General features: G+C 73.5%; 38 protein-coding genes and 1 pseudogene. 23 read left to right on the top strand and 16 right to left on the bottom strand.

Features of this window, described 5'->3' with window-relative positions:
• Window positions 1-844 (top strand): alpha/beta hydrolase family esterase (locus MTQ10_RS03260; protein ID WP_247461973.1); only part of this gene is annotated, 844 nt, incomplete at its 5' end.
• A gap of 19 nt (window positions 845-863) precedes the next feature.
• Here the strand turns inward: MTQ10_RS03260 and MTQ10_RS03255 are convergent.
• Window positions 864-1,151, bottom strand: a complete 288-nt coding sequence (locus tag MTQ10_RS03255) for a YiaA/YiaB family inner membrane protein (protein ID WP_247461971.1) — start codon at window positions 1,149-1,151, stop codon at window positions 864-866.
• An 84-nt stretch (window positions 1,152-1,235) separates the two neighbouring features.
• Entirely contained in the window at window positions 1,236-2,387 is a 1,152-nt protein-coding gene (locus MTQ10_RS03250) for an acyl-CoA dehydrogenase family protein (protein ID WP_247461981.1), read from the bottom strand.
• A gap of 81 nt (window positions 2,388-2,468) precedes the next feature.
• On the opposite strand from MTQ10_RS03250, the gene MTQ10_RS03245 reads away from it, so the two are divergent.
• The 3 genes and pseudogenes from MTQ10_RS03245 to MTQ10_RS03235 all read left to right on the top strand — a co-directional run.
• Entirely contained in the window at window positions 2,469-3,101 is a 633-nt protein-coding gene (locus MTQ10_RS03245) for a TetR/AcrR family transcriptional regulator (protein ID WP_247461970.1), read from the top strand.
• Between the two features lie 60 nt (window positions 3,102-3,161).
• Window positions 3,162-3,911, top strand: a complete 750-nt coding sequence (locus tag MTQ10_RS03240; protein ID WP_282611725.1) for an ArsR/SmtB family transcription factor — start codon at window positions 3,162-3,164, stop codon at window positions 3,909-3,911.
• A 162-nt stretch (window positions 3,912-4,073) separates the two neighbouring features.
• Window positions 4,074-4,199, top strand: a pseudogene (locus tag MTQ10_RS03235) (EamA family transporter); the annotation flags it as partial.
• A 138-nt stretch (window positions 4,200-4,337) separates the two neighbouring features.
• Here the strand turns inward: MTQ10_RS03235 and MTQ10_RS03230 are convergent.
• The 6 genes from MTQ10_RS03230 to MTQ10_RS03205 all read right to left on the bottom strand — a co-directional run bounded on the left by MTQ10_RS03230 (window position 4,338) and on the right by MTQ10_RS03205 (window position 12,260).
• On the bottom strand, window positions 4,338-5,420 hold the full coding sequence (locus MTQ10_RS03230) for a Zn-dependent alcohol dehydrogenase (protein WP_247461968.1): 1,083 nt from the start codon (window positions 5,418-5,420) through the stop codon (window positions 4,338-4,340).
• Between the two features lie 16 nt (window positions 5,421-5,436).
• Window positions 5,437-6,825 carry an aldehyde dehydrogenase family protein gene (locus MTQ10_RS03225; protein ID WP_247461966.1) on the bottom strand — a complete coding sequence of 463 codons (1,389 nt, stop codon included), beginning with the start codon at window positions 6,823-6,825 and terminating at the stop codon, window positions 5,437-5,439.
• 181 nt (window positions 6,826-7,006) lie between these two features.
• Window positions 7,007-8,368: an ABC transporter ATP-binding protein gene (locus MTQ10_RS03220; protein WP_247461964.1), complete on the bottom strand. Its 1,362-nt coding sequence runs from the start codon at window positions 8,366-8,368 to the stop codon at window positions 7,007-7,009.
• A 285-nt stretch (window positions 8,369-8,653) separates the two neighbouring features.
• Entirely contained in the window at window positions 8,654-10,957 is a 2,304-nt protein-coding gene (locus MTQ10_RS03215) for a molybdopterin oxidoreductase family protein (protein WP_247461962.1), read from the bottom strand.
• Window positions 10,958-11,061: 104 nt separating this feature from the next.
• Window positions 11,062-11,679 carry a TetR/AcrR family transcriptional regulator gene (locus MTQ10_RS03210; protein ID WP_247461960.1) on the bottom strand — a complete coding sequence of 206 codons (618 nt, stop codon included), beginning with the start codon at window positions 11,677-11,679 and terminating at the stop codon, window positions 11,062-11,064.
• A complete protein-coding gene (locus MTQ10_RS03205) occupies window positions 11,676-12,260 on the bottom strand; it encodes a hypothetical protein (RefSeq protein WP_247461959.1) in 585 nt (194 codons plus the stop codon). Before MTQ10_RS03205 ends, MTQ10_RS03210 begins: the two co-directional genes overlap by 4 nt.
• Window positions 12,261-12,416: 156 nt before the next feature.
• Here MTQ10_RS03205 and hmgA point away from each other — a divergent pair, with 156 nt between their 5' ends.
• The 4 genes from hmgA (at window position 12,417) to MTQ10_RS03185 (ending at window position 17,154) form a co-directional block, all read left to right on the top strand.
• Entirely contained in the window at window positions 12,417-13,769 is a 1,353-nt protein-coding gene (hmgA, locus tag MTQ10_RS03200; protein ID WP_247461957.1) for a homogentisate 1,2-dioxygenase, read from the top strand.
• 43 nt (window positions 13,770-13,812) lie between these two features.
• Entirely contained in the window at window positions 13,813-14,562 is a 750-nt protein-coding gene (locus tag MTQ10_RS03195; protein ID WP_247461955.1) for a GntR family transcriptional regulator, read from the top strand.
• A gap of 15 nt (window positions 14,563-14,577) precedes the next feature.
• The gene (locus tag MTQ10_RS03190) at window positions 14,578-15,726 is read left to right on the top strand and encodes a type ISP restriction/modification enzyme (protein ID WP_247461953.1); all 1,149 of its coding nucleotides are present in this window, start codon (window positions 14,578-14,580) and stop codon (window positions 15,724-15,726) included.
• A 231-nt stretch (window positions 15,727-15,957) separates the two neighbouring features.
• Window positions 15,958-17,154, top strand: coding sequence for a CaiB/BaiF CoA transferase family protein (locus MTQ10_RS03185; protein WP_247461951.1), 1,197 nt, complete (start codon window positions 15,958-15,960; stop codon window positions 17,152-17,154).
• A 16-nt stretch (window positions 17,155-17,170) separates the two neighbouring features.
• On the opposite strand, the gene MTQ10_RS03180 is transcribed toward MTQ10_RS03185, so the two are convergent.
• The 3 genes from MTQ10_RS03180 to MTQ10_RS03170 form a co-directional block, all read right to left on the bottom strand.
• Window positions 17,171-17,446, bottom strand: a complete 276-nt coding sequence (locus MTQ10_RS03180) for a hypothetical protein (RefSeq protein ID WP_247461950.1) — start codon at window positions 17,444-17,446, stop codon at window positions 17,171-17,173.
• A 126-nt stretch (window positions 17,447-17,572) separates the two neighbouring features.
• A complete protein-coding gene (locus tag MTQ10_RS03175; protein ID WP_247461948.1) occupies window positions 17,573-18,379 on the bottom strand; it encodes an anti-sigma factor in 807 nt (268 codons plus the stop codon).
• Window positions 18,376-18,918, bottom strand: a complete 543-nt coding sequence (locus tag MTQ10_RS03170) for a sigma-70 family RNA polymerase sigma factor (RefSeq protein WP_247461946.1) — start codon at window positions 18,916-18,918, stop codon at window positions 18,376-18,378. The genes MTQ10_RS03175 and MTQ10_RS03170 overlap by 4 nt, the downstream gene beginning before the upstream one ends.
• A gap of 220 nt (window positions 18,919-19,138) precedes the next feature.
• Between MTQ10_RS03170 and MTQ10_RS03165 the strand changes: the two genes are divergently transcribed.
• From MTQ10_RS03165 to MTQ10_RS03150, 4 genes are all read left to right on the top strand, one after another.
• Window positions 19,139-20,671 (top strand): DUF4331 domain-containing protein, encoded by a 1,533-nt coding sequence (locus MTQ10_RS03165; RefSeq protein WP_247461945.1) that lies wholly within the window; start codon window positions 19,139-19,141, stop codon window positions 20,669-20,671.
• A 108-nt stretch (window positions 20,672-20,779) separates the two neighbouring features.
• Window positions 20,780-22,408, top strand: a complete 1,629-nt coding sequence (locus MTQ10_RS03160; protein WP_247461943.1) for a tetratricopeptide repeat protein — start codon at window positions 20,780-20,782, stop codon at window positions 22,406-22,408.
• A complete protein-coding gene (locus MTQ10_RS03155; protein ID WP_247461941.1) occupies window positions 22,405-23,985 on the top strand; it encodes a HoxN/HupN/NixA family nickel/cobalt transporter in 1,581 nt (526 codons plus the stop codon). Before MTQ10_RS03160 ends, MTQ10_RS03155 begins: the two co-directional genes overlap by 4 nt.
• Before the next feature lie 70 nt (window positions 23,986-24,055).
• Window positions 24,056-25,726: a serine/threonine-protein kinase gene (locus tag MTQ10_RS03150; protein ID WP_247461939.1), complete on the top strand. Its 1,671-nt coding sequence runs from the start codon at window positions 24,056-24,058 to the stop codon at window positions 25,724-25,726.
• Window positions 25,727-25,825: 99 nt separating this feature from the next.
• Here MTQ10_RS03150 and MTQ10_RS03145 read toward each other — a convergent pair whose 3' ends face one another.
• Window positions 25,826-26,632, bottom strand: coding sequence for an SGNH/GDSL hydrolase family protein (locus MTQ10_RS03145; protein WP_247461937.1), 807 nt, complete (start codon window positions 26,630-26,632; stop codon window positions 25,826-25,828).
• Between the two features lie 444 nt (window positions 26,633-27,076).
• Between MTQ10_RS03145 and MTQ10_RS03140 the strand changes: the two genes are divergently transcribed.
• The 5 genes from MTQ10_RS03140 (at window position 27,077) to MTQ10_RS03120 (ending at window position 34,429) form a co-directional block, all read left to right on the top strand.
• Entirely contained in the window at window positions 27,077-27,493 is a 417-nt protein-coding gene (locus MTQ10_RS03140) for a hypothetical protein (protein ID WP_247461936.1), read from the top strand.
• A 431-nt stretch (window positions 27,494-27,924) separates the two neighbouring features.
• Window positions 27,925-28,740 (top strand): glycosyltransferase family 2 protein, encoded by an 816-nt coding sequence (locus MTQ10_RS03135; RefSeq protein ID WP_247461933.1) that lies wholly within the window; start codon window positions 27,925-27,927, stop codon window positions 28,738-28,740.
• Window positions 28,737-29,855 (top strand): glycosyltransferase family 2 protein, encoded by a 1,119-nt coding sequence (locus tag MTQ10_RS03130; protein ID WP_282611721.1) that lies wholly within the window; start codon window positions 28,737-28,739, stop codon window positions 29,853-29,855. Before MTQ10_RS03135 ends, MTQ10_RS03130 begins: the two co-directional genes overlap by 4 nt.
• Window positions 29,848-30,663 (top strand): polysaccharide deacetylase family protein, encoded by an 816-nt coding sequence (locus tag MTQ10_RS03125; protein ID WP_247461932.1) that lies wholly within the window; start codon window positions 29,848-29,850, stop codon window positions 30,661-30,663. The genes MTQ10_RS03130 and MTQ10_RS03125 overlap by 8 nt, the downstream gene beginning before the upstream one ends.
• Complete coding sequence (locus MTQ10_RS03120; RefSeq protein ID WP_247461930.1) at window positions 30,656-34,429, top strand: lipopolysaccharide biosynthesis protein; 3,774 nt, start codon at window positions 30,656-30,658, stop codon at window positions 34,427-34,429. The genes MTQ10_RS03125 and MTQ10_RS03120 overlap by 8 nt, the downstream gene beginning before the upstream one ends.
• Before the next feature lie 15 nt (window positions 34,430-34,444).
• Here the strand turns inward: MTQ10_RS03120 and MTQ10_RS03115 are convergent, their stop codons facing one another.
• Window positions 34,445-35,869 (bottom strand): GH39 family glycosyl hydrolase, encoded by a 1,425-nt coding sequence (locus MTQ10_RS03115; protein ID WP_247461929.1) that lies wholly within the window; start codon window positions 35,867-35,869, stop codon window positions 34,445-34,447.
• Window positions 35,870-36,015: 146 nt separating this feature from the next.
• Here MTQ10_RS03115 and MTQ10_RS03110 point away from each other — a divergent pair, with 146 nt between their 5' ends.
• Both MTQ10_RS03110 and MTQ10_RS03105 read left to right on the top strand, forming a co-directional pair.
• Window positions 36,016-37,110, top strand: a complete 1,095-nt coding sequence (locus tag MTQ10_RS03110; protein ID WP_247461927.1) for a DUF5925 domain-containing protein — start codon at window positions 36,016-36,018, stop codon at window positions 37,108-37,110.
• 57 nt (window positions 37,111-37,167) lie between these two features.
• Window positions 37,168-37,959: a DUF72 domain-containing protein gene (locus MTQ10_RS03105; RefSeq protein ID WP_247461925.1), complete on the top strand. Its 792-nt coding sequence runs from the start codon at window positions 37,168-37,170 to the stop codon at window positions 37,957-37,959.
• Here MTQ10_RS03105 and MTQ10_RS03100 read toward each other — a convergent pair.
• Window positions 37,944-38,324 carry a GntR family transcriptional regulator gene (locus MTQ10_RS03100; RefSeq protein ID WP_247461923.1) on the bottom strand — a complete coding sequence of 127 codons (381 nt, stop codon included), beginning with the start codon at window positions 38,322-38,324 and terminating at the stop codon, window positions 37,944-37,946. The two genes, MTQ10_RS03105 and MTQ10_RS03100, sit on opposite strands and share 16 nt — an antisense overlap.
• 72 nt (window positions 38,325-38,396) lie before the next feature.
• On the opposite strand from MTQ10_RS03100, the gene MTQ10_RS03095 reads away from it, so the two are divergent.
• Both MTQ10_RS03095 and MTQ10_RS03090 read left to right on the top strand, forming a co-directional pair.
• A complete protein-coding gene (locus tag MTQ10_RS03095; protein WP_247461921.1) occupies window positions 38,397-39,326 on the top strand; it encodes a GNAT family N-acetyltransferase in 930 nt (309 codons plus the stop codon).
• The gene (locus MTQ10_RS03090; RefSeq protein WP_247461919.1) at window positions 39,307-39,816 is read left to right on the top strand and encodes a DUF402 domain-containing protein; all 510 of its coding nucleotides are present in this window, start codon (window positions 39,307-39,309) and stop codon (window positions 39,814-39,816) included. The genes MTQ10_RS03095 and MTQ10_RS03090 overlap by 20 nt, the downstream gene beginning before the upstream one ends.
• Window positions 39,817-39,878: 62 nt before the next feature.
• Here MTQ10_RS03090 and MTQ10_RS03085 read toward each other — a convergent pair whose 3' ends face one another.
• Window positions 39,879-40,457 carry a class I SAM-dependent methyltransferase gene (locus MTQ10_RS03085; RefSeq protein WP_247461975.1) on the bottom strand — a complete coding sequence of 193 codons (579 nt, stop codon included), beginning with the start codon at window positions 40,455-40,457 and terminating at the stop codon, window positions 39,879-39,881.
• A 175-nt stretch (window positions 40,458-40,632) separates the two neighbouring features.
• Here MTQ10_RS03085 and MTQ10_RS31235 point away from each other — a divergent pair, with 175 nt between their 5' ends.
• Window positions 40,633-40,767, top strand: coding sequence for a hypothetical protein (locus MTQ10_RS31235; protein ID WP_282611720.1), 135 nt, complete (start codon window positions 40,633-40,635; stop codon window positions 40,765-40,767).
• Window positions 40,768-41,089: 322 nt separating this feature from the next.
• On the top strand, window positions 41,090-42,094 hold the full coding sequence (locus MTQ10_RS03080) for a lytic polysaccharide monooxygenase auxiliary activity family 9 protein (RefSeq protein WP_247461917.1): 1,005 nt from the start codon (window positions 41,090-41,092) through the stop codon (window positions 42,092-42,094).
• Window positions 42,095-42,144: 50 nt separating this feature from the next.
• Here the strand turns inward: MTQ10_RS03080 and MTQ10_RS03075 are convergent, their stop codons facing one another.
• Complete coding sequence (locus tag MTQ10_RS03075) at window positions 42,145-43,005, bottom strand: esterase/lipase family protein (RefSeq protein ID WP_247461915.1); 861 nt, start codon at window positions 43,003-43,005, stop codon at window positions 42,145-42,147.
• Window positions 43,006-43,238: the final 233 nt, after the last annotated feature.

Here is a 43,238-nt window from a genome sequence, read left to right as displayed (position 1 = left end):
CCCGGACGCAGGCCCCGGCACCGCCGCCCCCGCCCCCGTCGTGCTCCTGCTGCACGGTTCGAACCAGACCGGTGAGAAGCTGCGCGCCTTCACCGGCCGTGCCTTCGACCGGCTCGCCACCGCGCACGGAGCCGTCGTGGCGTACCTCGACGGCCACAAGGGGCACTGGAACGACGCCCGTGTCTCCAACGCGTTCGCGGCCCGCACGGAGGGGTACGACGACGTCGCGTTCGTACGCGCCGCGGTCGAGCGGCTGGTGGAGCGGTACGGCGGTGATCCGGCCCGGGTCCACGCCGTCGGGTACTCCAACGGCGGGCAGATGGTGATCCGGCTCGTCCATGAGATCCCGGACCTGCTGGCCGGGGCGGCGGTCCTGTCCGCGACACAGCCGGCGCCGGAGAACTTCGCCCCGCACGAGACCCGGGACCGTCCGGTGCCGGTGATGTTCGTGCACGGCACGAAGGATCCACTGGTGCCCTACGCGGGCGGCATGGCGAGCATGTGGGGGTTCCGGCCGCGCGGCCTCGGCCTGTCCGCGCCGGAGACCGCCCGCTACTACGCGCGCCGCAACGGCATCACCGCGCCACCCGCCACGGAGACGGTCCCGACCGGCACGCCCGCCGGCCGCCGGGCGCGGACCTCGGTGGAGGCGACCCGGTACGGCGAGCCCGGCCGCGCACCCGTCGTGCTGTACACGGTCCACGGCGGCGGCCACACCGTCCCCGGCACCCGCAGGGCCCCGTTCCTCATGGGCCGTACGGACCTGGGCTTCGACACGGTCGCGGCGACCGCCGCCTTCTTCCGTCTGCCGGGCGACCGCGCGGGGCGTCCCGCCCGGTCGTGAGCGGCGGGCGGCGGTGGTGTCAGAGCTTCTCGAACGGGTCGTGCTCGGCGAGGAGTTTCTCCAGCCGGGCCTGGTCCACCCGGCTGATGATCTGCCCGGCCTCCTGCCGGTCGCGGATCACCTTGGCGAGGGTGAACGCGGAGGTGACGAGATAGAGCACCGCGATGGCGAGGAAGCCGCGCACCCAGGCGTCGGCGTTCAGCCGCCAGATGCCGACGGCCGTGGCGGCCATCGCCACGGCGAAGGAGGCGACGGCCTGACCGTAGAAGGCGGCCGTGCTCTGCTGCTTGACCGGTGTGTCACTCATGCGCCAAGCGTGCTCCGGGCGTGAGGCGCGCCACATCCGTCGGCGTACTCAGAAGGCACTGAGTACGCGGAACGCGCCCGGCGCTCAGAACGCCGAGACCCCTGTCAGCGCACGGCCGATGACGAGTTTCTGGATCTGGCTCGTGCCCTCGTACAGCGTCATCACGCGCGCGTCGCGCAGCAGTTTGCCCGCCGGGTACTCGTCGATGTAGCCGTAACCGCCGTGCACCTGGAGGGCGTTGTTGGCGGCGCGCACCGCGGCCTCGGAGGCGAACAGCTTGGCCTTGGAGGACTCCACGGCGAACGGCTCGCCCCGGTCGACGAGGTCGGCGACGCGCCAGGTGAGCAGGCGGGCGGCGTCCACGTCGACCGCTATGTCGCTGATCAGCTCCTGCACGAGCTGGTGGTGGGCGATGGTCTTGCCGAACTGCTCGCGCTCGCCCGCGTACCGTACGGCCGCGTCGAGGGCGGCCTGGGCGATGCCGACGCAGCCGGCGGCGACCGACATGCGTCCCTTGGCGAGGGCCGACATGGCGATCCTGAAGCCCTGCCCCTCCTCCCCCAGGATCGCGGAGGCGGGGACGCGGACGTCCTCCAGGACGAGTTCGGCGGTGGCCTGGCCGCGCAGGCCGAGCTTGCCGTGGACGGTACGGCGGGTCAGGCCGGGGGTGTCGGCGGGCACGAGGAAGGCGGTCACGCCGCGGTGGCCGGGGGCGTCGGTGGAGCGGGCGAAGAGCAGCACGACATCGGCCCAGGTGCCGTTGGTGATGAACATCTTGCTGCCGTTGATGACGTAGTCGTCGCCGTCCCGACGGGCGCGGGTGGCGAGGTTGCCGGCGTCGGAGCCGGTGCCGGGCTCGGTCAGCCCGAAGCAGCCGACGAGTTCACCCGCCGTCAGACCGGGCAGCCAGCGCCGCTTCTGCTCCTCGCTCCCCCAGGCGGCGATCGTCTTGGCGACCAGGCCGAGGGAGACGGAGACGATGCCGCGCACGGACGAGTCGCCGCGGCCGAGTTCCTCCGTGACGAGGCAGTAGGCGAGGTGGTCGCCGCCGGAGCCGCCGTACTCCTCGTCGACGGTCAGACCGAGGAAGCCGACCTCGCCGAGCTTCTTCACGATCGACCGGTCGATCTCCTCCGCCCGGTCCCAGGCGACGACATGCGGGGTGATCTCGCGTTCCACGAAGTCCCGGGCGAGCTGCCGTACGGCGGTCTGCTCCTCGCTCAGCTCCAGGTTCACCACGCCACCACCCCATATCTTGAAAGCCGTACATTTAAATTAGCACTGCTAGTTTCTGATCGCAGCCCTACTATGTGCGCCATGGCCCGACCGCGCAAGCCCCTGCTCAGCACCGACCGGATCGTCGAGACGGCTCGGGAACTCGTGGACGCGGAGGGCCTCGCGGCCGTCTCCACGCGCCGCCTCGCCGCCGAACTGGGAGTGAGCGGGCCCTCCCTCTACAACCACTTCCGCACCAAGGACGAGATCCTCGAGGCGGTCGCGGACTCGGTGAGCGCGCAGGTCGATCTGTCGATGTTCGAGGACGGCCGGGACTGGCGGACCGCGCTGCACGACTGGGCCGTCTCCTACCGGGCCGCGCTGCGCGACCATCCGAACATCGTGCCGGTCCTCGCCCGCGGCCCCGGACGCCGCCCGGCCGCACTGCGGCTCGCCGACGCGGTGTACGGCGCGATGGTGGACGCGGGCTGGCCGCCGGCACAGGCCACCTCGATCGGCGCGCTGATGCGGTACTTCATCATGGGCTCCGCCCTCGGCTCGTTCGCCGGGGGCTTCGTGGAGGACCCGGCCGCGTACGACCCGGCCGACTATCCGCACCTCGGGCAGGCCCATCTCCTCGCCGAACAGCAGGAGAAGATCGACGAACGGGCCTTCGAGACGGGGCTGACCGCGCTGCTGGACGGGCTGGCCCAGCAGTACGAGCGACTGCGCTGACGCCGCCCGCCGCCGATGATCCGGCGGACGCCGAAACGTCCGTGCCGCATCCTTGACGGCATGACCGCGAGCGCCCCGAGCAACAGCAGGAAGACCGGCGGGAGGACCACCGCCGGGCAGGCCGCCGGGCTCGCCCGGCTGGCCGGGCTGATGGCCGACGAGACGCGCGCCGCGTGCCTGCTCGCGCTGCTGGACGGGCGGGCGTGGACCGCGGGCGAGCTGGCCCGGTACGCCGGGGTGGCCGCCTCCACCATCAGCGAGCACCTCGGCAGACTCGTCGCGGGCGGGCTGCTCACCGAGGAGCGGCAGGGCCGGCACCGCTACGTCCGCCTCGCCGACGCGCGGATCGCCCAGCTGGTGGAGGACCTCGCCGCGCAGGTCGCGCCGCAGGCACCGGCCCGGCCGCGGAGCCTGCGGGAGGTGAGCGCCGGGTCGGCGATGGCGCGCGGCAGGACGTGTTACGACCATCTCGCCGGGCGGCTCGGCATCGCCGTGACGGACGCGCTGACCGACCGGGGCCTGCTGCGGCAGGACACGGGGTTCGCGCTGACGGACGCGGGCGTGGCGTGGTTCGAGGCCGTCGGTATCGGGCTGCCGCGCGGCGGCCGGCGCCCGCTGGTCCGGGCCTGCCTCGACTGGACCGAGCGGCGACCGCATCTCGCGGGGGCCGCGGGGGCGGCGCTGTGCCGGCACGCCTTCGAGGCCGGCTGGTGCGTGCGGGTGGGGTCCGAGCGGGCCGTGAAGGTGACACCGTCCGGTGAACGGGCCCTGACGGAGCTGCTCGGCATCGCACCGGAAGCCCTGCGGTGACACGGCCGTCCCTCGGCCCCCCGGCCCGCCGGTCCCGCGTCACGGCGACCGGGCGCACGCACACGGCGCACGGTGCAGGCCACACGGCGCACGACGCACGACGCACGGCGCACGGCGCACGGCGCACGGCGCACGGCAGTCCTCGTCGGATCAGGAGCACGCATGAACGCCTCCCCCCGCCCCCGGTTCCTCGCCACGGGTGCCGCCGCCGTCACCGTCGTGCCGATGGCGTCGGCCTTCGTGTCGATCCGCAGTGCGGGCGACGCCTGCTCGCCGGGCGCGCCGGCTGCCAGCCCTTCGTACGGCGCCACGGCGAGTCGGCGAAGGGGCTGTCCCCGGTGAACACGGCACGCCTCTCGTCCGGCCGGACGCGCGCCCTCGTCCGGACGGGCGCGCGCCGCCTCCGCCCCGTGCTGATCCCGCCCGTCAGAAGACGACGAGCGCCCGTCCGCCCTTGCCGGCGAGCATGTTGTCGAAGGCGGCCGGGATGCCGTCGAGGGCGATCCGCTCGGTGACCAGGGCGCCGAGGTCGAGCCGGCCCGCGCGGACGTGCTCGGCGAGGACGGGCAGGTCGGCGGCCGGGTCGCAGTTGCCGTAGACGCAGCCGCTCAGGGTGCGGCCCCAGTGGAAGATCTCCAGGGCGTTGAAGGTGACCTGCTGGTCCTTGCCGCCGATGCCGACGACGGTGGTGCGTCCGCCGCGTCGGGTGGAGTCCCAGGCGGCACGGATGGACACGGCGCGGCCGACGCACTCCACGGCCACGTCCACGCCCTGCCTGCCGGTGAGGGCGCGGATCTCGCGGGCGGTGTTCTCGGAGGCGAGGACGTACTCGGTGGCTCCCGCGGCGCGGGCGAGTTCCTCCTTCTCGGGCGACACGTCGACGGCGACAATCGTGCAGGCCCCGGCGATGCGCGCCGCCTGGAGGGTGGCGAGGCCGACGCCGCCGACTCCGAACACGGCGACGCTCTCGCCGGCGCGGACGCGGGCGGAGTGGTGGACGGCGCCGTACCCGGTGAGGACGGCGCAGCCGAGGAGGGCCGCGTCGGTGAGCGGCACGCCGTCGGGCAGCGGCAGGGCGCAGGAGGCGGGGACGACGGTCTCCTCGGCGAACGCGGCCACGTTGAGTCCGGGGTGCAGATCGGTGCCGTCGGCGGTGCGGGCGTACACGTTCCCGGAGCCGGTGAGGGCGTCGGCGCACAGCCAGACCTCGCCGAGCGTGCAGGCGAGGCAGGTGCCGCAGGACGGTGCCCAGTTGAGGACGACGGGGTCGCCGGGTGCGAGATGTGTGACGCCCTCGCCGACGGCGACGACGGTGCCGGCGCCCTCGTGGCCGAGGACGGCGGGGACGGGGACGCGCATGGTGCCGTTGGACAGGGACAGGTCGGAGTGGCAGACGCCGGCGGCGGCCAGCCGGACGCGGACCTGGCCGGGTCCGGGGTCGGGCAGCTCGATCTCGGTGATCTCCAGGGGGGCACCGACGGCGGGGAGTACGGCGGCTCGGACGGCCATGATGGTCGCAACGCTCCTAGAACTGGAGGGACTTGGTCTGGAGGTACTCGGCGAGTCCGTGGGCGCCGAGTTCGCGGCCGATGCCGGACTGCTTGTAGCCACCGAACGGGGCGCGGGGGTTGAAGCGTCCGCCGTTGATGTCGACCTGGCCGGTCTCCATGCGCCGGGCGAAGGCCACCGCCTCGGCCTCGTCGGCGGCCCAGACGGCGCCCGCGAGACCGTACACCGTGCCGTTGGCGATGCGCAGGGCGTCCTCCTCGTCCTCGTAGCGCAGGATCGTGAGGACGGGGCCGAAGATCTCCTCCTGGGCGATGGTCATCTCGGGGGTGACGTCGGCGAAGACGGTGGGGCTGACCCAGTAGCCGCGCTCGCGCGGGTAGTCGGGGCCGCCCGCGACGAGGCGGGCACCCTCGGTGATGCCCTGCTCGATGTAGGCGCGGACGCGCCGGCGCTGCTTGTCGCTGACGAGCGGGCCGATGCGGTCGGTGTATTTGGCGGCGGCGGTCGCGGCGAGGGAGACGGCCTCGTCGTACTGTTCGCGGTGGACGAGCATGCGGGTCCAGGCGCTGCATGTCTGGCCGGAGTTGGACATCACGTTGGCGACGCCGACGGCCACGGCGCGGGCGAGGTCGGCGCCGGGCAGGATGACGTTGGCGGACTTGCCGCCCAGTTCGAGGGCGACCTTCTTGACGGCGGCGCCGGCGACCGCGCCGATCTGCCGGCCGACTGCGGTGGAGCCGGTGAAGGAGACCAGGTCGACGCCGGGGTGCTCGGCGAGGGCCTGTCCGGCGACCGGGCCGAGGCCGGTGACCAGGTTGAACACGCCGGCCGGGACACCGGCGTCGTGCACGGCCTCCGCGAAGAGCTGGGCGACGAGCGGGGTGTCCTCGGCGGGCTTCAGCACGATGGTGCAGCCGGCCGCGAGGGCGGGGGCGACCTTGGCGACGACCTGGTGGAGCGGGTAGTTCCAGGGGGTGATGGCGCCGACCACGCCGACGGGTTCGAGGAGGACGGTGGAGTTGCCGACCTTCTCCTCGAAGGAGTACGACGCGGCCAGTTCGGCGTAGGAGCCGGCGACGGCGACGGGGACGGCCGCGTGGACGGCCTGGGAGAAGGGCAGTGGTGAGCCGAGTTCGGCGGTGACGGTCTCGGCGATCTCGTCCTTGCGGGCCTCCAGGGAGTCCCGCAGTGCGGTGAGGCGGGCGGCCCGCTCGGCGGGCGGGGTCGCGGCCCAGCCGGGCAGCGCGGCGCGGGCGGCGCGTACGGCGGTGTCGATGTCGAGCGCGGTGCCGGCGGGGACGGTGGCGATGACCCGTTCCTCGGCCGGGTCGACGACCTCGATCACGTCCTGGCCCGCGGCGGGGCGCCAGGCGCCGTCGATGTAGATCGCGTCGTGTGCCTTCATCGTGCTCCTCCCGGACCGGTGTGGGTCGTCCCGGCACATAAACTAGCGGCGTTAGTTTTCGGGCGCCAGGGGTCACCGGCGACCGGACACGACCGTGGGCGTGACCCCTCACGTGGGTGCCGGACCGCCGGTGTGCCGCTCGATGGTCCCACTCACGGGCCGGGAGGGCGGGTGTGCTTCCTCACTCGTCGAGGTCGGGCAGGCGCGCGGGCGCCGGGCAGATGCGTTCGCCGTGCTGGTCGAAGACGAACAGGTGGGCGAGGTCGACGAGGAGGGGCACCTGCATGCCGTGTCTGAGGTCGATGTCGGGAGTGGTACGGACGACCAGGTCGCCGGGGATGCGGGGGATGCCCGGCGCCGGGGCGGGCGCCTCCGCCTCGGGCTCGTCCAGGACGGCCACGGGCCCGGCCCCGGACCCGGACCCGACCCCGGCGCGCAGGGCGACGGCGCGCTCGCGCAGCCGGTCGATGACGGAGCCGTCGCGGCGTCGGCGCCGCGCGGGCCGGGCGGCCGGCCGGGGTGCCTCCAGATCGGGTACGACGGCGGGGTGCGAGCCGGTGTTGAAGTGGACGAGCACCTCGTGGCCCTGGTACTCGACATGGTCGACGAGCCCGGTGAGCGGCACTTCGCCGGGCCGGGCGGAGGAGTGCTTGGCGATGCGCACGGCCTCCGAGCGCAGCCCGACGATCACCTCGCGGCCCTGCTGGACGCGGAGCAACTGGTGGTCCAGGGAGAGCGGTTCGGGCAGCCGCAGGAACTGCTTGCCGAGGCTGATGGTCATCGCGCCGCCCAGCGGGGCGCGGACCATGCCGCGCAGCAGATTGATGCGCGGGGTGCCGACGAACGCGGCGACGAACACATTGCGGGGCAGCCCGTACACCTCGCGTGGTGTGCCGACCTGCTGGAGGACGCCGCCGCGCAGGACGGCGACCCGGTCACCGAGGGACATGGCCTCGGACTGGTCGTGGGTGACGTAGACGGTGGTCACCCCGAGTTCGCGGGTCAGCTTGGATATCTCGGCGCGCAGATGGTTGCGGAGCTTGGCGTCCAGGTTGGACAGCGGCTCGTCCATGAGGAACGCCGAGGGGTGGCGGGCGATGGCCCGGCCCATGGCGACGCGCTGGCGTTCACCGCCGGACAGCTGGCTCGGGTAGCGGTCGAGGAGGTCCTCGATGCCGAGCATGCGGGCGGTGGCGTCCACCCGGTCGCGCGGATCGGCGCCGGGGTTCTCGATGCGCAGCGGGAAGCCGATGTTGTCGCCGCTGGTCATGCTCGGGTAGAGGGCGAAGTTCTGGAACACCATCGCCATGTCCCGGCCGGACGGCGGCAGATCGTTGGCCCATTCGCCGTCCAGCAGCAGCGAGCCCTCGGTGATGTCCTCGAGACCGGCGATCATGCGGAGCACGGTGGATTTGCCGCAGCCGGAGGGCCCGAGCAGGACGAGGAACTCGCCGGGTGCGATGTCGAGGCTGAGCCGGTCCACCACCCGGACGCCTTTGGTGTACGTCTTGCTCACGTCCTGCAGGGAGATGGCACGTGTCATGGGTCGTCCCGGGGCTCACTGGGCATGGTGCGGCGCGTACGGATCACCCCCGGCGGACGCAGGGGGCTCGTGAGTCACGGAAGTTAACGGAATGTGCGCACCGGGGGGAAGACACCGGGCGTCATCGAAAAGTTGCGTCCACAGTGTGAGAAAGCGGACGTCCGGATTCAGGCACCCGGGACCGGTGTCGGCCTTGAGGGCGTGGCGGTGCGTGCGACGGCCCCGCCCCGGGCGCGGCGCGAGCGGCGAGCGGTGCCGCCGGTCGGTCCTCGCCCCGGGCGCGGCTCACGCGCCTGTGCCGCTCGGGCCTGTCGCGGACGCGGTCGGGGCGGCGGCGGTCGCCGCCGGGGCCGGGCCGGTGTCCGCCGGGGACACCTCGACGGGCACGCCGTTGAGGACGGCGTTGCCGCTGAGCGGGTCGAGGAGGCTGCCGTCGAGGAGCTGGTTGACGTTGACGCCGGGGTTGCCCGCGGCGTGCCGGAGCCGGGTGCCGGGCCGGTCGTGGCCCCAGCCGTGCGGCAGGCTGACCACGCCGGGCCGTACGGCGTCGGTGACCTCGGCGGGAACGGTCACCTCTCCCCCGGCGCCCTTGACGCGTACGGGGGTGCCGTCGCGCACGCCGAGGCGTTCGGCGTCGGCCGGGTGGAGGTGCAGCGTGCAGCGGTTGGTGCCGCCGGTGAGGGCGGGGATGTTGTGCATCCAGCTGTTGTTGGACCGCAGATGGCGGCGGCCGACGAGGAGCAGTCCGGCGGGGCGTTCGGCGATGGCCTGCCGCAGCCGGGGCAGGTCGCCGGCGATGGGCTCGGGCAGCAGCTCCACCTTGCCGCTGACGGTCTTCAGCGGCTGCGGCAGGCGGGGGCGCAGCGGGCCGAGGCCGATGCCGTGCGGGTGGGCGAGGAGTTTCTCCAGGGTGAGTCCGTCGGGGCGGGCGCCGAAGCCGTCGCCGTAGGGGCCGAGACGGAGCATCAGGTCGAGGCGGCGTTCGGGGCCGTTGTCGCCGGTGAGCCGGGCGGCGAGGGCGCGGGGGTCCTGGCCGTGGACCGGGGAGTGCGGTTCGCGGACGGCCCTGGCGAGGGTCCGCCCGATGACGAGGTCGTCGACGGCGGACGGGTCGGCGCCGTGCTGTCCGGTGACGGCGAGGACGAGCCGTGCCATGATCTCCGTCTCGGCCATGCGGTCCGCTTCGAGCGGGAGCGCGGGCCGGGTGTAGCGGACCTGGTTGCGCACGGCGAGGGTGTTGAACGCGAAGTCGTGGTGCGGGCTGCGGGAGGGCGGCGGCGGGGGCAGCACGACGTGGGCGTGGCGGCTGGTCTCGTTGAGGTAGGGGTCGACGCTGACCATGAAGTCCAGGGAGGCGAGGGCCTTGTCGAGCCGTTCGCCGTCGGGTGCGGACAGGACCGGGTTGGCGGCGACGGTGATGACGGCGCGGATCGGTTCGCCGTCGTCGGTGGCGGTGTCGATCTCCTCGGCGAGCGCGGAGAGCGGCAGTTCGCCTTTGGCCTCGGGGTGCCGGGAGACGCGTGAGTGCCAGCGGCCGAGGGCGAAGCCGTGGCCGGGTCCGGCGGGCCTGGGGGTGCGGTCGGTGGCGGCCTGCGGGAAGAGGGCGCCGCCGGGCCGGTCGAGGTTGCCGGTGAGGATGTTCAGTACGTCGACGAGCCAGCCGGCGAGGGTGCCGTGCGGGACGGTGCAGCTGCCGATGCGGGCGTAGACGGCGGCGGAGTCGGCGGCGGCCAGCTCGCGGGCGAGGGTGCGGATCGTGCCGGGTTCGACATCGCAGGCGGGGGCGACGGCGTCGGGGGTGAACCCGTGGAGGGCGGTGCGGAGTTCGTCGAGGCCCTGGACGTGCGGGGCGAGGTCGCCGAGTTCGACGAGGTCCTCTTCGAAGAGGACGGTCGCCATGGCGGCGAGGAGCAGCGCGTCGGTGCCGGGCCGGATGGCCACGTGGCGGTCGGCGAGGCGTGCGGTGCGGGTGCGGCGCGGGTCGATGACGGTGAGGGTGCCGCCGCGGGCCTTGAGGGCGCGGAGCCTGCCGGGGAAGTCGGGGGCGGTGCACAGGCTGCCGTTGGACTCCAGCGGGTTGGCGCCGATGAGCAGCAGATGGCCGGTGCGGTCGAGGTCGGGGACCGGGATGGCGTAGGCGTCGCCGTAGAGCAGGCCGCTGGAGACGTGCTTGGGCATCTGGTCGACGGTGGACGCGGTGAACAGGCTGCGGGTGCCGAGGCCCGCGATGAGGACCGGCGGGTAGAGGGCTCCGGCCATGGTGTGCACGTTGGGGTTGCCGAGGACGATGCCGACGGTGTGCGGACCGTACCGTTCGACGAGGGGGCGAATGGCTTCGGCGACGGCGTCGAAGGCCTCGTCCCAGGTGGCCTCGCGCAGCTCTCCGTCGCGGCGGACGAGGGGGGTGCGCAGCCGGTCGGGGTCGTTGTCGACGGCGGCGAACGCGGCGCCCTTGGGGCAGATGAAGCCCTTGCTGAAGACGTCGTCGCGGTCGCCGCGGGCGCCGGTGACGCGGCCGTCGTCGATGCTCAGGGTCAGCCCGCAGGTGGCCTCGCACAGGGGGCAGATTCGCAGGGCGGTGCGGGACACGGGTCCTCCCGGGTACGGCGGCGGTGGCGCACGACACGCGTGAGCATACCGACCGGTATGCATCCTGCCCAGGTCTCCCGGCGGTGCCGGGCCGGGGAGTGCCGTCAGTCCAGCACCCGCCCCAGATAGGCGCGCAGCAGGTGCCGTATCTCGGCGATGATCTTCTCGTCGCCGTCGGGGTCCACCCGGAAGGCGAGCTGCACCAGGGTGTCCGCGGCCTCGACCGCGACGAGGAAGGTGCGGCGCATGTCCTCGTCGGCGGGGCGGCCGAGATGGCCGGCGAGCAGGGCGGTGAGCCGGTCGGCGACACGGTGGTTGGGTTCGCCCTGCCGGGTGCCGACCGGGATCTGGTTGCCGAAGTCGACGAGGGAGAAGCCGGGCGCGGTGCGTTTCATCGCGAGGTACTCGTCGAGCACGGCGTCCAGGGCGGCGCGCCAGTCCTGGGCGCCGCTCGCGGCGAGCCGTTCGGCGACCCGCTCCGACCAGCGCTCCAGATTGCGCTGGGCGAGCGCGTCGGCCATCTGCCGCTTGTTGCCGAAGAAGCGGTAGACCGAGCCGATGGGCACGCCGGCGCGCACGGCGACGGCGCGGGTGCTCAGGGCGTCGTAGCCGACCTCGTCGAGGAGGTCGGCGCAGGCGTCGAGAATCCTGCTGAGCCGTTCGGCGCTGCGCCGCTGGACGGGCGCTCGGCGTAGCGATGTCGCGTGGGGCACGGGCTTCATGATGCCTCTCCGCCGGGGACCGGTGAACCTCGGTCCTGAGTACGCGCCGCGGCGCCCCGGCTGCTCAGCGCGGCCGTCGACTCGGTGCCGGAGGCGGTGATGGCGGCGGTGGACTCGACAGGGTCGCCGTGGACCGCCCAGACGGTGCCGTCGTCGGCGTACAGGCGGGCGGTGACCTCGTGGGTGCCCTGCGGGAGGTGGTCGGCGGTGAGGCGGTGTACGGGGGTGCGCAGCTCGGCGACGGGCATGTCGTCGACGAAGAGCAGGGCGGTGCCGCGGCCCTCCGCCGCCTCGGGCTTCGTGCCGGGCGGCGAGAAGCGGAAGCGGTGCACGGTCAGCGTCACGTCCCAGGCACCGCCGTCGGCGGGCTTCACCTCGACGCGGACCGTGGGGGCGTGCGCGCCGTCCACCTGGCGGTAGCGCCGGCCGGCCTCGTCGGTGCGGTCCAGGAGCTTGCCCACCGGCGAGGGTGAGGCACTCGTCCGCTGTTCGTGCGCATCGCCGGTGCCGCAGCCTGCCGGGCCGGCCAGGAGCAGGACACAGACCGCGAGCGCAGCGAGAGATCCGCGCGTCCACGACATGGCGGGGAGCCTAGAACACGGGTCTGACATCGCGGATCCGTCCGAGGTCGGGTTCCGGCCGTCCTCCCGGAGGACACCGCCGGACCCCTTGCGCCGACGGCAAACGCAATCCTACGGTGATGCATAGGAATAGGCACCGCGAAGGAGCGAGTGATCATGAGCGATGGGGGCACCTCCCGTACGGGCGTTTCCGGGCACGGGGACGCGCGCAAGACGGCGGAGGGGCTGACGTACCTCTCGGGCTTCGGCAACGAGCACAGCTCGGAGGCGGTGCCGGGTGCCCTCCCGGAGGGCCGGAACTCTCCGCAGCGGGCACCGCTCGGCCTGTACGCGGAGCAGCTGAGCGGTACGGCGTTCACCGAGCCGCGCGACCGCAACCGCCGCTCCTGGCTGTACCGGATCCGCCCGTCGGCCGCCCACCCGGCGTTCACCCGCACCGACAACGGCGCGCTGCGCACCGCCCCGTTCACCGAGACCGTCCCGGACCCGAACCGGCTGCGCTGGAACCCGCTGCCGGAGCCGGCGCCCGGCACGGACTTCCTCGCCGGGCTGTGGACGCTGGGCGGCAACGGCGACGCCTCGCAGCGCACCGGCATCGCCGTGCACCTCTACCACGCCAACGCCTCCATGGACCGTGTCTTCAGCGACGCCGACGGCGAGCTGCTGATCGTCCCGGAGCGGGGCGGGCTGCTGCTGCGCACCGAGTTCGGTCTGCTGCACGCCGAGCCGGGGCATGTGGCGCTGATCCCGCGCGGGGTGCGGTTCCGGGTGGAGCTGCTGGACGGGTCGGCCCGCGGCTATGTCTGCGAGAACTACGGCGCCCCGTTCCGGCTGCCCGACCTCGGCCCGATCGGCGCCAACGGCCTCGCGAACCCGCGTGACTTCCGCGCGCCGGTCGCCGCGTACGAGGACGTGGAGGGCCCGGTGGAGGTGGTGAACAAGTACTGCGGCAACCTGTGGACCGCCACGTACGACCATTCGCCGCTGGACGTGGTGGCCTGGCACGGCAACTACACGCCGTACGTGTACGACCTGCGCCGCTTCAACGTCATCGGCACGATCTCCTACGACCACCCCGACCCGTCGATCTTCACCGTGCTGACGTCGCCGTCGGACTCCCCCGGCCTGGCCAACGTGGACTTCGTGGTGTTCGCTCCGCGCTGGCTGGTCGGCGAGGACACGTTCCGGCCGCCGTACTTCCACCGCAATGTGATGAGCGAGTACATGGGCCTGATCGAGGGCGCGTACGACGCGAAGGCCGAGGGGTTCGTGCCGGGCGGCGGCTCGCTGCACAACATGATGTCGGCGCACGGCCCGGACAGGGAGACCTTCGACAAGGCGAGCAGCGCCGAGCTGAAGCCGCAGAAGCTGGACGACGGCCTCGCGTTCATGTTCGAGACCCGCTGGCCGGTCGCGCTCACCGAGCGGGCTGCCTCCGCCGACCATCTCCAGCAGCGCTACGACGACGTGTGGCGCGGCCTGGAGCGGCACTTCCGCGCCGAGCGGTGAGCCCCTTGCACTGAAACACCCCCGACCGGTACGGATGGGCCCCGTGACCTCCTTCGCCCCGGACTCCGTCGTCCTGAACCGCAAACTGCCCCTGTGGTACCAGGTGTCGCAGTCGCTGCGCGCCTCGATACTCGGCCGCTCCCCCGAGGACCCGCTGCGGCTGCCCACCGAGGAGCAGCTGGCCGGGCACTACGGGGTGAGCGTGCTGACGATGCGGCAGGCGCTGAAGGAGCTGGAGGACGAGGGGCTCATCTCCCGGCACCGCAGGCGCGGCACGTTCATCGAGCCGGACGCGCGCCGGGGCGCCCCGGTGCGGCTGCTCGGCTCGGTGGACGCGATCGTGGCCCAGCAGTCCGGCATGACGAGCGAGCTGCTGGAGCACGGCCCCGTGCCCGTGCCGGTGCCGCTCGCCGAGCACTTCCCGGACGTCGCCGAGGTCGGCGCGTACCACCGGCTGCGCTGCGACGAGACGACCGGCGAGCCGACGAACCACGCCCGCAACTGGGTGCGCCCCGAACTGGCCGCCCGGATCGACCCGGACGACCTGGTGCGCCAGCCGATGACGAAGGTGCTGCGGGACGTGCTCGGCGTGGACATCAGCCGGATCACCGACACGGTGGAGGCACGCCTCGCCGACCCGGAGACGGCCCGGCTGCTCGAAGTGCCGCTGCTCAGCCCGATCCTGCACTACACGGGCATCACCTACGACACGCGGGGCCGGGTGCTGGACGTGGCGGTCATCCACTACCGGGGCGACCGTTTCTCCTTCACGGTCACGCTCGACGCCCACTGACGGGGCCGTCGTACGATGCCGGGCGTGACGCACGACGACGCTCCGCGGCTGGCGGACCTCATGCCGTGGTCCGTCGCACCGCCGCGCATCGGCCGGGCCTGGCCCGTGGCCCCCGACCCGGCCGCCCTCAGGGACCGCTGGGCCGCCCTTCTGTCGGCGGACGGCCCGCACCGGGAGGCGCTGTTCGAGCCGACCCGCGCCCGCACCCCGCACTCGGCGGTGCCGCAGCTCCCGGGGCAGCGCGGCGGCACGGAGCGCCTGACGCGCGCCTCGGGTCCCTGCCCGGAGCCGGTGCGGGTGCTGCACGCCCCGTTCGACGAGCAGTGGCTGATCCCCGACCACCGGCTGATCGACGCGGCCCGGCCCGAGCTGTGGCGGGTGGCGGACGAACGGCAGGTGTTCGTGCTGGAGACCCCGGCGGCCGGTGTGCTGGCCACCTCCTGCTTCCCGCTGCTGCGCCCCGCCCGTGTACGCCCGCTGTACCGGCGCCCGGGCGGCACGGAACCCAACCTGGCGCCGGGTCTGCTGGACGTTCTGGGGGCGCGCCTCGGCCGGGAGGTGTCCGCCCCGGACGTCCTCGCCTGGATCCTGACGGCCGTACGACCTGACCTGACCGTGCCGCTCACCGCCGACCCGGCGCTGTGGGAGCGCGGGGTGGCGCTGGGGCGCCGCGCGCTGTGGCTGATGCGCCGGGACGGTGAGCGCCCGAAGCTGCCCGGCGGGCGCCGCCCCTATGTGCGCGCCCCGCTGCCGCGCCGCCCGCTGACCCTGCGGTACGACCGTGCCGAGGAGACCCTGCACCTCGACGGGGGCCGTGTCGCGCCGGTGCCGCCGGAGGCGTGGGACTTCGAGGCGGACGGGGTGCGGGTGCTGGAGCAGTGGTTCGCGGCGCGCGTCGCCGAGCCCGCCCCGGGCACCCTCTCGGCGATCCGCCCGGCGGCCTGGCCGCAGGCATGGACGTCGGAACTGCTGGAGCTCATCACGGTCCTGGCCCTGCTGGCCGAGGTGCGCGAGGAACGCTTTGCCTGGGAGGTCACGGCCCCGCTCACGGCATCCGACCTGCGCACGCAGGGCGTCCTGCCGGTCCCGGACACGGCCCGCCGCCCGGCGTCGGTGCTGGACGTACGGGAGGAGGGTCCGGAGGGGCAGCTCGCGTTGCTGTGACCCCTGCCCCGGTGCCCGCCTGCCGGCCGCGCCGCCCCCATGACCCCGGACACGGCGTCCGCACGCCGGCCGCCGCCGCCCCTTCGGCTCGCACGCGTCCGCTTCGCCTGCGCCCGGGCGAGGATCTGCCGCTCGCCGTGCGCCGGTACGCACGCGGGGAGAGCTGAATCACCCGCCGGGCGGGCCGGCGCACTGCTGACAAACGGAGGGCGGCAGGCCATGATCCGGACCATGGATCTTGACCCGCTGCCCCTGGAGGGCATCACCGTCGTCGCCGTCGAGCAGGCCGTCGCCGCGCCGTTCGCCACCCGGCAGCTGGCCGATCTGGGAGCCCGCGTGATCAAGGTCGAGCGGGTGGACGGCGGGGACTTCGCCCGCGGTTACGACACCGCCGCCCGCGGGCTCGCCTCGCACTTCGTGTGGTGCAACCGGGGCAAGGAGTCCGTCGCGCTGAACCTGAAGGACCCGCGCGGGCTGGACGTCGTACGCCGGATGGTCGCGGACGCGGACGTGTTCGTGCAGAACCTGGCGCACGGGGCCGCGGCCCGGCTCGGGCTGGACGCGGCCACGCTGTGCGCGGCGCATCCGCGGCTGGTGGCGGTGGACATCTCCGGGTACGGCGCGGGCGGCCCGTACGCCGACAAGAAGGCGTACGACATGCTCGTGCAGTGCGAGGCCGGGCTGGTGTCGGTGACCGGCACCCCCGAGCAGCCGGTGAAGGCGGGCATCCCGGCGGCGGACATCGCGGCCGGCATGTACGCGTTCTCCGGGGTGCTGGCGGCGCTGGTGCGGCGCGGCACGACGGGGCGGGGCGGGCCGGTGGAGGTGTCGATGCTGGAGGCGCTCGCCGAGTGGATGGGGCATCCGCTGCACCACGTGCTGCACGGCGGGACGGAGGTGGAGCGCACCGGGCTCGCGCACGCCGTGATCGCGCCGTACGACGCCTACGCGACCGCGGACGGCGGGCGGGTGCTGCTGTCGGTGCAGAACGACCGCGAGTGGCGGCGGCTGGCCGAACAGGTGCTGGGCAGCCCGGAGTCGGGCACCGACCCGGCGTTCGCGACGAACGCCGCGCGGGTGGCGAACCGGGCCCGCACCGACGCCCTCGTCGGGCGGGCGCTGGGCGCGCTCAACACCGACGAGGCGGTACGGCGGCTGGAGGCGGCGGGCATCGCCTGCGCGCGCCTGCGGGGCGTGCGTGAGCTGGCCGGACATCCGCAGCTCGCGGCGCGGGAGCGGTGGCGGGAGGTGGGCTCCCCGGTGGGGCCTCTGCGGGCGCTGCTGCCTCCGATCACGCTGCCGGGCGGGGAGGAGCCGCGCATGGGGGACGTGCCCGCGCTCGGTGAGCACACCGGGGCGGTGCTGCGCGCCGTGGGGATGACGGACGACGAGATCGCAGCGCTGCGCCGGGACGGTGTGGCCGCCTGAGCGCGGGGCCCGGACGTCAGTGCCGGTGGCCGCCGAACAGGGAGCGGCGCAGGCGCCGCAGGGGCGCGAAGAGCGAGACCCGGCTGACGCGGGCCCGGCTGCCGGTGGCGCGCGGAGTGGTGTCACGTGTGGTCAGTTCGCGCATGAGCGTGATGGCCTCGACCGCCTCGCGCTGCGGTATGGCGGGGCCCGCCAGCACCGACAGATGACGGTCGAGGCGCGAACTGGTCGCGCTGCTGCCGCAGGTGATCGCAGGGACCCTCGCCCTGCTGCGCACTGTTATCTGTTCCATGTCACTCCCCACCCGTACGAGTCCGCCCGGCCCGGGCAGAGTAACCCTATCGCCCCGTTGGGGCACTCGTGTATCGCGGTCGCAGGATTCACCTTCCCTGCAAGGGGGTTGACGACCCCTCTTCGATTACTCTCCGAATCCGACCGATTCCAGGGCGAGTTGGACAATGGGCTGACTGGTGGGCTGGGGTGACCCTCCGTCGGGTTCGACGGTCACTGCGAGTGACGTCGCCGACTTGTCGAGGCCGTCGGCGAGCAGGGGCGTGTCGCCGTCGAAGAGGCCGAGGGAGCGCGGCTGTGCGCCGGGGCGCATGAGCCACAGCTGCCGTACGCGGCCGGCCGGCGGGGCGGTGTAGCCCCGCAAGGTGACGACCGCGCGACCGGACGAAACGGAAGCGATCACTCCAATGGAGTGTCCCTCGGCGTCGGTGCCGGTCGTCGCCCGTGCGTCGGGCGCGGCGAGAACGTGGGCGATCTCACGTGCCCGGTCGCGTTCGGCGTTCAGCTGGTCCTGGGTCCGGCCCGCCTGCACGGCGAACAGGGCGGCGACGACGAGCGCCGCGGCGGCGGTCGCCGTCGCGAACGGCGCCAGCAAGGGGCGCGGGCGGGGCGCACGGAAGCGTCGGGGCGGTGGCTGTGTGCCCCAGACGTGCGGGGGCAGTTGCGGCGTGTGTTCACGCGCCGGTTCCTGCGGGGTGGCGCGGACGGCGGCGAGCACCCGGTCGCGCAGCGCGGGCGGGGCGGGCGCGGCGGTGGACCAGGCGAGCCGTACCGCGTCCTCGGCGAGGGCGCGGACCTCCTCGGCGCAGCGCTCGCAGCGGGCGAGGTGCTTCTCGAAGCGTTCCCGTTCGCCGGGTTCGAGCGCGTCGAGGGCGTAGGGCGCGGCCAGCGAGTGGGGGTCGTCGCGGCGCAGGAGCCGGCCGATCAGGCTCATACGGCACCTCCCAGGCACTCGCGCAGCCGGGTCAGCCCGTCCCGCATCCGCGTCTTCACCGTACCGAGCGGCAGCCTCAGCCGTTCTGCCACCTCACGGTAGGTGTAGCCGTCGTAGTAGGCGAGTGTGACGGACTGGCGTTGCAGCGCGGTGAGCCGGTTCAGGCAGCGGCGCACCCATTCGCGTTCCAGGCCGGCCTCGACCTCCTCGGAGACCTGGTCGAAGGGGACCGCGCCGGCGCGCATCGCCTCGCGCTGCTCGCGTTCGCCGGCGGCACGGGCGCTGCGCACCCGGTCGACGGCGCGGCGGTGGGCGAGGGTCAGCACCCAGGACAGGGCGCTGCCGCGGCGCGGGTCGAACTTCGGTGCGGAGCGCCACAGTTCGAGCAACACCTCCTGGGCGACCTCCTCCGCCTGCGCGGCGTCCCGCACGACCCGCCGGACCAGTCCGAACACCGGCCCGGAGACCAGGCCGTACAGCTGCTCGAAGGCCTTCTGGTCACCTCCCGCCACCAGCAGCAGAAGCTCGTCCGCTTCCACGCCGTCCCCCTTCCGCGGGCCGCATCGGCCCCGTCCCGCCACTCCTGGCATTCGCACCGCAGGCACACCTCCTGACGGTGTTACGGATCGGCGGCCCGAAAACGCGGGTCCGGGACCGGAAAAGATCTCCGGAAAAAATTTCCGCCCCCGACCAATCCGCTCCGTCCGCCGCTGCGAATGACCGGTCACCAAGGCAAGTCGGCAACTGAGGACGGACGGCATGACATCTGACTCCAGGAGCGGGGCGGCGCGCAGGAGCGTCGCGGCCCTCGTCTGCGCTGCGCTGGCCGCCGGAGGGCTCACGGCCGCCGGCGTGGCCGTGCTGGCACCGAAGGAGGCGTCCGCCTCCAGCCACCGCGAGGCCCCGCTGATCTCGGGCACCCCGCAGTACGACAACACCGACGTGTACGCCTTCGTCAGCCCCGACAAGCCGGACACGACGACGATCGTCGCCAACTGGATCCCCTTCGAGGAGCCCGCGGGCGGACCGAACTTCTACACGTTCGCCGAGGACGCGCGGTACCAGCTGCACATCGACAACGACGGGGACGCCCAGGACGACCTGGTCTTCCGCTACACGTTCAAGACGCACGTGAAGAACAAGAACACCTTCCTCTACAACACGGGCACGGTCGACAGTCTCGACGACCCCGACCTCAACGTCACACAGACGTACGACATCGAACTCGTGAAGATGAAGAAGGGGCACGCGGTGTCCCGTACGAAACTCGCGGACGACGTACCGGTCGCCCCGTCGAACGTCGGCAAGGCGTCCATGCCGGACTACGCCAAGCTGCGGCACCAGGCGGTGTACAGGACGGCGGGCGGCGCGCAGACCTTCGCCGGGCAGGCGGACGACCCGTTCTTCCTCGACCTGCGGGTCTTCGACCTGCTGTACGGCGGGAACCTGTCCGAGGTCGGCAACGACACCCTCAAGGGCTACAACGTCAACACGATCGCCCTGCAAGTGCCCAACCACATGATCACCCAGTCGATGCACCAGCCGGTGGTGGGCATCTGGTCGACGACGCAGCGCAAGAACGCGCACGGCGACTGGACGCAGGTGTCCCGGCTGGGCAACCCCCTGGTGAACGAGGTCGTCAACCCGCAGAAGGACAAGGACAAGTTCAACGCGTCCCACCCGCGGGACGACGCGCAGTTCCTGAAGAACGTCACCGAGCCCGAACTGCCCAAGCTCATCGAGGCGATCTACAAGATCAAGGCGCCGGCGGAGCCGCGCAACGACCTCGTCGACGTCTTCCTGAAGGGTGTCGAGGGGCTCAACCAGCCGCCGCACGTGCGCCCCGCGGAGGAACTCCGGCTGAACACCTCGATCAAGCCGACGATGCACCCGAAGCGGCTCGGCGTGCTGGACGGCGACAAGGCGGGCTTCCCCAACGGGCGCCGGCTCACCGACGACGTCATCGACGCGGCGCTGCAGGTCGTCGAGGGCGAACTGGTCGGCGCCAAGAACGACCTGGGCGACGCGGTCGACAAGAACGACAAGGAGTTCGAGAAGAGCTTCCCGTACGTGGCGCTGCCCACCGAGGGCTCGCGCGGCCCGCTCGCCAAGGGCACCAGCGGTGACACGGACGTCCGCAGCCAGCTCGGCGACGCGCTGCGACCGGCCGGCGCGGACGGTTCCACCGACACCACACTGATCGCCGCCTCCGCGGCCTCCGGCGCGGCCGGGGTGCTGCTGATCGGCACCGCGCTGGCCTGGTGGCGCCGGCGCGTGCGGCGGCCGTACTGACGGTCGCCGCCCCATCGACCGGCGCGGCCCGTGAATTCCCTCCGTCCCCCACGGCACGGGCCGCGCCACCCGACGTCCTCCGCACAGCACGCCGAACGAGGAGGGGGCATGGCCCCGCGCACACACGACACCGGCCCGCAACGCCGGCACACCCGCACGCCCGGCACGGACGCGGAGTCCCGGCCGGACCCGGGGTCGTGCCCGGCCGGGGAGCCCCGGCCCGCCGCGGAGCCCCGGCCCGCCGCAGAGTCCCGGCCCGCCGCGGAGTCGCGTCCGGCCCTGGAGTCCCGGCCGGACCCGGACGGGGCGGCCGAGGCCGCCCCCGGCGGGACGGCCGACGGCCGGACGGCGGCGGGCGGGGCGGGCCCCGACCCGGCCGCCGAACGGGGTGCCGTCGTGCGCCGGTTCCGGGAGGCGGCGCGGCGGGCACGCGGGCCGGCCACGTGTGCGCTGCTGCTGGCCGTGGCGCTGAGCGCCGGTGCCCTGGCCGTGGGGTCGGTGCGGGAGAGCGGGGGCGGCACGGCCGTCGCGGCGTCCGCCGCGTCCGCCGCCGACCCGGGCGTGCTCACGGGCGACGACCTGGACACCCGGATCAGCGGACTCCAGAATCATCTGCGGGCCCAGCCCCGCGACGCCGCGTCCTGGGCCACGCTCGGTCTCGCCTACGTCGAGCAGGCCCGCACCCAGGGCGACCCCTCCCGCTATCCGCAGGCCGAGCAGGCGCTGCGCCGGGCGCTGACGCTGCGCCCCGGCGACGACGCCGCGCTCGCCGGGCGGGCCGCGCTCGCCGCCGCCCGCCACGACTTCACCGGCGCCCTCGCCGACGCCGACCGGGCCCTGGCCCGCAACCCGTACAGCGAACGCGCGCTGTGCAGCCGTATCGACGCGCTCGTCGAACTGGGCCGCTACGCGGAGGCCGCCCGCGCCGCCGACACCGCCGACGCGCGACGGCCCGGCATCCCGGTGTTCACCCGGTACGCGTACGTGCTGGAGCTGCGCGGCGACGTGACCGGCGCGCGCCGTGTCCTGGAGCAGGCGCTGTCCTCGGCGACGGGCCGCGGCGACCGCGCCTACGTCGCCGAGCAGCTCGGCCGGCTCGCTTCCGGGCAGGGCGACCACCGGGGCGCGCTGCGGTACTTCGCGCTCGCGCTGGCCGCCGACGACACCTATCTGCCCGCGCTGGAGGGCCGGGCCCGCGCCCGTGCCGCGCTCGGGGAGCGCAAGGCGGCCGTGCACGACCTGGAACTGGTCGTCGGCCGCGCCCCGCTGCCGGGCCCGCTGGTCGCGCTGGGCGAGCTGTACGAGGCGGGCGGCGAGCAGGAGAAGGCGCGGGAGCAGTACGCGCTGGTCGACGCGTGGGCGGCGCTGGCCCGCGCCAACGGGGTCGACGCCGACCTGGACACGGCGCTCGCCGCCGCCGACCACGGTGACCGGGCGGCGGCGCTGCGCGCGGCCCGCGCCGAGTGGGCGCGCCGGCAGACCGTGCACACCGCCGACGCCCTCGCGTGGGCGCTGCATGTGAACGGCCGGGACGCCGAGGCCCTCCCGTACGCGCGGCGGGCCGGCGCCACCGGCTACCGCAACGCGTCCTTCCTCTACCACCGCGGCGTGATCGAACTGGCCACCGGACACGGCAGCGAGGGCCGCGCCTCGCTGACGGCGGCGCTGAAGCTGAACGCGGGCTTCTCCCCGCTCGGCGCCCGTGCCGCCCGCAGCGCTCTGGAGGCCTCCCGGTGACTTCCCGTCGGTTCCTCGTCTCCGGCGCCGCCGCGCTGACGGCCGCCGCCGCGCTCGTTCTGCTGCCCGCCGCGTCCGCGCAGGCGCACCCGCTGGGCAACTTCACCGTCAACCGTTACGACGGTCTCGTCGCCGCCCCCGGTGTGCTGCGCGTGGACCATGTCGAGGACCTCGCCGAGATCCCCGCCACGCAGGCCAAGCCCGCCCTGGAGCGGCTGGGCAGGGACGCGTGGGCGCGGCAGCGGTGCGAGGAGGCCGCCCTCGACAGCGCGCTCACCGTGGACGGCCGTACGGTCGCCGTGACCTCGGAGGGCGGCCGGGTGCTGGTGCGGCCCGGGCAAGCCGGTCTCGACACCCTGCGCGTGGAGTGCCGGCTCACCGCGCCGCTGCCCCGCGAGGACTCCGTCGCCGTGGAGTTCCGCGGGGCGGGCGCCGACTCCGGGCCGGGCTGGCGGGAGATCACCGCACGCGGCGACCGGACCACGCTGACCGCGTCCGACGTGCCGGAGGCGTCGGCCTCGCACCGGCTGACGGACTATCCGGAGGAGCTGCTGTCCTCCCCCGCCCGCACCGCCGCCGCCTCCCTGCGGGTCAGGCCCGGCGGCCCCGCGCTGGCGGCGGAGGAGGAGAGCGACGCCCCGGCAGCGTCCGTACTGCCGCGCGGCGCCGACCGGTTCACCCGCGCCCTGGACTCGCTGGTGGCCCGGCACGACCTGACCGTGGGGTTCGCCGCGCTGGCCCTGCTCATCGCGGTCGGCCTGGGTGCGATGCACGCGCTCGCCCCCGGACACGGCAAGACGCTGATGGCGGCGACGGCCGCCGCGCGCGGGGGCAGGGCGCGGCTGAAGGACGTCCTGCCGCTGGCCGCGTCGGTGACGGTCACCCACACCCTCGGCGTGGTCGCCCTGGGCGTCCTCGTCACCGCCGGTTCGGCCGCGGCGCCTTCGGTGATCGCCTGGCTGGGCGTGGCGAGCGGCGCACTGGTGATGCTGGCGGGCACGACCCTGCTGCTGCGGGCCCTCCGGGCGCGAGGGCAGGGCCACTCGCACGGCCACGGCCATCACCACGACCACGGGCACCCCCACACGCACGAACACGGACACGAGCACGACCACAGCCACGACCGCCCCGCCTCCGACCCGGACGGCGCCCAACCGCACCCCCACCACCACGACCACCCGCACCCCCACGTGCACTCCCACGGCGTCATCCCGCACACCCACCCCGTCTCCCCCACGCTGCGCGGCACCCTGCTCCTGGGGTTCGCCGGCGGGCTGGTGCCCAGTCCGTCCGCGGTGGTGGTGCTGGTCGGCGCGGCGGCGCTCGGGCACGCCTGGTTCGGGCTGCTGCTGGTCGTCGCGTACGGCGCCGGGCTGGCGCTGACGCTCACCGCCGCAGGCGTGGCCGTCGTACGGCTGGGCAGCGGCACGGCCCGGCTGCTTCAGCGGCGCCCTCGGTGGACCGCGCACCCGCTGGCCGGTCTGGCGCGGCGGGTCGCACCGCTGGGGTCGGCGTCGGTGGTGGTGGCTCTGGGAGCCGGATTGGTGCTCAAGGGGGCGGCATCGGCACTCGGCTGAGCTACCTTCGTGGAGAAGACGCAGAACGTGGAGAAACCGACAGTTCGCCCGGATGCGAAATGGGGGCACCGTGTCCGAAGAGCCGGGCCGTGAGCGCGTGATCGGGGACCGCTACCGTCTGCTGTCGCCGCTGGGCGAGGGCGGGATGGGCACGGTGTGGCGGGCCCGTGACGAGGTGCTGCACCGCGATGTCGCCGTCAAGGAGGTCCGCGCCCCGGCGGGGCTGGCCGCGTCCGACGTGGAGCGGATGTACGCGCGGCTGGAGCGGGAGGCGTGGGCGGCGGCCCGGGTGGCGAGCCGCAATGTGGTGACGGTGTACGACGTGGCCACGCAGGACGGCCGCCCGTGGATCGTGATGGAGCTGGTGAAGGGCGTCTCCTTCGCCGAACTGCTGGACGCGGAGGGTCCCGTCACTCCGCAGCGTGCCGCGCAGATCGGCGCGGAGGTGCTGGCCGCGCTGCGGGCGGCGCACGCGGTGGGCGTGCTGCACCGGGACGTGAAGCCGGCCAATGTGCTGCTGTCCAACGACGGCCGGGTGGTGCTCACCGACTTCGGCATCGCGATGGTGGAGGGCAGTTCGGCGCTGACGATGACCGGCGAGGTGATCGGTTCGCCGGAGTTCCTCGCGCCGGAGCGGGCGCTGGGCCGCAGGCCGGGCCCCGAGTCGGACCTGTGGTCGCTGGGCGTGCTGCTGTACGCGGCGGTCGAGGGCAACTCCCCGTTCCGGCAGGACACGCCGCTGAGCACGCTGCGCGCGATCGTGGACGAGGAGCTGCCGCCGACGCACCGGGCGGGGCCGCTCGGGCCCGTCATCGAGGGGCTGCTGCGCAAGGAGCCCGCCGAGCGGATGTCGGCGGAGACCGCCGAGCGGGAGTTGCGGATCGTCGCGGCGGGCGGCACCCCGCGCGGTGCCACGGCGTCGGGGCTGCCGTACGCGCCGACGGTCGCCGCGCACCCGGAGCGTCCGCGTCCGACACCTCCGGGGCCGACACCCGTGCCGGTGCCGCCGCCGGGCGCGGCCTCCGGCCCGGCTTCGGCCGCGACGACGCCGGTGGCGGGGGCCGGGCACGGGGGGCCGGACGACGGGCGGGGCAGGGGGCGCAGGCGTTCGTCCGGCGTGCTGATCGCGGGGCTGGTCGCGCTGGCGCTCGCGGTCGGCGGGCTGACGTACGCGCTGCTCGACCGTGACGGCGGCGGAGGCGGCGGCGCGACGGGCACGACCGCGAGCCAGGGGGCGCCGGCGACCATCCCGGCGACGACACCGGCGACGGACGAGGACGACACGGCCGGCGTGCCGTCGTACTCGCCGACACCGGCCCCGACGCCGAGTCACAGCGTGTCCGGTGCCCCGGCGCAGACGGTGCACGTGAGCGTGACCGGCGAGCACACGCACTACGCGGGGAGTTGTCCGCCGGCGCGGGACGCGGCGCCGGTGTTCACGGCGACGTTCACGGTGGGGCGGCTGCCGGCGCAGGTGGAGTACCGGTGGGTGGCGCGGCACGGGAACCTCACCGGGTCGGGCTGGCGGACGCTGTCGTTCCCCGAGGGCGGCGGGCGCACCCGGCAGGACCGGGTGACGGTGACGACGTACGAGGAGGGCGGGACGTACGAGAACGCCATCGGTGTGGAGGTGCGTTCGCCGGTGCGGGCCACCTCGGAGCTGGTGGGGTTCTCGGTGACGTGCGTCGAGGAGACCCCGTCGGGCGGGGCCTCCTCTCCTGCCGCGAGCGCGACCCCGTGAGGGGCTGTGGGGCTGCCCCGTGAGGAGCTGTGGGGTGCGCGGCCCGTGAAGGGCTGTGAGTGTGCCCCGTGAGGGGCTGCGAGCGCGGCCTGTAGGGGATCAGGCCGCGTTCGTGAGCACCGGCAGGTAGCCGCCCGACTGGCCGGCGGCGGTGGGGTGGTAGGACTCGCCGATGTTCAGCCAGTTCACGCTGCGCAGCCAGGAGCTGCTGGAGCAGATCTCGTGGCCGGTGAAGGTGGTGCGGACGTCGCCGAAGACGAAGCCGTGCGCGGCGGCGCGCTGCGCGATGGCGTTGTCGAGGTGGTCGGCGGCGGCGTTGATGGCGGAGCGCTTGGTCTCGGACAGGCCGATGCACGTCGTGCCCAGCTTGTAGAAGCGGGGATAGCCGAGCACGACGACGCGGGCGTTGGGTGCCTTGCTGCGGATCGCGTTGTAGACGGCGTCGAGCTTCCCGGGGAGGGTCGAGTCGACGTACGCCTTGGCGGTGTTGATGCGGGACAGGCAGGTGCTGTCGGAGCTGAGGACACAGGTCGTCATGACGTCGGCGAAGCCCGCGTCGTTGCCGCCGATGCTGATCGACACGAGTCCGGTGGAGCTGCTCAGCCCGCCGAGCTGATTCGCCAGAACTTCATCCGTTCGGGCGCCCGAGCATGCGGCAAACGTGAACGAGGACGGGGCGTGCGCGGCGTTCCACAGGTACGGGTACGCCTTGGTGCTGCGTTTGCAGTCGCCGCTCGAGCTGATGTAGCTGCCCGCGCCGACGCCCGAGGAATAGGAGTCGCCGAGGGCCACATAGCCGCCCGCGACGGCGTTGTTCGAGGCCTGCGCCGTGGCCGCGCCGGTCAGTGCGGTGCCCACGGCGAGGAGGAGAGAGCTGACGAATACGACAAGCCGGGAACGTCTCATGGAACCTCCCTTTAGCAGGATCTCTGCCACAACTTTGGTAGCAGCTACGCGTGTTGACAGGAAGTGTCCATGTCAAAAGTTTAACTGACGTCATGTCGAATACGGAATGCCGCGGCGGGCGCTCCGGACGGCCGGACGGGCCTCGCACGCCTGACGGACACTCACCCGCACCCACCGGGCAGACATCGCGCGAACCGCCGGGAGGACTCCGCCCACCCGCGAAAAGCCCCCGGCGCACAACCCGGCGTGAACCCCGGCGAGCAACGCCGGAAGCCCCCGGCGCACAGGGTCGGACGTCCCCCGCGCAGGAGCCGCAGTTCCCTTCCGCACAGGGCCGGACGGGCCACACCCGCCGGGCCGGCGCGGTTCCGCATCTTGACGGCCCGAGCCGGGCTGCGCGACATTGAAGCCCGGCATCCGGCGCTTCGGGGGGAAAAGTCGGCAATGCAGACCATCCGCATCAAGACAGGTTCATCGGGCCCGCCCGACGGCACCGAAACGGAACCGCGGCCATCGCGCCGGGATCTGTCCCCGCTGCTCGCTGGTGCCGCGTCAGCCGTCGCCGCGGTCGGCGCCGTGCTCGCGTTCACCGGCTCGGCCTCGCCGCTGCGCGGCCCGCTCACCCTGTTCTTCCTGCTCACCGCACCGGCCACGGCCATAGCGCACGCACTGCGCGGGCTGGATCCGTTCGGTCGGACCGTCGCCGCGGTTGCGGGCGCGATCGCGGTGAACATGCTGGTTGCCCAGGGCATGCTCGCCGTGCACCGCTGGTCGGTGCGCGGCGGGGTCGCGGCCGTGACGGTGATCAGCGCGCTGGTGTTCCTGCCGGCCCTGCTGCGGCGGCTGCGCGACCGCACCTGAGGGCGCGTCCGCGCCGCGCGAGCCGCACCAGCGGATCGGACAGATCCATTCGAAATCAGCGAAAAGCGCGAGGATCAACGAAAAATGTGAGATCTCGTTCCAGGTCTTGCCATAATGGTTCAATCGTCAATACCGTCTTACATCTCACCCGCAACGGTCCGTCACACAGCGGCTCATGGGGAGGGCTCAAGGACCGCGACGTTCCGGAGCGGGGCGCGGTAGGGGGGTGCCGTGCTCGGTGACCGCTTCTGTGACCGAGTCGTGCCGCGCGACCGGCTGCCCGCCAGCGGCAGACCGGCCACTTTGCCAGCTCACCCATGCTCACGGACCGTCAGACGTCCGCACTGTGGGTGAGATACCCCCCTTTCGAACCGGACACACAACCGGGCCGCCCAGGGGCGGGCGGTCCACCGGACGAGAGGGACCGATCGATGAGCTCAGTTCTGCCTTCGCGCAGTCAGACGCCGCACACCGCCGGTGAGTACCGGCCGATCTCCTCGCATCTCGCGATCACCCCGCCGGTCAGCGTGGTCATACCGGCGATGAACGAGGCGGAGAACCTGCCGTACGTCTTCAAGACCCTGCCCGGCTGGATCCACGAGGTGGTCCTCGTCGACGGCAACTCCACCGACAACACCGTCGAGGTAGCCCGCGAGCTGTGGCCCGGTGTGAAAGTGGTGCGCCAGCAGGGCAGGGGCAAGGGGGACGCCCTGATCACCGGCTTCGAGGCCGCGACCGGCGACATCATCGTCATGGTCGACGCCGACGGCTCCGCCGACGGCAACGAGATCGTGTCGTACGTCTCCGCCCTCGTCTCCGGCGCCGACTTCGCCAAGGGCTCCCGCTTCGCCAACGGCGGCGGCACCGACGACATGACCTTCATCCGCAAGCTGGGCAACTGGGCGCTGTGCACGGCCGTCAACCGCAAGTTCGGCGCCCGGTACACCGACCTGTGCTACGGCTACAACGCGTTCTGGCGGCACTGCCTCGACAAGATCGAGCTGGACTGCACCGGCTTCGAGGTGGAGACCCTGATGAACATCCGGGTCGTCAAGGCCGGACTGAGAGTGCAGGAGATACCCAGCCACGAGTATCTGCGCATCCACGGCACCAGCAATCTGCGGGCCGTGCGCGACGGGCTGCGGGTGCTCAAGGTGATCCTCAAGGAGCGCTCCAACCGCCGCGAACTGCGCCGGCAGGAACGCCGCTCGCCGATGCTCGGCACGGTCCGGGGAGAGGTGCGTTGAGAGGTCCCGGCACACCTACCGGAGGTCCCGGCACACCGACCGGACACCCCGACGCAGCCGCCGGGCGGCCCGGCCCACAGACCGGACGGCCCGGCGGCGGGGCCGGACGGCCCGGCGCACCGCCCGGCCCCGGCGTCTCCGTCGTCGTCTGCGTCTACACCGAGGACCGCTGGGAGGACATCCTCGCCGCCGTGTCCTCCGTACGGGCACAGTCGTACCCGGCGCTGGAGACGCTGCTGGTCGTCGACCACAACCCGGCGCTGCGGGACCGGCTGACCCGCGAGTACAAGGAGACCGACGACGTCCGCGTCCTCGCCAACACCGGGCCGCGCGGACTGTCCGCCGGCCGCAACACCGGCATCGCCGCCGCCCGCGGGGAGATCGTCGCGTTCCTCGACGACGACGCCGTGGCGGAACGGGACTGGCTGCGATGGTTCGCCGAGGCGTACGCCGACCCCCGCGTGATGGCGGTCGGCGGGCGCACGCTGCCCGTGTGGGCGTCGGGCCGCCGCCCCGACTGGTTCCCGGAGGAGTTCGACTGGGTGGTGGGCTGCACCTACAAGGGTCTGCCCCGCGGCCGGGTCCGGGTCCGCAACGTCCTCGGCGGCAACGCCTCCTTCCGGCGCAGCGCCTTCGACGCCGCCGGCGGTTTCGCCACCGGCATCGGCCGGGACGGCGACCGGCGTCCGCTCGGCTGCGAGGAGACGGAACTGTGCATCCGGCTCAGCCGCGCCCGGCCCGACGCCGTGCTGCTGATCGACGACCGGGCCGTCATCCACCACCGGGTGCCCCGGGCACGTGAGTACTTCGCCTACTTCCGCAGCCGCGCCTACGCCGAGGGCCTGTCCAAGGCGCTCGTCGCGCGCAGCGTCGGCGCGGACAAGGGCCTGGAGTCCGAACGCCGGTACACCACCCGCGTGCTGCCCGCCGGGGTGGCGCGCGGGCTGCGCGACGCGCTGCTCGCCCGCCCCGGCGGCGCCGGACGGGCCGGTGCCATCGTCGCCGGGGTGTGCGCGGCGGCCGGCGGGTACGCCGTGGGGAGCTGGCGGGCACGCCGGGCCGGTACGGCGTTCTCCGTGCCGCGGATCGACAGAGCGGAGGCCGCCGATGCGTGAGGCCGCACCGACGAACGAGGCCGTGCCGATCCTCATGTACCACGCCGTCGCCGCCCGCCCCAACGACGCCACCCGCGCCCTGTCGGTGGCGCCGGAGGCGTTCGCCGAGCAGATGGCGCTGCTCGGGGACCGCGGCATGACCCCGCTGACGACGGCCGCGCTCGCCGCGCGCTGGCGGTCCGGGGCGCCGCTGCCCGGGCGTCCGGTGCTGATCACGTTCGACGACGGCTACGAGGGCGTGCACCGGCACGCCCTGCCCGTGCTGGCCGAGCACGGCTTCCCGGCCACGCTGTTCGTCTCCACCGGCTGGCTGCGCGGCGACCACGACATGGGCGGCGGCCTGGACACCATGCTCGACTGGAAGCAGGTACGGGACCTCGCCGACGCCGGCGTCGAGATCGGCGGCCACAGCCACACCCATCCGCAGCTGGACCAGCTCGACGACGCACGGCTGCGCCGCGAACTCACCCTGTGCCGGGACATCGTCGCCGGGGAGCTCGGCGCGCTGCCGGTGTCGTTCGCCTACCCGTACGGCTACTCCGACCGCCGAGTGCGGCAGGCCGTGCGGGAGGCCGGGTTCGCGCAGGCCCTGGCCGTCGGCAACGCTCTCGCACAGCGCCGCCAGGGCCCGTACGCCCTGCGGCGTGTCACCGTGCGGCGCAGCACCGCCATCGACGAGTTCGCCCGGCTCGTCGAGGGCCGGTCGATCGCCCGCACCTTCGCCCGGGACCGCGTCCTCACCAAGGGGTACGCGATGGTCCGCAGAACACGCCAGCTCCGCCGGAAGGCCATCCGCGACCGTGTCTGACACGACGACCACACCCCACGAAGCGTCGCCTGCGGCCGAAGGGAGCGGCCCGCCCGGCCGGCGTCGGCTGCTGCGCCTGCCCCGACGGAGCGGGAAGCCGCCGGGCGGCAGCCCGCTGTTCCGCAACGCGTACGCGCTGATGCTGAACACCGGCATCTCCGCGGTGCTCGGCCTCGGCTTCTGGCTGGCCGCGGCGCGCTGGTACGACGAGGCGGCGGTCGGGCAGGGCTCCGCCGCGATCGCCGCGATGAAGCTCCTCGCGGGGCTGACCGCGGTGACGCTGACGGGTGCCCTGGCCCGGTTCATCCCGGTCTCCGGCCGCGCCACCGGGCGGTTCATCTTCCGCACCTATGCGGGAAGTTCGCTGATGGTGGCGGTGGCCGCGGCGGTGTTCCTGCTGACGCTGGACATGTGGGGGCCGTCGTACCGGTTCCTGCACGGGCCGCTCAACGGGCTGGGGTTCGTCGCGGCCGTCGTCGCGTGGAATCTGCTCACCCTCCAGGACGGGGTGCTGACCGGGCTGCGCAGCGCGCTGTGGGTGCCCGTCGGCAACACCGCGTTCTCGGCGGTGAAGCTGGCGCTGCTGGTGGCGTTCGCGGTGGCGCTGCCCACGACCGGGGTGTTCGTGTCGTGGGTCGCGGCGATCGCCGTCTCCGTGCTGCCGCTGGGCTGGCTGGTCTTCCGCCGGCTGGTGCCCCGGCACGTGGCGGAGACCGAGGGGCGCCGACCGCCGACGCTGCGGGAGACGGTGCGGTTCCTCGCCGGGGACTACACGGGCTCGCTGTTCTCGCTGGCCGTGGTCTACCTGGTGCCTGTCATCATCGCCTCGCAGGTCAGCTCCGAGGACAACGCGTACTTCTACATCACCACCACGATCGGCGGCACGTGCAATCTGCTCGCCATCAACATGGGGGCCTCCCTCACCGTGGAGGGCTCGCACGCCCCGGGCCGGCTCGCCGCCGACACGCGGGCCGCGCTGAAGCGGATGGCGCGGATCATGCTGCCGGTGGCGGGCACGCTGTTCGTGGGCGCGCCCTGGATCCTCGGTGTGTTCGGGCCGGGCTACGCCGACGCGGCCACCCCGCTGCTGCGCTGGTTCGCGGTCGGCGCGGTGCTGCGGGTGGTGATGGAGACGTACTTCGCGGTGCTGCGCGCGCAGAGCCGCACCGCCGGACTGGCCTGGCTGCAAGGCCTGCTGTGCGTGCTGGTGCTGGGGCTGACGCTGCTGCTCCTGCCGCGGATGGGCCTCACCGGCGCGGGCGTCGCGGAGATCTCCGCGCTCGCGGTGATCGTCGCCATCGCCGCGCCGAAGCTGTACCGGACGATGCGGGCGGCGCCCGCGGACCGCGTCGAGGACACGGCGCCCGACGGTGACCTCGCCGACCTGGGGACGCCCGCCGAGCCCGCCGGGGCGCGGACGCGGCGGCCCGCCTGGGCGCTGGACAAGGACACCCTCGCGCTCGGCATGCACCTCGACTTCGACCATCAGGAGCGCCGCCCCGACGTGCGGCCCGGCCCCGGCACACCGCCCCTCGGGACACCGGCGGTGCCGGAGCTGGGGCTGCCGGTCGAGGAGCGGGAGCCGGAGATCGACGCCCCGTTCGAGGAGGTGTTCGACGCCGGGTACGTCGATCCCGTCACGGCCGAGATCGTCGTACCGGAGGAGGCCGAAGGCCCGCGCGGCGAGAAGCCGGACGAGCCGCCGGCCCCGGAGGCGGACCCGCCGCCCGCGGAGCCGGCGGGCCCTCGCTGGGTACCGACCCGCGCCGGAGTGGTCCTCGGCTGCCTGCTGGCGGCGGCCCTGCTGCTGTACTGGGTGCCCGCGCTGCGGCTCGGCGAGGCGGACCTGGACGGCATGGGCGGTCTCGGGCTGGTGTCGGTGCTGCCGCTGCCGACGCTGGCCGGGGCCGTGCTGCTGGCGGTGGTGTTCGCGTCACTGCTGTGGCTGGGCCGGGAGCACCGGGCGCTGCTGCTGGTGACGCTGCTCGCGACGGTGGTGTCGCTGCACGCGCTGCCGGCGGCGATCGAGGCGGAGCCGCGGTTCGCGACGGCCTGGCAGCATCTGGGCTTCCTCGACTACATCGACCGCACCGGCGCGGCCGTGCCCGACCTGGACGCGCGCTGGAGCTGGCCCGGGTTCTTCGCGGTCGCCGCGATGGTGCTGAAGGCGTGCGGGGTCTCCGACCACTCGGAGCTGATCCGCTGGTGGCCGACGGCGATCCAGCTCTGCTACCTGGTGCCGATGTTCCTGCTGGTGCGGTCGATGCGGGCGAGCTGGCGCGCCAAGTGGACCGGCGTCTGGATCTTCGTGCTGGGCGGCTGGGTCGGCCAGGACTACTTCTCCCCGCAGGGCTTCACCTATCTGCTGTATCTGATGTTCGTGGCGATCCTGCTGGTGTGGTTCCGCCCGCCGCGCGTGCTGTGGGGCAGCCGCCGCCCCGGCGAGGCGGAGGTGGAGCCGACCGACCGGCGGCAGCGGGCGGTGCTGCTCGCGGTGGTGATCGGCCTGTACGCGGCGTGCGTGCCGGCCCACCAGCTCACCCCGTTCGTGATGCTGGGCGTGCTGGCCGCGCTGGTCGTGCTCGGCAAGTGCGAACTGCGCGGGCTGCCGCTGCTGTTCGCGGTGCTGGTCGCGGTGTGGGTCGGGTACATGGCCGAGCCGTACTGGTCGGGCCACTTCGACGAGCTGTTCGGCGGGGTCGGCGGCGTCGGCGACAACGTGTCGTCGTCGGTGTCCGGCCGGATCGAGGGCGGCAGCTCCTCCCACAAGCTGGTGCTGTACACGCGGGTCGCGCTGGCCGGCGGGGTGATGGCGTTCGCCTGCTGGGGCTGGTGGCGGCGGCGCGAGCACCGCTACCGGGAGCGGTCGCTGCTGGTGCTCACCTTCGTGCCGTTCCTCGGTTTCGGGATGCAGTCGTACGGCGGTGAGATGGCGCTGCGCGTGTTCATGTTCGCGCTGCCCGGCGCCGCGCTGCTCGCCGGTCTCGCCCTGTTCCCGCGCTCGGGTGTCACCGCGGAGGAACGCGACAAGGACCGGGTGAGTCTCGCCCCGCTCGCGGCGCTGCTCGCGGGTGTGCTGCTGATCGGCGGGTTCCTGGTGGCCCGCTGGGGCAACGAGCCGTTCGAGCGGATCCGGCCCGGCGAGGTCGCCGCGATGGAGTACGTGTACGCGCACGACGACCCTACGGTGCGGGTGCTGTGGCTGAGCAACGACACGTACACCAATGTGACACCGGCGATGCCGTGGGGCGCCCGCGACATGGAGAAGGTGAACTACGTGCCGACGCTCGCGCCGAGCGACCCGGTGCTGGTGTCGGGGCTGGTGAAGGCGTTGAAGGACGCCGGCCCGAACTCGTATCTGATGGTCAACCGCAGTCAGGTCGTGTATCTCCGGCTGGACGTGGGCTATTCGGACACCTGGGAGCCGCGGCTGCTGGAGAACCTGGACCGGCGTCCGGAGCTGACGCGGGTGTTCAGCAACGAGGACGTGACGATGTACGCCCTCAGGCAGCCGCCGGAGGGCAAGCCGGCGAAGGCCGACCCCGGTCCGATCGGGCCGCAGGTGACCTGGACGCCGTGGTCGGTCGTCGGGGGCATCGCGGCGGTCGCGCTGGTCCTGCTGCTGGCGGTGCGGGAAGCGGTGCGGGTGGCGGTCCGGCCCGGCGTGCGGCAGCTGCGGGTGCTACAGGGTTCGTTCTGGTTCGCGCTGCCGCTGCTCGCGGTGGTGTTCGCGGCGCTGGTGCAGCGGTTCCTGACGATGAAGTAGGTCCCGTGAAGCGGCTCACCCGGAGCGCCGGTCGAGCCACTTCACCTCGTACGCCTGCATGTCGAAACGCTGCCCGTCCACCTGTGCGCTGATGGGCCGGTCGAGCGTGTTGACCACCAGCACGGTCCGGTCGCTCGCCAGGACCCGCACATTGGGCACGTCGTCGGCGGCGATCTGCACGGTCCGCTGCGCGGTGCCCGGCGGGAACGCCTGCGAGAACCGGGACACCAGGTCGTACATGGGCAGGGTCCGCCCGCCGCCCGCGCGGTCGGTGGGCGTCCACAGGCAGCCCGCGCAGCCGGTGCCGGTCTCCTTCTCCGGGTTCCAGTAGAAGCCGCTGGTGGTGCCGCCCTTGGCCAGGGCGATCATCCCGGCGGCCTGTACGGCGACGCGGCGCGCCTCCGACCAGCCCTTGCGTTCGTCGTCGCCGTCGGCGGGCTCCACGTAGTACTCGGCCCACCACAGCGGCAGCCCGCCGGTCTGCTGCCGCACCCAGCGGCTGACGGCGGTGAACTTGTCGGTGGCGGCGAACTCGTCGGGCAGCAGCTCGTCGTCGTTGGTGTAGCTGGAGCCGTCCACGACGACGAAGTCGGCGCCCGTCTTGTGCCGGTTCCAGTAGGCGAACGCGTCCAGCACCCGCTGGTCCATGGCGCCCCAGGGTCCCTTGAACGTGCCGGACGCGTTCGGCGCGCGCGGGTCGAGGCTGTCCATCACCAGATAGGGGCCGCCGACGAGGATGTCGGGGTTCACCTTCTTCAGCGCCCGGTACACGAGGTTGTACAGCTTCGTGTAGCCCTCGTGGTCCCAGCGGGCCTCGGCGTCGTTCCAGAAGCCCTTGAACTCGTTCCACACGATGAAGTGCCGCACATCGGGGTAGCGCTCGGCGACGGTCGCGGCGAGCGCCGCGAAGTCGGCGTAGTGCTCGGGCCGCGGCGCGGTCTCCAGCGCGGCCCGACTCCAGTCCGTGGAGCCCGCCCCCGCCTTGCCGCCCTTCATCCAGTCCGGCGCGCAGCACAGCGTGATCACCGGGGTGCCGCCGGAGGCGCGGACGAAGTCGACCCGGCGGTCCAGCGCCGCGAAATCGTAACGCCCCTTCACCGGTTCGGGGTTGTCGGCGCCCCAGCCCATGATCGCCTGGTTCTGCGGCATCGGCCGGGCCCTCAGGGCGTCCTCGACCCGCCGTACGGCCTGGCCTGCGCCGTGGTCGGCGCTGTACTGGGTGTGCGTGAAACCCCAGCCGACCTCCGGCTCGGGCGGCCCGTCCGGCGTCAGCGGCGTGCCGTGCACCTTTGCACCGTCCGGGGTGGTGCCGGCCGTACTGCCGCCGCCGGGCAGTGTGTTGAGCAGCGTCACCACCAGCGCGACGACGGCCGCGCCCACACCGAGCAGCGCCGTGAACCGCCACCGACGCGCCCCCGAGTCCCACCCATGACGTCCCATCGAGGGAAACGGTACCGGCGGACAGGGGGTTCGGGGCAGATGTCGCAGATGCACGAGCTTGCAACAGGGCGGCCCGGATGCGGCACGCCGACACACGGCGCGGGAAACCGGGTGCACGGGCGCGCCCCGTGCCCGATCATGGCGGCATGCCTGCACACCCGCACGACGCCCTGCCGATCCGGCTCACCGTCGACGACTCCGACTCCCCGTGCGACGTCGTCGACGCGCTGTTCCTCGGCCGGTTCGCGACGGGCGAGCAGCCGTACTCGCACGCGGCGAACATCGACCGTGTCCGTACGGCCGCGACGCTGCTGCCGCCGGGCGCCCGGGTGCTGCGCGCCGCCCGCGACGACGACCGCAGCACCACCCTCGCGGAGGGCGACGGCTGGACGCTGCTGGTGTCCCGCTGGAACCGCGGCGCCGACGTGACGGTCACCGCCACCTCGGCGGAACTGGCGAAGACGATCCTGGAACAGGCCACCGACGGCGCCGCGGACGAGCCGGAACCGCAGCCGGAGAACGTGACGATGGGGTTCTGGTACGTCTCCCCGCGCCGCGGCCCGCACCGCACCACCCGGCAGATCTCCGCGGGGACCTGGGAGGAGGTGCGGCCCAACTACACCGCGCCGGTCGCCCAGGCCATGGACCGGCTGATGAAGACCACCCCGGAGGACATCGCGGGCCGGCTGCTCCTGCTGCACGGCCCGCCCGGCACCGGCAAGACGTCCGCGCTGCGCACCCTGGCCCGCTCCTGGCGGGACTGGTGCCAGGTGGACTGTGTGCTGGACCCGGAGCGGCTCTTCTCCGACGTCGGCTATCTGATGGACATCGCGATCGGCGAGGACGACACGGCGGGCAAGGGCCGCTGGCGGCTGCTGCTCCTGGAGGACTGCGACGAGCTGATCCGCGGCGAGGCCAAGCACACGGCGGGGCAGGCGCTGTCCCGGCTGCTGAACCTGACGGACGGGCTGCTCGGGCAGGGCCGCAATGTGCTGGTGGGTGTGACGACCAACGAGGACCTGGAGCGGCTGCACCCGGCGGTCGTGCGGCCGGGCCGCTGCCTGGCCCGCATCGAGGTCGGCCGGCTCACCCGGGAGGAGGCCGTGGCCTGGCTGGGCACCGAGGAGGGCATCGGCCGGGACGGGGCGACGCTGGCGGAGCTGTACGCGCTGCGGCACGGCACGTCACCGGCGTCGGTGCCGGACCAGCGCGAGGGCGCGGACGCGGGGCTGTACCTGTAGCGGCCGGGGTGCCCGCCGGGCAGGGCGGTGACGGCCCGCCGGTGTTTCCATGGGGGTGTGCGGCTGTTCGTCGGGACCTCCGGCTGGCAGTACAGGGACTGGCGGGGCGCCCTGTACCCGGAGGGTGTGCCGATGCGGCGGTGGCTGGAGGAGTACGCGGACCGGTTCGCCACCGTCGAGATCAACAACGCCTTCTACCGGCTGCCGTCGAAGGAGACCTTCGAGGCGTGGCGGCAGCGGGTGCCGCCGGACTTCGTCGTCGCGGTGAAGGCGAGCCGCTACCTCACCCACATCAGACGGCTCAAGGACCCCGAGGAGCCGGTGCACCGGCTGATGGCGCACGCGGCCGGCCTGGAGGGCCGGCTCGGCCCCGTGCTGCTGCAACTGCCGCCGACGCTTCGCGCGGACGCGGGGCTGCTGGACGCCTGCCTGGCCTGCTTCCCGTCCGGGGTGCGGGTCGCCGTGGAGCCGCGGCACGCGTCGTGGTGGACGCCCGAGGTGCGCGAGGTGCTGACCGGGCGGGGCGCGGCGCTGTGCTGGGCGGATGTGCTGGGCCGCCCGGTGACGCCGCTGTGGCGGACCACCGGCTGGGGGTACGTCCGCTTCCACGAGGGGCGTGCCACGCCGTGGCCGCACTACGGGCGGCGCGCGCTGGAGACCTGGGTGGACCGGGTGGCGACGGCGTTCACCGGCGGCGCGGACGTGTACGCCTACTTCAACAACGACCCGGGCGCGGCGGCGCCGGCGGACGCTGTCACGTTCGCGCGGGCGGCGCGCCGGGCGGGGCTGACGGTCACCCGCACGCCGGCCGATGTGGGCGTGCCCGGTCTCGCTCAGTCCTCGGCGTGAAGCGCCCGCAGAGCGTCCTGTACGGCGGCCATGGCCGCGTCCCGCGGGAAGCCGAGGCGCTGCGCCCGCTGCGCGTACGCCTGGGCCGCCGCGGCCAGCTCCCGCTCGGCGGCCGACCCGGCGGCGGCCACATAGGTGCCGTGCCGCCCGCGGGTCTCGATCACCCCGTCGGCTTCCAGGGCCCGGTACGCCTTGGCCACGGTGTTGGTCGCCAGGCCGAGCCGCTCGGCCAGTCCGCGCACGGTGGGCAGCCGGTATCCCACGGGCAGTGCCCCGGAGCGCGCCTGCTCGGCGATCTGGGCCCGCACCTGCTCGTAGGGCGGCGCGGCGGAGGCGCCCTCATCGATGTCGATCTTCAGGCTCACGCAGCGATTGTCGCGCACCGGCCGCGGAAAATGGGAGGCATCCGGGTGGGAGCGCCCCGTAGCGTGCGGGCGGTGACAGTGATCGTGCGCGGCCTCCGCCCCGACGACCGGTCCGACACCGAGGGTTTCACCCGGGTCCGGGACCTGGTCCTGCCGTTCGTCCTGACCACGCCCGACGCCGTGCGGCACACCCTGACGCACAGTCCTCCCGCCGCCCGCTTCCGGGTGCTGCTGGCGGAGGAGGACGGCGAGATCACGGGCACGGCGTACGTCGGTCTGATCCATGAGAGCCCGGAGCCCGGCCGGGGCTTCCTGAACGTCCATGTCCGTCCCGACCGCAGGGGGCGCGGCGCCGGCACGCTCCTGGCCCGGGCGGGCGATGAGCATCTGGCCGCCGTGGGGGCACGGAAGGTGTTCTCGTGGGTGCTGGACGAGCCGGGCAGCCGCGGCTTCGCCGAGCGGCGCGGCCTGCGTGCGGGCCGCTCCGCGCACTTCCAGCGGCCGGACCTGGTGAACGGTCCGCTGCGGCCGTTGCGGGAGCCGCCGCCGGGTGTGGAGCTGCGTACCGCCGCGGACTTCGCGGACGATCCACGGCCGCTGTTCGAGCTGGACGCGATGACGGCCGCGGACGAGCCGAGCGACGTGGAGTACGCGTTCGACGACTACGAGGCCTGGCTGGAGGAGACCTGGCGGCATCCGCTTCAGGCCCACGATCTGACGGTGGTCGCGGTCGTGGACGGGCGGCCCGCCTCGTACAGCGTCGCCTACACCGACGGCAAGGGGCGCTACGCCACGGCGATGACCGGCACCGCGCGCGACCGGCGCGGCCGGGGTCTGGCCAAGCTCGCCAAGAACGCCTCCCTGCACCGCGCCCGCGCCGCCGGCTGCCGGGAGGCGTTCACCAGCAACGACACCGGCAACGAGCCGATGCTGGCGATCAACCGCTGGTTCGGGTACGAGATCTGCGCGACGGAGGTCGGACATGTCCGCGAACTCGGCTGAACCCGCCGGGCGGGCGGCGGAGGTGGACGTCGTCCTCGTCAAGGCGGGCCGTACGAAGATCCGTTACCGGGCAGAGCTGCTCGCCGACGACGGCGACCGCATCGTGGTGCGGGCGCCCTGGGCGGGTGCGGGGGCGCGCGACTTCGGGTTCGTCCGGTTCGAGGCGGGGGACGTGTTCACCGAGTACTACTGGCGTGACCGGTGGTATTCGGTGAAGGAGGTCCGGGCCGCCGACGGCACGCTGAAGGGCTGGTACTGCGACATCACCCGGCCCGCCGCGCGCACGGCCGGTGAGCTGGTCGTGGAGGATCTCGACCTGGATCTGTGGCGGTCCGCCGACGGCGGGGACGTACGGCGGCTGGACGAGGACGAGTTCGCCGGGAGCGGGCTGGCCGACCGGGACCCGGCCGCGGCGTCGGCCGCCGTGGCCGCCCTGGACCACCTCGAGCGGCTCGCCCTGCGGGGCGGCTTCGAGGACCTGCTGCGGTGAACGGAACGGCAGCCGGCCGAAGGCCCGTCCCGGCGTGCCCGTCGGGCCTGCGACCGCTGCCGTCACACCTGCGCGATCACCGCGTACCGCTCGTCGTCCACCGTTCTGCCCCACAGCTCCGGGTCGCCCGACAGATCCTCCACGCGGAGGTCCGCGGCGAGCGGTGCGAGCAGGGCGGCGAGCCGGTCCGCCGGTACGCCGACCGGGGTGAGGGTGCCCCACACGCCCTCGACCAGCACCAGCCGCCCGCGCGGGCGCAGCAGCTCCCGCCAGTGGCGCAGCGCGCCGGCCGGGTCGGGCAGCGCCCACAGGACGTGCCGGACGAGGACGGTGTCGAAGCGCCGGTCCCCCACTGGCGGGGCGGCGGCGTCTCCCGTCAGCAACTCCGCCTCGTACCCGGTGAGCTTGGCGCGGGCCCGGTCCAGCATGCGCGGGGAGAGATCGACGCCGGTGACGCGGTGTCCCCGCTCGGCCGCGAGGAGCGACAGACTGCCGGTGCCGCAGCCGAGGTCGAGGACGTGGCCCGGGGCGGCCGGCAGCCAGTCCTTCAGCCTGCGCGCCCACGCGGCCCTGACCCGCGGGTCGCGCAGCCCGTGATCGGGTTCGTCGTCGAACTCCGCGGCCTGCGCGTCCCAGTCGATACTCACTGCGGTCCTCCCGTCACTGCGGTTTGCGGTGACCCCCAGCGTGGCACTCGCCACTGACAGCCGATTCGTGACAGCCGCCACTGACAGACCCGTTCCGATGAGGAAGTCTCGCGGAACGGGTCTGTCGCCGTAGGACACGGAGACCGGCGGACCCCTGAAGGAGGCAGCCATGCGCCGGACGACCGTGCAGAAGCCCCTGAAGAAGACGGACTCCCGCAAGACCCGGGAGAAGGCGGAGGAGCGTCCCTCGGGGCGGCCGGAGATCCGGGAGGACATCGCCCGGACGTGGTGGCCCGACGGCTGAGTGACGCCTGCGGTCACTTTTCTTTTTGCGCAGTTCCCCGCGCCCCTTCGAGAGTGGTTGGCGTCGTCTTCGACTGCGGGCCGGTGAGGGGTTCTCGCGCAGTTCCCCGCGCCCCTGAAGGTGCCCGCAGGTGGGGGTCTCGCACAGAGTCCCGCGCTCCTGGATGTGGCCGGCCGGGGGCCCCGGTGGGGGGACCTGATCTCAGGCTGAGGGGATCCTTAAGGGGAGCCTAAAGATCGTCGGGAAGGGCCTGCGGGGCGGGAAAACGCGGTTTCTTTGGTTCCGGCACCCCCACACGTACCGGTTCCGAGGAGACATCCCCATGCCTGGACGCCGTAAGGCCGTCGCCGTGCTGGCCGCCGCCGGCCTCGCCCCGCTCGCCCTGACCGCGCTGGCCGCGTCGCCCGCCGCCGCGCACGGTTCCATGGGCAACCCGGTCAGCCGGGTCGCGCAGTGCTACGCGGAGGGGCCGGAGAACCCGAAGTCCGACGCGTGCAAGGCGGCGGTCGCGGCCGGCGGGACGCAGGCGCTGTACGACTGGAACGGCATCCGCATCGGCGACGCCGCCGGCCGCCACCAGGAGCTGATCCCGGACGGCAAGCTGTGCAGCGCGAACAACGACGAGTTCAAGGGCCTCGACCTGGCCCGCGCGGACTGGCCGGCGACGAGCGTGAGCAGCGGGTCGTTCACGTTCAAGTACCGGGTGACCGCGCCGCACAAGGGCACGTTCACGGTGTACATCACCAAGCCGGGGTACGACCCCGCGCAGCCGCTCGGATGGGACGACCTGGATCTGGCGCACCCGGTGGCCACGGCCACCGACCCGGTCGCCGAGGGCGGTTTCTACACGTTCTCCGGCACGCTGCCGGAGCGTTCGGGCCGCCAGCTGCTGTACGCGGTGTGGCAGCGCTCGGACAGCCCCGAGGCGTTCTACTCCTGCTCGGACGTCACCTACGGCGGGGGTGCCGCCACGGGGGGCGGCACCCCCGCGTCCGCCGCCGCGCCCGCCGCCTCCGCTCCGTCGGAGAAGCAGATCGAGGCCGGTTTCGAGAAGTCGACGGTCGAGCACCACGGGCACGGCGACCAGGACGCCACCACGACCGCCGACCCGGTTCCCTCCGCGGCGGCCTCCTCGCCGGCCGCGGCACCGAGGGAGGAGACCGAGCCCAACCAGCCGAAGGCGGCGGGCGCGGGCGTGAGCCTCGCCGAGACCGGCGGTGACGGGAACACGCCGTATGTCGCGATGGGCGGGGCTGCCGCGCTGGCGCTGGGCGCGGCGGCGCTGTTCGCGTCGGTGCGGCGGAAGGCGGCGTCGGCCCGCCGGTGAGTCGTGCCGGGGTCCGACCGGCGGCTCAGGCCGGTCGGGCCCCGGTGGGGTCAGCTGAACACCGACGCGCAGGTGGTCCGCGTGGCGTGGGCCGGGTCGAGCGCGTTGGCCACCTCGTGGAAGGCGATGCGGTCGATCAGCCCGACGAGGACGTGCTCGGACAGGTCCAGGGGACACAGGTCCTGCAGGACGACGTTTCTGACGCCGGATCCGCTGAGGAACTGGGTGCGGTACGGCGTGACGACCTCGTCGTACCGGGTGGCGAGGACGGTGTAGCGGACGCCGGGGACGGTGTCGCCGCCCGCGTTGAGCTTGGTGAGGAAGTCGGAGCCGACGATCTGCTGGGCGAGTGCGGGGGTTGCCGCGTCGAGCAGTGCCTCCGCGCCGGGGAAGTACGGCAGCAGCGAGGTCAGTCCGCTGAGGGTGGTGCCGTGGTTGCTGGGCGCTATGCCGACGAGGGCGTTCACCTTGGCGGCGCCGCCGAGGAACTTGAGGTACCAGCGCGGCATCATGCCGCCCTGGGAGTGGCCGACTAGGTCGGCTTTGGCCGCGCCGGTCGAGGCGAGCACTTTGTCGACGAAGTCGGACAGTTGCTGTGCCGACTTGTCGATGGGGCCGAGGCCGTGGAAGAACGGCACGTTCGGGAGCTGGCCGTAGTCGAGGGAGTAGACGCAGTAGCCGCGGTGCTGGAGGTAGGGGGCGAGGCCGAGCCAGTTGTCCACGGAGTTGCCGAGCGTGCCGTGGACGAGGACGACGGGTCGGGGGTGGGCGGCGGACGGCTTGCAGCTGTAGTCGTTCCATCCGCTGGAGGGAGCGGCGGACGCGTGGGCCGAGCCCGCGGGGACGGCCAGGGCGGCTGCGGTCAGCAGCAGGGCCGCCAGGGGTCTGAGCACGCGTTTCCAGGGCAGCATCGGGTGATCTCCTTGCGGCTCACGGGAGTTGGACGGTGGGGACGCCCTGTGATCCGGATCACGGGATGCTGTTCACTTGTGAAGTTACGGACGAGTAGTGGAAGCGTGAAGTTACGCGTCGGTAAAAATTTCCGGGGACAGCCCACACACAAGCGGGAGTTGTGCTCCACCCCGGCTCACGCGTCCCGCGTTCCCCTGCCGCCCCGCCCGGCCGCCCCGCCGGCCTTCCGTGA

The organism is Streptomyces sp. XM83C (genome assembly GCF_023072675.1).
Taxonomy (GTDB): Bacteria; Actinomycetota; Actinomycetes; order Streptomycetales; family Streptomycetaceae; genus Streptomyces; species Streptomyces thermocoprophilus.
This window is presented reverse-complemented; position numbering and strand designations above follow the sequence as displayed.

Bases quoted from the DNA above. Each gene is read 5' to 3' on its own strand.
- MTQ10_RS03185 (WP_247461951.1), top strand. From the start codon at position 15,958: ATGGATCTTGACCCGCTGCCCCTGGAGGGCATCACCGTCGTCGCCGTC.
- MTQ10_RS03115 (WP_247461929.1), bottom strand. From the start codon at position 35,869: ATGGGACGTCATGGGTGGGACTCGGGGGCGCGTCGGTGGCGGTTCACG.
- MTQ10_RS03135 (WP_247461933.1), top strand. From the start codon at position 27,925: ATGAGCTCAGTTCTGCCTTCGCGCAGTCAGACGCCGCACACCGCCGGT.
- MTQ10_RS03245 (WP_247461970.1), top strand. From the start codon at position 2,469: ATGGCCCGACCGCGCAAGCCCCTGCTCAGCACCGACCGGATCGTCGAG.
- MTQ10_RS03225 (WP_247461966.1), bottom strand. From the start codon at position 6,825: ATGAAGGCACACGACGCGATCTACATCGACGGCGCCTGGCGCCCCGCC.
- MTQ10_RS03140 (WP_247461936.1), top strand. From the start codon at position 27,077: ATGCAGACCATCCGCATCAAGACAGGTTCATCGGGCCCGCCCGACGGC.
- MTQ10_RS03080 (WP_247461917.1), top strand. From the start codon at position 41,090: ATGCCTGGACGCCGTAAGGCCGTCGCCGTGCTGGCCGCCGCCGGCCTC.
- MTQ10_RS03210 (WP_247461960.1), bottom strand. From the start codon at position 11,679: ATGAAGCCCGTGCCCCACGCGACATCGCTACGCCGAGCGCCCGTCCAG.
- MTQ10_RS31235 (WP_282611720.1), top strand. From the start codon at position 40,633: ATGCGCCGGACGACCGTGCAGAAGCCCCTGAAGAAGACGGACTCCCGC.
- MTQ10_RS03180 (WP_247461950.1), bottom strand. From the start codon at position 17,446: ATGGAACAGATAACAGTGCGCAGCAGGGCGAGGGTCCCTGCGATCACC.
- MTQ10_RS03220 (WP_247461964.1), bottom strand. From the start codon at position 8,368: ATGACACGTGCCATCTCCCTGCAGGACGTGAGCAAGACGTACACCAAA.
- MTQ10_RS03075 (WP_247461915.1), bottom strand. From the start codon at position 43,005: ATGCTGCCCTGGAAACGCGTGCTCAGACCCCTGGCGGCCCTGCTGCTG.
- MTQ10_RS03175 (WP_247461948.1), bottom strand. From the start codon at position 18,379: ATGAGCCTGATCGGCCGGCTCCTGCGCCGCGACGACCCCCACTCGCTG.
- MTQ10_RS03110 (WP_247461927.1), top strand. From the start codon at position 36,016: ATGCCTGCACACCCGCACGACGCCCTGCCGATCCGGCTCACCGTCGAC.
- MTQ10_RS03160 (WP_247461943.1), top strand. From the start codon at position 20,780: ATGGCCCCGCGCACACACGACACCGGCCCGCAACGCCGGCACACCCGC.
- MTQ10_RS03230 (WP_247461968.1), bottom strand. From the start codon at position 5,420: ATGGCCGTCCGAGCCGCCGTACTCCCCGCCGTCGGTGCCCCCCTGGAG.
- hmgA (WP_247461957.1), top strand. From the start codon at position 12,417: ATGAGCGATGGGGGCACCTCCCGTACGGGCGTTTCCGGGCACGGGGAC.
- MTQ10_RS03090 (WP_247461919.1), top strand. From the start codon at position 39,307: ATGTCCGCGAACTCGGCTGAACCCGCCGGGCGGGCGGCGGAGGTGGAC.
- MTQ10_RS03255 (WP_247461971.1), bottom strand. From the start codon at position 1,151: ATGAGTGACACACCGGTCAAGCAGCAGAGCACGGCCGCCTTCTACGGT.
- MTQ10_RS03190 (WP_247461953.1), top strand. From the start codon at position 14,578: ATGCCGGGCGTGACGCACGACGACGCTCCGCGGCTGGCGGACCTCATG.
- MTQ10_RS03165 (WP_247461945.1), top strand. From the start codon at position 19,139: ATGACATCTGACTCCAGGAGCGGGGCGGCGCGCAGGAGCGTCGCGGCC.
- MTQ10_RS03145 (WP_247461937.1), bottom strand. From the start codon at position 26,632: ATGAGACGTTCCCGGCTTGTCGTATTCGTCAGCTCTCTCCTCCTCGCC.
- MTQ10_RS03205 (WP_247461959.1), bottom strand. From the start codon at position 12,260: ATGTCGTGGACGCGCGGATCTCTCGCTGCGCTCGCGGTCTGTGTCCTG.
- MTQ10_RS03125 (WP_247461932.1), top strand. From the start codon at position 29,848: ATGCGTGAGGCCGCACCGACGAACGAGGCCGTGCCGATCCTCATGTAC.
- MTQ10_RS03240 (WP_282611725.1), top strand. From the start codon at position 3,162: ATGACCGCGAGCGCCCCGAGCAACAGCAGGAAGACCGGCGGGAGGACC.